The organism is Zhongshania sp. (assembly GCF_029212375.1).
In the GTDB taxonomy this organism is placed as follows: Bacteria; Pseudomonadota; Gammaproteobacteria; order Pseudomonadales; family Spongiibacteraceae; genus Spongiibacter.
In genome coordinates this window covers 1-57,671 of record NZ_JARGNU010000005.1, presented here as the reverse complement: position 1 = coordinate 57,671, position 57,671 = coordinate 1, and the positions used below count along the sequence as shown (strand labels likewise).

The following is a 57,671-nucleotide window of genomic DNA, read 5'->3' as shown; positions in this document are numbered from 1 at the left end:
GGTCACTATCAATTTGACGACGCCCATATCGACTTAATGCGGCTTTGCCAATTTGCCGGTGCGCGCTTTATTCAGGCCAGCGTAGTGGCTATTGATCTTGAGCAAAAGCAGCTGCTGCTCAACGACAAAGACCGCCCGCCCATTGGCTTCGATCTGCTGTCGATCAATAGCGGTATAACACCAGATTTGAGTATTGCTGGAGCCGAGCAATTCGCCACGCCAGTGAAACCGATCAGTGATTTTTATCCCCGCTGGCAGCGCACTCTTGAAACGCTGCGCAAAGCAAGCACACCCGCAGCCATCAGCGTGGTCGGTGGCGGCGCCGCGGGCGTTGAATTAATACTGGCCATGCAACACGCCATTAGCCAATACCCAGAGATTGTCACGCCCAACTACCACTTGCTGTACTCCAGCGCCGAGTTACTCAAAGCCTACCCCCAGCGTATCCGCAAGCTCGTGAACGCCGCCTTACAGGCCAAGGGTATTCAACTGCACGCCACGGCCAAGGTCATCAATATCGCCGACCAGCGCATAGATATTGCTGGGGCAGATGATGGCCAAAATAAAAACTATTCATTGCACAGCGAGCATATTTTTTGGTGTACCAATGCCAAAGCGGCCGACTGGCCAAAACGCTCCGGCCTTGCCTGCGACACCAAGGGCTTTATCGCGATTAACGACAGCCTGCAATCACTCAGCCACGACTTTGTGTTTGCCGCTGGCGACACCGCCCAACAAGTGAATCACCCTCGCCCTGCTGCTGGCGTGTTCGCGGTGCGGCAGGGGCCGGTATTATTCGCTAATTTGCAGCGCAAGCTATTGGATCAGCCCTTAAAACAACATCGCCCGCAAAAAGACTTTTTAAGCATTTTGGCCTTGGGCGGAAAAACCGCCATTGCCCACCGGCCCTTATGGCCAACACTGAGCGGCGACTGGGTGTGGCGCTGGAAAGACAACATTGATCGCCGCTTTATGGCCATGTTTAGCGAACTCAGCATGAGCACTAATCAGCCTAGGGCGCAACTTGTCGACCCCTTCATTAGCGGCGACGAAACCCCGAGCGATACACTGGCAATGCGCTGCGGTGGTTGCGGCGCCAAGGTCGGCGCCAGCACGCTCAGCAAGGTGATTAAGCAGTTAAGCCCTGTACAGCGCGACGATATTGCCTGGGGCTTAGACGCTCCCGACGACGCCGCCGCCATCTGGGTAAATCAGGACCAATCCAAGACCCCGCAATTGCTATTACAAAGCGTTGATCACTTTCGGGCCTTTATCGACGAGCCGTATTTACTCGGTCAAATTGCCGCCCAGCACGCCTTAAGTGATTTGTTTGCCATGAACGCCCGGCCCCAAAGCGCAATGGCCATCGCCAGCCTGCCCTTTGCCGGCGACAAAATAACCGAACGCGATTTACTGCAATTAATGAGTGGCGCGGTAAAAGTGCTTAACGACAATCATTGCAGCCTGACCGGCGGCCACACCAGCGAAGCCGCCGAACTCAGCATTGGATTTGTGGTAAATGGACTGGCAGCGGAGAACGCGGTACTCACCAAAGCTAATTTACACGAGGGCGATGTATTAATTCTAAGCCAAGCCCTTGGCACCGGCACTTTGTTTGCAGCCCACGGCCAATTGCAGGCTCAGGGCAAATGGTTGGAAGGCGCCTTGGCGGCAATGCTCAGCAGCAATCGCAGCGCCGGTGCGATTTTTCACGCCCACGGCGCCAGCGCCTGCACCGACGTTACCGGCTTTGGTTTGTTAGGCCATTTAGTAGAGATGCTAAAGCCCAGCGGCTTGTCTGCGCGCCTTAAACTCGGCTGCATCCCCGCCTTAGATGGCGCACTAAGGTGTTTAGCAAATGGCATTAGCAGCAGTTTACAAACTCAAAATCAGCGGCTTGGCGCAGCAGTCAAAAATGCTGACGCCTGGCGCAGCCACACGGTATACCCATTGTTATTCGACCCCCAAACCTCGGGCGGTCTGTTGGCCAGCGTGCCACACGCTCGCGCAGCGGCCTGCGTACAGGCCTTGCGCGAGGCTGGTTACCCAGCAGCGTGCATTATTGGTGGGGTCTATCGAGACGAGGCGGCGGCGAGCGCCATTGAACTAACAGCGTAATTCAATGGCGCTAAAGTGCAGGATTTACAAAAACGCGAGGGCTAAAAATAGCAGCAGACCACCACCGCACAACACCAAGGTCTGGCGCCGATAGGCTGCGCTCATTAAGCCTAAATACAAGCCGCTAATCATGATAAAAATCAGGCCCAGTGAAAACCCCGTTTCAAACCACTTATACCAGCGCGGGCCGTGGCCCATGTGTAATTCCATCAGCGCCGCCTGCCAGTTTGGCGATACCGTCGTAATCGCCACACCATCGGCTTGCTGACTTAAACGATAGTGTTCACGGTTGCTAGGTCGCGTAGAAAATTCGCGGCCTTTGCCTTTAACGTATTCAAAACGTGCATCTACGCCGAGGCTTTGCAGCGCGGTGCGCACATCACTGTTTAAACTAGGACTGTCGCCATCGAGCTTAAGACCAGCCACATAGCCCAATTCGGTACTGGTCATCACTTCTTTAACACCCAGCAAATGCAAACCACCCGACACCGCCATAATAATGACCATGGGCGCAAAAAAAGCGGCGAGATATAAATGAATAGAAACTAACAAACGGCGAGACATATACTAAATCCTTTAATTGCAAATACCCTGTGGTCAATCTGTATTAGACACAGCTTAGCCTACTATCCCTCGGTTAAATATTCATTAAGGTGCGTACTGCCAGCCCAAGCTCATGGTGTTCTGCATTTCCATTTGTGGGCCATCCAACTTTTGGTAGATCGGCACGCCATATTCCAATGCTAGGCGGTGGCCTTTTAACGCACCGGCGCTGAATAAATAATTGGCGCTAAACAGCAGTTCACTGCGCTCACCACCCTGAGCGCTGGTGTCGGCGGTGGGCACCATCATGGGGTTTAAGTCAGGGTCGGCGCCGTGAATATCAGCCCAGCTGCTGTGCTTTAAGCGCACGCCGCTACTCAGCGCTGGCGACCAACTACGCGCCAACCAGCCGCTCACTTCATAGCGATTGCCCAAGCGGTAGTCATTGTCATTTTCACCGCTGCGCAAAGTTGCCAGCGCCTGCGCGCCCCAGTTGTATTGGGCTGAATAGGCTTGATACGTTACGCCCGGTTTTAAATCATAGGTGCCAGAACCCAATTGCATGCCGTAGGGCAGTTTGGCATTGGCCATCGCTGGCGTGTCGTCGCGCTCATCAATCGAGCCGGTCGGTAGGCTGACACCGAGATTTAAATGCACGCCAGCTGATTTATCTGCGGTTTGGTAAACACGCAGCAAGGCGGCTAGCGATGCATCACCAACACCGTCGGTTTCAGTCGTAAACTTTGCGCCCATACGGCTGCGATGATCCATGCTTTTATTTAGCAGCGGCAGCATCGCCATAAGGGTGAGGGTATCGCTAGGCGCATACATTGCACCCAGCATATGCATCTCCATGGTCATTTTAAGTGGCGCCACCATATACGGGCCAGGGTTCATCATGGTACCGGTGATTTCGGCAGCAGAAATCGAATCGCTACCGTCTAAATTACCGTCCATTTCCATACGCATATAACGGTAGGAGAACATCCACTCGCCAGTGTTATGCAGGTGGTCGCCCATCACGCCGAGTGGCGCGTGACGAATTGCGCCGCTAGCCAATGTGGGTGTATCGGCTTGTTGATGCGCAACGACGGGGGCAGCAGCCAGCAGCGACAGAGTAAAAACAAGCTTGCGCATAATAGCGTCCTATTTACATTTGGTAGTGGTTTGGCAATTTCAGCGAAGGCGCAGTTTAACAAGGGAGCCTAGCGCTGGCCTGCGACACTTTGTCGCAGCGCCTGCCCGCAGTTGCCAAGTAAGGGCTATACTGGCGTTTTTAATCTTCTTGTTGTGGGGAGCAAAGTTGAATCCCAATACCGCTAATTTGCGCGGCCTATGCTTTATTCGCAGCCTAGTAATTGCCGGCCAATTTGGCGCAGTGTTGTATGCTGAAAGCCAGCTCGGCTGGATGCTGCCCTACATCACTTTAAAGCTATTATTAACGGCAATTTCTGGCTTTGCGGTGTTCAGCTGGTGGCGCAGCTATCAAAGCTGGCCGGTGACCGATGTCGAATTATTTATTCACTTGTGCGTAGACACCCTCGGCTTTAGTGCGGTTTTGTATTTTTCTGGTGGCGCGAACAATCCGTTTATCTCATATTTATTGGTGCCATTGTGTATCTCTGCCGCCACCCTGCCCTGGGCCTATACGTGGTTACTTGGCGCGATCGGTTTTGGCGCCTACAGCTTGCTGCTGTTTAATTTTATTCCGCTAGAGGCAGTCGCGCCCAACCAACACCAACACGGCGGCGCGCCAAACACCCATATTTTAGGAATGTGGGCCAATTTTTTGGTGAGTACGGTGCTAATTACCTATTTTGTTTTTAAGATGGCTCACAGCCTGCGCCAGCGCGAAGCCGAGTTAGCCAGTAGCCGCGAACACCGCCTGCAAGACGAGCAACTGCTGGCCGTGGCCAGTCTTGCTGCGGGCACTGCCCACGAGCTGGGCACGCCACTATCAACCATGAAAGTGATACTGGAAGATTTAACAGAACAAGACTTTGACACCGCGACCCGTACCGACCTTGCCACCCTCGGCGAACAGTTAGATCACTGCCGCGACATACTCACCAACCTTGTTTGCACGGCAAGAGATTTAAGCGCCGACAATAGCCTCACTACCCCCGCCGCCCAGTATTTGGCGGTATTGCGCGAACGCTGGCAGGTGCTGCGCCCAGACTGCGAACTGCACAGCTCGCTCAGCCCAGCACTCAGCAATACCACCTTAAAGCTCGACGGCACGGTTAGTCAGGCTATTTTAAATTTACTCAGCAATGCCGCCGATGCCAGCAGCGACGACGTGTGCTTAGACCTGCTGGAGCAGGATCACTGTATTATTTTTGCCATCAGCGATCGCGGCCCTGGTCTGAGCGCTGAGCAAGCGGCGATGATGAGCAAAGCCTTTGTTAGCAGCAAGGGTAAGGGCCGTGGCCTAGGGCTTTTTCTGAGTAACGCCACGGCTATTCGCTACGGTGGCGAGCTGCGCTGGCGCCGTCGCGACGGTGGCGGCAGCCGTGTGGAATTGTGTTTACCCGCCAGCAAGGTACGCCTGTGAGCAGTGTAGAAAAAATATTACTGGTCGATGATGACCTCAGCTTCTGCGCCTCGCTGTGTCGCTCCTTAGAGCGCCGTGGCTATGTGGTTGGCGTAGCCCACAGCGTCGACGACGCCATTGCGCTATGCGAACAATTTACGCCCAACAAAGCAGTGCTTGATTTAAAGCTTGAGACTCGCTCGGGCTTGAATTTGATTCCTGTGTTGCGCCAGCGCTTCCCCACGATAAAAATACTAATGCTCACCGGCTATTCCAGCATCGCGACCACCGTTGAGGCAATCAAACTGGGGGCGGATAATTATTTACAAAAGCCGGCAAGCACCACCGAGATTCTAGCCGCCTTAGAAGATCAAACGAGCTCGACCAATACCAGCACCCCTGAACTCAGCCCACCCTCTTTAGACCGTATAGAGTGGGAGCACATTCAGCGCGTGCTAACCGAGAACGAGGGAAATATTTCGGAAACGGCGCGGCAACTCGGTATGCACCGCCGCACCTTGCAACGCAAACTACAAAAACGACCCGCCAAAAAATAAGGCCATCACCCGCAGCGGGTGATGGCCTCATCAAGACACTTGTTAGCCAAGATTTAGTCGGTGCTTACACCGGAGTTCAGCTCCAGTATACGCACGTTACCACTCTTGGCATTTGCCACACCGAGATAAGCAGTACTATCAATAAAGAAGGTGGTGATGCCGTCGGCACCCTCATCGCCGCTTCCTGCACCAAAGTTGCGGTTGTTCACGTACTGAACAAACTGTGCGCCCAAGGGTGAGGTTATGTCGTAAATTGCAATACCACCAGCGCGCTGCAAACTTACAAAGGCATAAATACGGCTGAGGCTAGACACCAATACAAGACTTTTTGGTCCTGAACCGTTGCTGATGCTGGCGGTATCGACGTCGTTAAAATTAGCGCCTAGGGCGGTTTTGGTGATTTGCGCCAGCTCGGCGCCAGAATCAAACATCAGCTGGCCTTGCTCATTCCAAATCGAGAACGAGCGTGCACCAAAGGCAGTAATTTCTTCGATTTCACCGTCATTGTCGGTATCGCCGTCTTCGCTACTCACTTGTAGGTTGCCCAGTGCACTGGTGTCTGAAGCAGCGATTGCACTTGGGTTGCTATTAGCAACCGGTAAGTTACTTGCATTAACCTGTTCGCTGTACGCCGAGTAGCTGCGCGGACGACCTTCGTTGGCGGTAACAAAATAGTTTTTGTTGCCAAATTGATAGGCGGCGATGCCATCTGGCTGATACAAACCATAGACGCCAGACCAATTGCGAAGGTCGGCAACGCCGTCATTTTTCACATCCAACTCATTGCCGGCAACACCAAAGTCTTTGCGACCCAAGGCAATAATACGGTCGATGGTATTGTCGGCAAGATTGATAACCGCCACCGCATTGTTTTCTTGGAGGCTCACAAACAACTTGTTATTGCTCAAACCCACGGCGATATGTTCTGGCTCAAGGTCTTGGGCAACACTGGCATTGGGGCCGCGTATGCGCACCGCCGCTGGCAATTCTGCAGAGCGGCTACCACCAAGATTAAAATCGCTAAAACCAATATTGTTTACAACGCCAGACTCAACACCGCTGCTGATATCAATAATAGAAACACTGCCTTCGGGATCAACACTGTAGTCATCGCTAGGCACGCCTTCATTAGCAACCACGATGCGATTGAGGACTAAGTCGAAAATAGCCATTTTGGGCGCTGCGCCAACCTCAAAGGTGGTCACTAAGCTCAAATCAGACAGCAGGTAAACTGCAACAATACCCTTGCTTTGGGGGTTAATATTATTGAGTGTTACGGCAACGTAAGCACCGCCAATCGTGACCCAAGTCGGCTCACCAATACTGACGCCCGCCGCTGTTGCCGCTGCATTCAGATCGAGGCTCGCGGGGCTGGCCAGTACCGGACTAAGCGGGGTAGTGATATCCAATATATCAACGGCCTTATTCTGGCCATTCACTACAAATAAACGCTTATTGGTGGAATCAGCCGCGACAACCTTGGCTGCGCCCATATTGTAAGTAGCGCCACTAACCGTAAAAGACGCTGACTTTGTGTAATCTAAATTAGGTTCTACCGGCGCGCTGGCGGTAACAACAAAGGCGCCAACTGGCAGCACTTTAACAACGCTGCTTACACCGCCAATACCGTAGTTATTGTCGTTCAATACCACGCCAAAATTAGCATCGAGCAGTGCAAAGCCTTCAATGTTTTCAGCCAGTGGATCAATACCAGCGGGCAGCGGCATGGTTAGCGAATCAAAGCCTAACTGCTTGGTAATAAACTTGGTATTTGCCAGTGTAGTTTGCTGCTCTAAACTCGGCGTGGTCCCCGCAAAATCCCAAACTTCACCTAAAATATTGGTGGCATTAGCCAAGTTCAAACGATAAAACTTACTCACTTTTTTAGCTTGTTCAACCACAATTAAGTAGTCGTCAGCAATAGCGATAGCTTCATTGATAGTAACTTCGCTCTGCGCCACAAAGTCGCCATTGGCGGCCAAATCACCGGCGCCCGTCGATTTAATACCAAAGCGCGAAGGTGAATCTAACTGGTACAAATACTCGCCAGCCATCGCTTTTGCGCTGCCATCGTCGTTCAACTCAAGCTTGCCCACACGCACTATGCGCGAGTCGGCGGCAGCGCCGTCTGGGTTATCCAGAGGGCTTTGCATAAAGAAGTACAAATATTTACTGTCTGGGCTTAGGGCCAATGCCTCAATACCGCGATCGACTTTACGCTTGCCAAAAATAGCGGGAATAATATTGTCGCTTACTGGGTAGGTAGCCGCGCCATTGGGGTCGTTTACTAAGTCACTACCCATCCCTGCCGGTAGCTGACGATCTAATACTTCACCGGTGCTGCTAACCAGCAGCAGACTTGGGCCGTTCTCTTCTGCCACCCAAAAATTGCCATTGCCAAGCTGAACCAAGGCCTCTGGGTCTATGCCATTGCCATTGGGCAGCAATTCCACACCGTCGTTATCGTAGGCTTTTTCAATGCGCGCCGAGCTGAAATTATTTGGCAGACCATTTAGGGCGCTGCCATTGCTGCCGGTGAGGGTAATCACCTCTGTCTGCTCAAGCTTCAATTTGGCGCCAATGCCACTAAGCTGCCATTTAATAATTTGTGGGGAATACTGTTTTAACGCAAATATAGAACCGTCATTACCATCGCAAAAATTGGCAAGGCCCGTTACGCTCACACTATTAGCGCAGGGAATGGTGGGGCCGCGATCAGTAATGGTGTAAAACACATCATTCGATCCGTTCAGCGGCCGAAATGCACCGCTGCCAACTGCAAGCTTGAGCGCCACGCTATTGCCAACTGCATTGCTTTTAGTGAAGGTTACGTTGGCCAACGATTCATCAACATTAAACTGCCGTGAATTGGGTTCGGTGCCCCTGAATCCGCTGCTATTGCTGCTGCCACTGCAGGCAGTAGTGGCAATGATGCCGATGGCGAGCGACAGCGCCCAGAATTTACGTCCGTACATCTGCGGTTCAAAAATCATCAATAGCATCCCAATTTACAAATTCAGGCCAGCGCCAACACGCATCCGGCGTTTTGACAGTGCGACTGAGTTTCTACACCAGGCACCATCACGAAAATCATTTAACTTCAAAAGTCACTTAAATCAAAAAAGGGGCTGCAACGGCCCCTTTTTACAACGAATAAATTACAGCTGAGAGCGGCCTTTATTCGCGGCAATACGCAAGCGCAGGGCATTTAGCTTAATAAAGCCTTCTGCATCTTTTTGGTTATACGCGCCGGCGTCGTCTTCAAAGGTGGCAATTTTCTCATCAAAGAGTGAATTGTCAGACTTGCGACCCACTACGACCACATTTCCTTTATAGAGTTTCAAGCGTACCACGCCGTTAACAAAACCCTGTGACTCATCTATGGCCGCCTGTAGCATACGGCGTTCTGGGCTGAACCAATAGCCGTTATAGATGAGTTTTGCGTAGCGAGGCATTAATTCATCTTTTAGGTGAGCCGCTTCGCGGTCTAAGGTGATCGACTCAATGGCGCGGTGGGCGCGCAACATGATGGTGCCGCCTGGGGTTTCGTAGCAGCCCCGCGACTTCATGCCCACATAGCGGTTTTCGACCAAATCCAAACGGCCAATGCCATTGTCGCCACCAACTTTATTCAGCGCTGCCAGCATGGTAGCTGGGCTGAGTGCCTCGCCGTTCAAGGTGACTGGGTCGCCGTTTTCGTAGCCAATTTCGATATAGGTTGGGGTGTCTGGTGCCGCTTCGGGGCTAACTGACCAGCGCCACATGTCTTCTTCTGGCTCCCAGAATGGGTCTTCCAGATTGCCGCCCTCGTAGGAGATATGCAGCAGGTTGGCATCCATGGAGTAAGGGGACTTTTTCTTCTTGCCGGCAAAATCGACGGGAATATTGCGCTCGGCGCAATAAGCCATCAAGGTTTCGCGGGAGGTCAAGTCCCACTCGCGCCATGGCGCAATCACTTTAATGCCGGGCTTCAGAGAATAAGCGCCCAGTTCAAAGCGCACTTGGTCGTTGCCCTTGCCAGTGGCGCCGTGAGAGATAGCGTCAGCGCCGGTTTCATTGGCAATTTCAATTAAGCGCTTGGCGATCAGCGGGCGGGCAATAGAGGTGCCCAGCAAATACTCGCCTTCGTAAATCGCATTGGCGCGGAACATGGGATAAACGAAATCGCGCACGTATTCTTCGCGCAGATCGTCAATGTAAATCTCTTGCACGCCCAGCGCTTTGGCTTTAGCGCGTGCCGGTTCTACTTCTTCGCCCTGACCGATATCGGCGGTAAAGGTGACCACTTCACATTTGTAGGTATCTTGCAGCCATCTGACAATCACTGAGGTGTCTAGGCCACCTGAATAAGCCAACACTACTTTATTGATATCCGACATTTAACACTCCGCTGAAGCCCCCGCAAAACGCTGTGCCTGCGGGATTAAAAAAAGACCGCCATTTTAGCGGTCTTTGCCCCGCTGCGCCATGCCAGCTTGCCTTTGGCTGCCATATCTACCCAAAAGCGGTAAAACTATTGAAATGAGTGGCCTCTGAGCTATTGACGGCGGGGCTATTGCCGGAAAAAAATAGCGCAAATTCCACATTGCAAGGGAAGCCCCCCACGCCGTGCTAGAGATTAATGCAGTTTCACGTAGCTTCGGCGATTTTGTGGCGCTTAATAATGTCAGCTTGCACATCCAAGCGGGGGAGTTTTTCACCCTATTGGGCCCCTCTGGCTGCGGCAAAACCACTTTATTGCGCTTGATTGCCGGCTTTGACCAAGCCGACAGCGGTCAAATTCTGCTCGACGGCAAACCCCTGTGCGCCCTGCCACCCGAAAAACGGCCGGTACACACTGTATTTCAAAGCTATGCGCTCTTTCCACATATGACCGTGGCCGAGAACATCGCCTTTCCGCTGCGCATGGCCAAAATGAGCAAGGCCGAAATTGCCCACCGCGTAACGGAAGTGCTCAACGATGTGCGCCTACCCGACAAAGCCAAGCACTACCCAGATGCGCTGTCTGGCGGCCAAAAGCAGCGCATTGCCATTGCCCGCGCACTAGTGAACCGACCGCGCCTGTTGCTGTTAGATGAACCGCTGTCGGCACTAGACGCCAAATTGCGCGAGCAAATGCAGATCGAGCTGATTAACCTGCAAAAGGAGGTGGGTATCACCTTTGTGTATGTTACCCACGACCAGGGTGAGGCGCTGGCTTTGTCGCACCGCATTGCGGTAATGAACAAGGGCGAGATCAGCCAGATCGACGAACCCTCGGTGCTCTACAGCTACCCCGACAATCGCTTTGTGGCGGATTTTATTGGCCAGTGCAATATTCTCGACGCCAAAGTACTTAGCGGCAATGAGCAAAAAGTGAATATTGCCATCGCGGGGCTTGGCGAGATCGCTGCCACCGCCAACCCTGAAATCACGTTTAAAAGTGGAGACAACTGCGCCTTAACTTTGCGCCCCGAAAAAATTCGCCTCGCCGCCAGTCTTGAAGCCGAGCCTGATGAAGCCCTGTTCAGCGGCAAGGTTCACGACATGCTCTATTTGGGCGATGTCACCGTCTATATTATTGAACTCGCCAACGGCGTGCTCATTGAGGCCATGCTCGCCAACGACGCGCCTGGGCGCACTCGACTCTTCGATACCGGCGATGCGGTACAGATTGCCTGGCGCATCGACGCCGGCCACTTGGTTCCATAAGCCCGTGCAGACCTTAATAAACCGCGCCGAACGCCTTCGCAATAATCTGATGGCCCTGCCACCAGGTCTCTATTTACTGCTGTTTTTTGCCGCGCCCAGCCTAATGATGCTGTTTGCCTCGTTTCGCTATCCCGGCGAATACGGGGGCTTGGCACCTTGGTATTACGTGGAAGATGAGCAATTCAGCCTCGACTTCACCCTAGAGAACTGGCTGCGCCTGTTTGAGTCGAGTATCTACCTCGGCCTCCTCTTTAAATCCTTGGGCTATGCGCTGCTCACCACCCTTATTTGCACCCTCATGGCCTACCCCTTAGCGCTGATGATTGCGCGCAGCAATAAGCGTTTTCGAGACTTACTGTTGCTCTTGGTGATTTTGCCGTTTTGGAGCAATTTTTTGGTGCGCATTTATGCGTGGATGATTATTTTCAGCCCCCAGGGCGCGCTGACCATTGGCCTAAATCATGTCACTGCCGCCCTCGGCATTGAACCAATCAGTTTGATGTTCAGCAGCACCGCGGTAATCACTTGCCTAGTTTATGTGCATCTACCGTTTATGATTTTGCCGTTGTACGCCAATTTAGAGAAGCACGACAGCCGCCTGCTCGACGCTGCCCAAGACCTTGGCGCCAATCGCTTTCAGTGTTTCTGGCTAATCACTTGGCCGCAGTCGCTGCCCGGCATTTACGCGGGTGCGATTCTGGTCTTTATTCCGTCGTTGGGCATTTTCGCAATACCCGACCTACTCGGCGGCACTAATGGCATTATGATTGGCAATGTTATTAAACAGCAGTTTGTTGAGTCGCGGGACTGGCCCTTCGGCAGCGTGCTGTCACTGGTACTCACCGGCATCACCCTACTTTTGGTATTACTTGCCGCAAAACTGGGCAGAACTGCGGGCACCGACAATGGCAAATAAGCGGCCTAGCAAAGCCCTGCTCAGCGCCGGAATATTGGTGTACCTATTCCTCTATATCCCATTGGCTGTGGTGGTGATCTTTTCCTTTAACGATTCCAAACTCAATGCCGAGTGGGTGGGTTTTACTTGGAAGTGGTATGAAAAGCTCATTCACAACGACAGTATTTTGCGGGCGGCGGGTAACTCACTGATCATAGCCATCATCAGCGCAGCAATGGCCACGGTGCTTGGCACCTTGGCGGGACTGGCCATTCATCGCGGCCGCCAAAAATGGCTGCCAGCCTTAGTGCTCGGCCCCATTGCCATGCCCGATATTTTAATTGGCGTGAGCCTGCTGCTGATGTTTATATTGCTCAATGTGAGCTTGGGCATGGTGTCGATTATCCTCGCCCATGTCAGCTTTTGTATTGGCTTTGTGGCGCTGGCGGTGCAATCGCGGCTGGCGGGTATGGATCAAAGTTTAATTGAAGCGGCCCGCGACCTTGGCGCCAGCCCTTGGCAGAGTTTTCGACTCATCAGCCTGCCACTGCTGATGCCCGGTATTATCGCCGGTGCGATGATGGCCTTCACATTATCTATTGACGATTTTGTCATAACCTTCTTTACTGCCGGAGTAGGCAGCTCAACCTTGCCACTGGAGATCTATTCAATGGTTAAAATTGCAGTGACTCCTGAAGTAAACGCCGTATCAACCCTGTTGATGTTGGTCACTCTGACCTTGATTACCGCGCTATCTAAAATATCGCCGACTGTATTGCGGCAATAAACCCTGCACTCCCGCAACCCTACCCCTTTAAAAAGGACGCTACCGTGAAAAAGTTACTGTGCTGTTTTGTGCTGTGCCTTTCGCAATTTGCTTTGGCTGATAAAACCTTAAACCTATTCAACTGGAACGACTATATAGCCGAGGAAACCGTCGCCCGCTTTGAGGCCCAGTGCGGCTGTAAAGTGGTGCAGGATTATTTTTCTGCCACCGAGGAAATGATGGCCAAACTGCTGGCCGGTGGCGGTGACTACGACGTGGTTATTCCCACCCAAAATGCGGTAGAAGCGCTTATTAAGCAGGGCTTTTTGCTGCCCTTAGACAAAACCAAGCTCAGCAATATCGGCAATACCGCAGCCGGTTACATGAACAAGGCTTACGATCCAGGCAATGTCTACTCGCTGCCCTACGCCTTTACCACCACCTTGGTAGGTTATAACGAGAACAAAATTGCCGAGCTGGGTATTGACCCCGCCGACTGGTCGATTATTTTTGATCCCGCCGTGTTAGCTAAAATCAAAGGCAAGGTCACCGTAATGGACGATGCCGAAGAACTGTTCGGCGCGGCCCTAAAATACCTTGGCTACTCCATTAACGACAACAACGAGAAGCACCTTAAAGAAGCGCAGGCGGTCATCCTCAAAGCCAAACCCTATTGGGCGGCCTTTAACTCCTCGAGCTATATCAAGGAACTTACCGTTGGCAATATCTGGGTAGCGCACGGCTATTCCAGCGATATGTTCCAAGCACGGGCCGATGCCGCAGAGGCTGGGCGCGATTTCAGCATTAATTTTGTACTGCCTAAGCAGGGTGCAGTGCTAGCACTAGACAATATGGTTATTCCCAAGAAAGCCCGCGATCCCGAGCTAGCCCATATGTTCATCAACTTTATGATGGACCCCCAAAACGCCGCCGAATTGACCACCATCGTTGGCACGGGCAACCCCAATGCCGCAGCGACGCCCTTTATTGATGAAGACATTCTTAAAATTACCGCAATCTTCCCAACCCCGGAGCTGCAAGCAAAGCTGGAAACTGTCAGCGCTCGCAACGCCAAAGAACGCCGCCTCGCCAACAAGCTCTGGACAGAGATTAAGGTGCGCTAAGCCTCTTTAAGGCTTTGCAAAACTGCTCTACTGTCCTACTATTTCAACCGGCGCCTAGCTGCGCCGGTTGAAATAAGTACACATCATTCATCTACCAAAAAAGGGAATTTGCTGATGAAAACCTTCCTACGCCGCTGGTCGGCGAGTCTTATCTTATTTTGCAGCCTATTATTAACCATGCTCTCTGCCCACGCGCTGGATGTAAATACCGCCAGTGCTGAAGAATTGCAGGCCCTCAAAGGTATTGGCGAAAAACGCGCCGCTGCGATTATTCAATATCGCAGCGAACACGGCCCCTTCAAGAGCACCGAGGATCTACTCAAGGTGCCCGGCATTGGCAATAGCATTATTACCGCCAATAGCGCGGAGCTCGAGTTTGCCAACCAAGCGACTAATTAAACCTGATATTTCAGTGTTTTGAATTAGCTAGACACTGCGTTTTAATTGGTCTTCAAGCACCAAACACCCACCGCCTGTGCGGTGGGTGTTTATACGCTCCGCGAATTCCTGTAGCATTCTGCGCCAGAGCCATTGCCCTCCGGTCCGATGCCAAACAGCATCGCGCCCGCCGACACTGATTAAGGCCTTCCATGCAAACCCTAAAGATTACCCGCCCCGACGACTGGCACATTCACCTGCGCGATGGCGAGGTATTAAGCCACACCGTTGCCGACGCCAGCCGCTACTTCGGCCGCGTTATTGTGATGCCCAATTTAACCCCACCAGTGCGCAATTTGGCTGAGGCCAATGCCTATCGCCAGCGCATTGTGCAGGCCCTACCAGCGACGGGCCACCAATTAACACCGCTAATGGTCTTATACCTCACCGATAAAACCACCGCCGCCGACATTAGCGAGGCAGCCGCATCCGACACGGTTTTTGCCGCCAAACTCTATCCCGCTGGCGCCACCACCAATTCTGATTCTGGCGTTACCAGCATCGAAAATCTCTATCCGGTTTTGGCCGCCATGGAAAAGCATGGCCTGCCGCTTTTAGTTCACGGCGAAGTCACCGACGCCGACATTGATATATTCGACCGCGAAGCTCGCTTTATCGAGCGCCATTTGGCACCTATCGCCCAGAAATTTCCAGCCCTAAAAATGGTGCTCGAACACATTACCACCGCCGATGCCGCCGAGTTTGTCAGCGCGGCCAGCAGCAATATTGCCGCCACCATCACCGCGCACCATTTGCTGTACAACCGCAATCACATGCTGGCCGGCGGTATTCGCCCGCACTATTACTGCCTGCCAATTCTCAAGCGCAATACTCATCAGCAAGCATTAATTAGCGCCGCGACCTCGGGCAGCCCCAAGTTTTTCCTCGGCACCGACTCTGCGCCCCACGCCCAGCACCGCAAAGAAACCAGCTGTGGCTGCGCAGGCTGTTATACTGCCTACGCCGCGATTGAAATGTACGCCGAAGCCTTTGAGGCTGCTAATGCCCTTGACAAGCTCGAAGGCTTTGCCAGTTTTTATGGCCCCGACTTTTACGGCCTAGAGCGCAATAGCGACAGCATTGTTTTGCTAAAGCAATCTTGGACAGCGCCTGAACAACTGCCCTTGGGTAGTGATACTATTTATCCGCTGCGCGGTGGTGAACAACTCCACTGGCAGCTTGGTTGAGACCCATATGGACTTTTGTGATGAAAAATCAATGATCTCGCAACGGTTTCGCGGTTTCTTACCCGTCGTTATCGATGTTGAAACTGGCGGCTTTAATAGCCAAACCGACGCCGTACTGGAAATTGCTGCGACGTTTCTGCGCATGGACGACTCCGGTCAACTCGAGCCAGATGAAACCGTAAGCTACAACGTCGAACCCTTTGAGGGGGCAAATCTTGAACCCGCCGCCCTTGAATTCACCGGTATCGATCCCCATAACCCACTGCGACAGGCACAGAAAGAAGTGACTGTTATGGGCGAACTGATGAAGCGAATTCGCCAACAGGTAAAAGCGAGTGGGTGCACCCGAGCGGTGCTAGTTGGGCACAATGCGCACTTTGATCTTGGCTTTGTATTAGCCGCTATCGAACGCAGCAGCATTAAACGCAACCCCTTCCACCCTTTTTCGGTGATGGATACCGCCAGTCTTTCTGGGCTGGCCTATGGCCACACCGTGCTGGCGAGAGCCTGTCAGCTAGCAGACATCGACTTCGATAACAACGAAGCCCACAGCGCTGCTTACGATGCGCTGAAGACCGCTGAATTATTTTGCCAGATCGTCAATCGCTGGCAGCAGCTCGGCGGCTGGCGTTGGTCCTAATTTTGCAGAAATTGTATTAAATTAAACACCGAAGTTACCAAGCGCAACCCACAACTCTCAGGAGAGAATCCAATGGCTTTTGAACTACCCGCACTGCCCTATGCCAAAGATGCACTGCAGCCGCACATCTCTGCAGAAACCCTCGACTTTCACCACGGCAAACACCACAACGCCTACGTGACCAAACTCAATGAATTGCTGCCCGGCAGCGAGTTTGAAGGCAAAACCCTAGAAGAAATCATCAAAACTTCTAGCGGTGTGATGTTTAACCAAGCCGCTCAGGTTTGGAACCACACTTTTTACTGGAACAGCCTAAGCCCCAACGGCGGCGGCGCACCGACTGGCGACCTAGCAGCAGCCATCGACAAAGCTTTCGGTTCACTGGATGCCTTCAAAACTGCATTCAACGCCAAAGCGATGGGCAACTTCGGCTCAGGCTGGACTTGGCTGGTTAAAAACAGCGACGGCAGCCTCGAAATCGTTAACACCGACGACGCCGACACCCCGATCGCCCGCGAAGGTCAAACTCCGCTGATCACTGCCGATGTATGGGAACACGCTTACTACATCGACTACCGCAATGCCCGCCCTAAGTATTTGGAAGAAGGTTTCTGGAACTTGGTGAACTGGGAATTTGCAGCGGCGAATTTCGCGTAACGCTGAACGGGAGATGGGAGACGCAAAGTCCCCCGACTCGAGAACCTCGCTTCGGCGGGGTTTTTTTATGCCTTGCTAGCGGGGTAACGCTAGACGGGAGACGGTACGCTAAGATTGGCTGATCGAGGTAGATGGCATAGTGGCAGCCCTATGTATGAAGTATTGCCAGAGCAGCGCTAGAACACAATAAATTCAAGCTCGTGCCATCCTGCCTTTGCGTCTCCCGTCTCCCATCCAGCATCTCCCGCCGGCAAGGCATAAAAAAGCCCGCTACACCTTCCGGTGTAGCGGGCTTTTAAAGAACTTCAGACCAACTTACAGCTTGCCTGAGTTCTCTGCCAAGTAAGCAGCAACGCCGTCTGGCGAGGCATTCATACCTTTGTCGCCTTTGTTCCAGCCAGCTGGGCAAACTTCGCCGTGCTCTTCGTGGAACTGCAGGGCTTCAACCAAACGCACTAGCTCGTCGATGTTACGACCCAGTGGCAGGTCGTTAACTAGCTGTGAACGTACCTGACCTTCTTTGTCGATCAAGAAAGCACCGCGGAAAGCAACGCCGCCTTCAGCTTCAACGTCGTAGGCACGGCAAATGTCGTGACGTACGTCAGCAGCCATGGTGTAAGTAACAGGACCAATGCCGCCGTCTTTAATAGCGGTGTTGCGCCATGCGTTGTGAGTGAACTGTGAATCGATAGAAACACTGATGACTTCTACACCCAGCTCGCGGAATTTGTCCATGCGGTGATCCAATGCGATCAGCTCAGAAGGACATACAAACGTGAAATCCAGTGGGTAGAAGAACAATAAAGCGTATTTGCCTTTTGCGGCTTCGCTCAGCGTGAAACTGTCAACGATTTCGCCAGTACCCAATACAGCTGCGCAAGTAAAATCTGGAGCTGGCTTACCTACTAAAACACCCATGTTTATAAACCTCCGGTTTTATGTTCGATTTGATTTTTACACCTGAAAAATACAGATATAAAAGCTTTATTCAGACCGGCAATCATACACCCCACCCCCGATCTATCCCATTGAATTTTCTAATCGTGACCATAGGCTCTAGCTATTATTACCATAAGCCCACATACAATTGACAAGCATTCTCATTTGCATTATCGTTGCCATTCAATAAAGTGCTGACCGAGATCGAGACCAGTATGTACGTTTGTCTTTGCAAAGGAATTACAGATAAGCATATTCGCGACAGCGTTGACGCCGGTGCTGGCAGCTTTCGCGAAGTGCGTCGTGCGCTCGATTTAGCCAGCCAATGCGGTAAATGCGGCGTTGTTGCCAGAGAGATTTACGATAGCTATTTGAATAGCTACGACGAAAGCCTCTGTTACGCCGCAGCCTAGGCTTCTTTTCCTAAGACTTATTCTAACTTCCGTCACCCCCCACAGCACCTGACCTGAAGCTAGCGCTTTTGCATCTCCCATCTCCCGCGAAGCGCTCAGACTTGAATACTCACCACGCCCAGTCCACACTTAGAAAATCTGCCAACCATATAAAGGATCTGCCCCATGAAAGGTGACAGCAAAGTTATTGCCTATCTTAATAAAGCCCTCGGCAACGAACTCGTCGCAATAAACCAGTATTTTCTGCACTCACGCATGTACAAAGACTGGGGCCTAAAGCAGCTAGCCGACCACGAGTACCATGAATCCATCGACGAAATGAAACACGCCGACAAACTCATTGAGCGGATTTTGTTTCTGGAAGGCCTCCCCAACCTGCAAGACCTCGGCAAACTGATGATTGGCGAAAATACCAAAGAAATGCTGGAATGCGATTTAGCCCTAGAACTAAAAGCGATTCCCGACTTAAAAGACGGCATTAAATACTGCGAGACCGTTAACGACTACGTAAGCCGTGACTTGTTTGAAGAAATTTTAGAGTCAGAAGAAGAGCACGTAGACTGGCTGGAAACCCAGCTAGGCCTAATTGAGAAGGTCGGTATCCAGAACTACCAGCAATCGATGATGGGCAGTCTGAGCTAAAAGCGCTCACCGTCGGACGTCAGACGCCTGACGTCCGACGTCCGACGTCCGGCGATCCAAAGCGTCTCCCATCAAGCATCAAGCCTTTTTCATTGGCGACACGTGAATCGCAATCTCAGCATCAAACACCACTTCGCCCGCTTCGTTCTTTACTTCAACAATCACCGGCACTGAGCCTTTTTCGCCGGGGACAATTTCCCGCATGGTGGCGTAGCCCCGCAACACACCTTTGGCGCGCCCTAGGTAGCGCACGGTCATACCGGCCGGTATCCAGCGCATACCCTCCGGCAGCGACACCATGCTCACCACGCCAGCACAGACCTCTGCCAAATTACACATGGCGATCGCATGCACGCTGCCAATATGGTTGTGAATCGCGCGGTGTTCCTTAATACGGACCACGGCATGGCCAACATCCAGCTCTTCAAAACAGGGGTTGATCGTCGAAAAATACGGCGCTTTCATGCAAACCGCTTTAGAAAACGTCCATTTACCAGCGGGATACGGCGACAGCTTGCGCCACATTTTTAGGGTTGAGTTCATTTCGGTCGCTCCAAGGATCACAAGCTAGACCGTAGCACGAAGTGGGCAGTGCGCCATTGACCGCCCACCGCAACGAGCGCGTAGTGCCGGTCAACATCTCGCTACAGCCTTAACTCAGGAATGCCGCCAGCGGCCTGGCTTAGTCACCCACACCCACACCCCACTCAGCGCGATAAGCAATAGTGCAATGCCAGCAAGATCAATAATAAATACCCCAACAGAGCCAAACAGGCGGCCACTGTGTAAATCCAGCAGCAGACGCTCCCAGCTTAAACCGCTGCCACGATACTGATCTAAAAGACTGCGCTGCACAGTGGGCGGCGCCAGCGCAGGGGCAACCCACACCGCGCCCTCAACATTCACAGCCGAGAACATAAAACTGCGGGGGTCAAAAGCAATCACGCCGCTGGGAGTGCGCAGCAATACCGCCTCACCATAAAGCGCCAAGGCCTCTGCGCCACGCGGTAAGCCCAGCGACTCGCTAATATCGTCGAGCTGCTCCCCCGCGCCGGTAAATAGCTGCAGGCGCCCAGCGCATAAAATCGCGATCGTTTCTGACAACACCACCGCCCCTATCAGCGGGCTATCACAACTGCCTATTTGGGTTTCTGAGAGATAGAGACCATCGCCAAGCTGGCTTATCCAAGCACCACTGGGAAGCGATTCATTTAAAGGAAAGCTGCGCAAAACCGGCGAGGGAATGCCGTAATGCTTTAGTAGCCAGGTTTGCTTAAGGGGCTTTTTATCCAAACCCCAATCTGCGCTGTGATTAATGGCGATACCGGTCACCACCAACATCACCACAAAAACCGCGACGACGACGCCAATACGGCGATGCCAACGCAATAACAACATTCTAAAAATACGAGAGGGGCTCACTGCTTATTCCGCGGCGTTAGGGTCAGCCATGGGTTTTACCGCATCCGCAAGGAGTAATGCAATAAGCGCGACCTGTTTTACCGCCCTAACCGATAAAGTCGCGCCGGTAATACCGTCGATATGTTGACTAAGTAAATGGCTATCGGTCAGCGCTGCGCCGCGAAACTGCTCGGTGAAAAAATCGTGACGCACTTCCCAGCCGCGGCTTTCGCGAAACGCCAGAATCTCGACCCGCGCCACCGTTGGACTTGCGCCGCCAGCATCAACAACCACGCCAATCGTAATCGGCATTTCCTTGCCGATCTCTTCCAGTATCCACGCGGTTTTTTGACCTTGCCGCCAATACCGAACCCGCAGCAGCGGGAAGTCCTTTCCGCGAATCGATTTTATTTGCGCTTTTAACTCCGGCGTTAACCAGAGCACTTTTGGCTCTGGCTTGGCGTTGTCGCTAAAACCCAAGCCCAAAAATTCGTCCACCGTTAAGTACTGCCCCACACTAGCGGCTTGTACCGGTGGCATTGCCATCAACTGCAAAATTAGAAGCACACCAAAAACAACAGCGGGCATAAGCCCGCTGCGGTTTTTTGGTGCTCTAAATAAGCAGGTGGCCAATCAGAAACTCCAGCCTAAGCCAAGATTGATTGCGTCATCATCTTTGGCGCCGTCTTGCTCAGTAATATCGGCTTTAAGAACCACGCTCTTAGTCAGCCAGTAATTAACACCGACATCGACCTGCTCAACCTCGGTGTCAGTGCCGCTGTTGGCGCGGTTATCCCATTCACCTTGACGCACAAACACGCCTACCGATGGCGTGAGCATATAAGAAGCCTCAACGTACTGACCTTCCTGTTTGTCGCTGCCGTTGGCAACAAAATCATTGCCGTTGATGTCCCACTCGGCGGCCAGGGCGGTCAGAGTCAGAGCCTGCCACTGGTAGCGAACTTGCAGCTCGATCAAATCGGCTTCGCCGTCATCGCCTGCGCCCTGGGTCACATCTTGCTGATGCTGATAGGTCGCAGCCAATTCCAAACCACTAATACCGTTGAATACCAAACGACCGGTGTAAGCCAGATCTTCTGCGGTCGCATTAGCTGATTTTTGACGGCCGCCACGGATAGCGCCATTGCCGGTAGGGTCAATTTTTAAGCCACTGTGTAGCGCTGCGTTATAGCGTAGGCCTGGCATGATTTCGCCACTGGCCATCACGCCAGTTTCCCACCACGTTGCGGGCAGAATTTCTTTTTCGACGTTGTTGCGCTCAACTCCGTAGAAGGTATCCGGCTCGTGGGTTTCGTTTAGGATGCCCACTGGCACAAGGAATTGCCCCATGGTCAAAGTATGGCCTTGAGTAAAGTCCCAAGCGATGTAAGCCTGCTCTAGCTCCAACTCGCCAGGGCCGCTACCGTCATCGGTGTCTTCTACGAAACCGTGTTCAATTTCGACTTCCGAGAAGAAACGCACGGTATCGCTAAACTGGTGACCAACATAAATAACAAATCGGTGAGCATCTACCTTGTCGTCTTTGTCTTTAAAATGATTAAAGTGGTGTTCGCCATAGCCACCAATCGTGGTGCGACTTGCCCAATCAGCAACGGTTGCTGATTTTTCTACCGCATCTGCCGTTGCATTAATTTTGCTGTCGGTTTGCTTTTGCTCAGCAGTCAAACGCTCAATTTCACGCTGCTGCTGTTGAATAATCTGCCACATTTCGGCATTGGTCGGTGCAGTTTCCGCGTACACGGCAAAGGGCAACGCCGCAATGGCCGCAGCTAATACGGTCTTTTTCATTGAAAACTCTCCAGTCTAGTAGCGCGGAATCTTGCGGCCCGCTTTTTGTTAAATTTCACTCAAGGACATCAGCGTGTCATTACAAAACGCGGCAAAGCATAGCAAGTCGCAATCTAAATGCAAAGCATTCCCATTACTATTTATATTGAGCGCATAAAAAAACCCGATGACTAAATCACCGGGTTTCTCGAAACGACTTACAAACGATGCTTATTCAGCAGGTGTACTAGTCGCGGCAGTTTCTTGAACCAAGGTTTTCAGCTCGCCACTTTCGTGCATTTCGCAAATAATGTCACAACCACCGACTAACTCACCAGCAACCCACAACTGTGGGAAAGTTGGCCAGTTAGCAAACTCTGGCATTTTGGCGCGGATATCAGGGTTAGACAGAATATCCACAAACGCAAAACGCTCGCCACATTCCATTAGCGCCTGTGACGCCCGTGCCGAGAAACCACACTGAGGCTGGTTTGGCGAACCCTTCATATAAAGGATAATAGGATTGGCTGTAATCTGCTGTTTGATTGCTTCAATTGTGTCCATGGACCACCTACTTGTTGAATAACAGTGATAAGACCTGATTCACCTGCGGCGCTTATCGGGGAGAGTTCGCACTATTCTAGCAATATCGCGGGCAAAAGTAATGGCTCTCGCCGCGCTAGACGCTAGACGGGAGATGGGAGACGCTAAAAAAGTCGGGCGATTGACGTCGGGCGTCGAACGAAAAAGCGGCTGAAAGCATGAATTGTAGATGTTGGATCAAGTTCAGCATGAAGAAACCTAAGCACGCTGTCCGGCGTTAATTTATGCACTGTCTGTAATCTTAGCGTCTTCCATCTCCTGTCTAGCATTTCGCGATGCTTCGTCAGACATCAGACTTCCGACGTCAGACGCCCCAACCCACCCCAACCACCCCCGCCAGGGGTCTCTATTCTCAGTACATCACCTGCTGCAGCACTCATGCTGACCTTGGCTGGCAAGCTTTGGCTATTAAAACTATTGTGACCAACCGCGCCGTTGCTGCCGCCGGCCAAGCCCCAGGGTGCGAGTCGGCGGCGCTCGGTGAGCAAGGTAAACTGAGTTGGCGCTAAAAACTCAAACTCGCGAATTAGACCTTCGCCGCCGCGATGGTGACCCGCGCCACCAGAGTCTTTGCGTATTTCATAGCGGCGCACTCGCAGAGGGTAGTGCATTTCCAAACTCTCTACTGGGGTATTCAGGGTGTTGGTCATATGGCTTTGCACCGCGCTCAGCCCTGCACCACTCGCGTGAGCGCCCATGCCACCGGCGATGGTTTCGTAATAGTCCCAATTGGCTCCCACGCCGCGACCACCCATAGCAACATTATTCATGGTGCCCTGACTGGCGGCAGGAATCAGCTCCGGCGCCGCTTGCGCAAGCGCGCCCAATACCGCATCGGTGATGCGCATTGAGGTTTCCACATTGCCCGCCGCCACCGCCGCCGGCCGCTGAGCATTGAGCAAACAGCCCTCGGGCGCACTTAAGGAAATAGCCCGAAAGAGTCCGGCGCACACTGGCACCTCATTTGGCATTAAACAGCGAAACACGTAATACACCGCGGCGGCAGCCACCGACAGCGGGCAATTGATATTGCCTTCAACCTGCAACGCAGTGCCGCTGAAGTCGACATGAACCCCCTCGGGGCTTAATTTAATGTTTACCGCGATTGGCAGTTGTTGGTGGCCAAAGCCATCGTCATCCATATAGTCCGTAAACGCGAAGCTGCCGCTGGGCAACTCGGCCAAGCGCCGCCGCGCAATGCCGTCGGCATAGTCCTGAAGCTGATCGACCGCCACGGCAAAATCAACCGGCAAGGTACTCATCACTTCATTTAAGCGCAACAAGCCAGTGCGGTTGGCACTGACTTGCGCAATAAAATCACCGTGTTGACCATCGCCAAACCAAGTATCTAGCAGCCCCTTATCCAAGACCCCATCACGCACCAATACGGTGGGCGGAATCACCACGCCCTCCTCGTCCAAGGTTTTAGACAAGGGCATGGAACCCGGCGCAGACGCGCCAATGTCGGCATGGTGGGCACGGTTGGCAATAAAAGCCTGCAACACACCAGCAGAGTCAAAACACGGCGCAATTACCGTCACATCAGGTAAGTGAGTGCCACCTAAAAAAGGATCATTTACCACTACCATATCACCGAGTCGCCACTCGCAGGTGCCAACAATATCGGCCATGGCATAGGCCATGCTGCCTAGGTGAACGGGGATATGAGCGGCTTGGGCGCACAAGTGGCCAGCGGCATCAAAAATAGCGCAAGAAAAATCGAGACGGTCTTTTATATTCGGCGAGAATGCGGCGCGCTGCAGTACCGCCCCCATTTCCTCGCACACCGACTCCATGCGACTAACAAACAAGCCGAGCTTAACGGGGTCGAGCTTGGCAGATGGCGCGGCCATGGCAAATTTCCATAGATTGAGAAAACAGCATTATCGCGAATATCAGCGGGCATACCAATGAGGCAGAAATAAAAACGGCCCCGAAGGGCCGCAAGTGACGCTATAAAAAAGCGAGTTTAAAAGTCATACCGCGCACTAAGGCCAATCGTGCGCGGCTGATTAACGTGGTAGGCAACTCTGCCGCGACCATCGCGCTCGGTGTCTAGCGATAGTATCGCTTTCTCATCGGCTGCATTATTAATGAACAGTGCGGTATTCCACTGATCCGTTTTTGCGCCCAAACGCAGATTGACGATTTGGTAAGCGGGCAGTTCGCGATCGTATTCATAGGTCGATTGCGACAAGGGGCCGCCAACACCAGAGAACAGTGTTGCGCTGCCTTGACCGCCATTTTCCTGATCGGCTATTTGGGTGTAGCGAGCGCCGATATTTTGATAGGTGGCAGTAAAATAACCCTCCCACGCGTCAACAATCGGAAAATAGTAGGTCGCGGTTGCCGCTAGCTGAAAACCTGGCGCGGTCGGCAGTTCGTTACCATCGCGAATACCACCCACAACGCTGGTCACGCCACCCGTGGTGGAGGTCACTTCAGAGTCCAACTCGGCCTGCACATAACTACCCGACAAACCAAATTCCAGATTATCAAGGGGACGGCTAAACAGCTCCATTTCAAAGCCTTGGCTGTGCGCCTTGGGAACGTTGTAGACCAGTCGCGACGAGCATGAGCCCGCAACAACGGTGGCCTGCAGATCCTTGATGTCGCTGTAGAACGCCGACACGTTCAAGGTTGCCGCGCCACCAAAGAGCGTCGATTTGGCCCCCACTTCATAGTTCGTTAGCTTTTCATCATCCCAAGTATCGTTGCCACCAAAGGTCGTTAAATCAGTGGGGCTGCACAGCGGAGCATTCAGTGGGTCATTAATACCGCCAAGGCGGAAGCCCTGCGACACCTGCGCGTTAATCATCACATCGTCGTTCAGGTCGTGGCGCACCATTACTCGCGGCGACACACCATCGGACGAGACCTTGCCTTTTTTGTCGATAACCGATGCGGTGTAAATACCGTCAAAGGTCAGCTCCCGCGTCTCTTCGTAGTCAAACCAACGCGCACCAACAATGACGGTGGTCTTATCACTAAAGTCATAAGACAATTCACCAAACACTGCAAACTGCTCAAGCTTGTAGGGAACCTCAGAGAAATACAGCTCGTCGGTTTTCGCCCTTGCCCCTGCGGTGGTACCTGACAAATCGGCATGTACTGGCCCAGAAGCTTCAAAACCAGTGACCAGCAAGGACTGCGCGTAGTCGCGCCGCACATCGCTATAGAACACCCCGCCAACCCACTGCAGCGCAGAGTCACCCGCTGAACTCAGGCGCAGCTCTTGGGTAGTGACCTCGGCAGTGGTGGTGTCGTATAGCGGCGCATCCAAAGTATATATCGGCTCTGCTTCGCCGTAGGAACCGCCAACAATACTGGCGTTCAAAGTAGTGGCATCACGTAAGACCAGCACATCGCGATCGGTATAAGAGGTCACCGACGTTAGCGTTAGGCTGTCTGACAAGTCGTAATTTACCGTTAAATCAAACAGGGTAAAGTCGTCTTCGAACTTCTCTTGAAGTTGGGTGAACTGCTCGTATTCGCCAAGCGTAACCGGCGCACGACTGCCTGGGTCGGTATAGGGATTAGCGAGAATATTGTATTGGTCTTCGCGGTTAAAGCCGTCCATTTCAATAGACTGGTAAACAAATTTAGGTGTGATTGTTAAGGCCTCGCTAGGCTTAAAGGTCATTGCTAAGCGCAGGCCCTCGCGGTTCCCCTCATTTACATCTTGCTTAACACTGCCATCAGGCTGACGGGCATCAATATAACCAGCGTATTGCTGGTAATAGCCCACCGCCCGCAATGCCACGGTATCGCTCAAGGGCACATTCCAATGGCCCTTGATATTGCCGCCTTCGCTGCCGTCTTTTACTGTTTCGCCGCCCAGTTGCAGCGAGCCACTCTGCGCTTCAAAATCTGGCTGATTGGTAATATAGCGAATGGTGCCCGACAAAGACCCAGAGCCAAACAAGGTACCCTGCGGACCGCGCAACACTTCCACACGATTGATGTCGTAAAAATCTAAATCTGGCGTAAACAGCGACATGGAGATCACTGATTCATCCATATACACCCCAACCTGTTCCTTCACACCGGGTTGGTCGCGCACAATCTGCCCCGCCGAGATCCCCCGAATCGCCACCTGACTTTGGCCGGGGCCGAGGTTTTGAATAGAGATACCCGCAACATTGTTTGCCATCGACTCCAGATCAGTTGCGCCGCTCTGCCGTAATTTGCCCTCGGTCATCGCCGCAATTGAAAACGGCACATCTTGCAATGTCTCGGATTGCTTACGGGCGGTAACCAGTACCTCCTCGATTACCCGCGTCGACTCCGCATGGCTCAGCGGCGCGCCAGCAGCAAAGCCCAGCGCTACTGAGGCGCCGAGAATGGCATGCCCAGAAGATCGTTTATTTTTCATTATGCACTCCCCGTACTGAAGGTATTTCTTATTAAATAGCCAAAGCTCACCCCTCTTTGTATAGCAGAGCAATTTGAAAACGCACCCAAATGGGTCAAAAAAGTTTTCACTGACTACACTGCATTTGTGTTTCAAAGCCACTCAGGATTAAATAGTCCGCAACATAAAAAGAGCGCCCTGTATGACAGCCAATATCAATTTACCCAGAATTTTACGCATTGGCGCAGGCTGCAGCCGCCAGCTCCCCGAGGTATTAAAGGAGCTAAACCTCAAGCACCCCCTACTGGTGAGCGATGCCTTTATTGTTAGCCTCGGCTGGCTGAACACGCTGCAAAGCCAGCTTGATGACTGCGGTATTCAACACAGTAGCTTTACCGGCGTAGTGCCCGACCCCACCACCGACGCCGTTGCCGCTGGGCTGGCGGTGCTCAAACAAAAACAAGGGCCAAACGCACACGACTGTGTGGTCGCGCTTGGCGGCGGCAGCACTATCGACACCGCCAAAGCCATTGCCTGCATGGCACATCGCGAACACCCCATGCGCCATTACAAAGTGCCGCAAACCATTGACGACGGCCTGCCAATCATTGCTATTCCCACCACCGCCGGCACAGGCTCAGAAGCCACCCGCGTCGCGGTGATTACCGACACCCAAAGCCAAGAAAAAATGCTGTGTATGGGCCTTGGCCTAATGCCTATTGCGGCCCTAGTCGATTTTGAATTGACCATGAATATGCCCTGGCGCTTAACCGCCGACACCGGCCTCGACAGTCTTTGTCATGCCCTAGAAGCCTACGTTAGCAAAAAGGCCTCGCCCTTCACCGACACCATGGCCCTTGCCGCGGTGAGTTCGATCAACCGCCACATTCGCACGGCCTGCCAGCAACCCGATAATCGCCAAGCGCGAGAGGCAATGATGTTGGCCGCGACCCAGGGCGGCATTGTGTTTTCCAACTCGTCGGTCACCCTTATTCACGGCATGAGCCGGCCGATTGGCGCCTTGTTTCATGTTCCCCACGGCCTCAGCAATGCCATGCTGCTGCCCGAGATTACCGCGTGGTCTATTGCCGGCGCGCCCGCCCGCTACGCCGACTGCGCACGCGCCATGGCACTGGCCAGCCCCGACGACAGCGATGACCTCGCCAATCAACAACTCGTTAGTGGTCTGCGCCAGCTGTGCCGCGATCTCGACGTGCCCAGCCCCGCGCAGTTCGGTATTAATGCGCAGCAATGGCAGCAGTCGCTGCCGACCATGGCGCAGCAAGCGCTAGACTCGGGCTCGCCGGCGAACAATCCTCTCGTGCCTAGCACCGATGAAATTATCGCACTCTACCAAAAAGTGTGGGGCGACTAATGACCTTAGCCACTGACGCCACCCAGTGCCCGCAGCCACTACTCGCGGCGGCCTCAGCGGTATGCCAACACTGACTTAAGCCTGCGCATAGATCCACGGATTTACACTCACAGGCCTAGAAATCCAGCTGCGTTCCTTATACTATTGAGGGTCTGACTGGGCAGCGCTGGCTGCCTTTTTGCGTTTTAAACCCTTTGTACTGTTTTATTTGCGCCTCACTTGCAATTTTATTGCATATTCGGCGCATGGAGATCTGTTGATGACACAGCCGGCACTAATGAACACCTATGGACGCCTACCGGTAAGTTTTACCCGGGGCGCCGGTGTGCGACTGTTCGACACACAGGGCAAAAGCTATATAGACGGCATTAGCGGTATTGGCGTAAACGCTTTGGGCCACGCCCACCCCGCCGTGACCGAAGCCATCCAATCGCAGGCTGGCCAGTTGCTGCACACCTCAAACTTATACTCTGTGCAAAAGCAGCAAGAACTCGCCGAAGCGCTGTGCGCAGTGAGCGGCATGGACAATGTGTTTTTTAGCAACTCTGGCGCCGAAGGCAATGAAGCCGCCATCAAGCTTGCGCGGATGCACGGCCACAAACGCAATATTGAAGTGCCGCATATTATTGTTATGGAACAGGCCTTTCACGGCCGGACCTTGGCCACCCTTACCGCTTCGGGCAACCGCAAAATTCAGGCGGGCTTTGAACCACTGGTGCAAGGCTTTATTCGCGCGCCCTTTGGCGACTTGGCCGCGCTAGAAAACATTGCTGAACACAATGACAGCATAGCCGCAGTGCTAATTGAACCCATTCAAGGCGAAGGTGGCATTAACATGTTGCCTGCTGGTTTTCTCTCGCAATTGCGCGCGCTCTGCGACAAACACAACTGGCTGCTGATGCTAGATGAAGTGCAAACCGGCAATGGCCGGACCGGCAAATACTTTGCCTATCAGCACAGCAACATCATGCCCGACGTTGTGGTAACAGCCAAAGGCTTAGGCAATGGCGTACCGATTGGCGCCTGTTTGGCCCACGGCAAAGCCGCCAGCCTATTTCAGCCCGGCAATCACGGTTCCACCTTTGGCGGCAATCCGCTGGTCTGCGCGGCTGGCCTCGCGGTGGTAAACACCCTGCGCGCCAACAATATGCTAAACACCGTCGCCGTGAATGGCCGCTACATGCTCGCCGCTTTAAAAACCCAATTGGCCGATCAAGCCCACGTTAAGCAAGTTCGCGGCGAAGGTTTGATGATCGGTATTGAGCTAAGCACGCCCTGCGCGGGCCTCGTTGCCCAAGCGCTAGAAAAAGGTTTGCTCATCAACGTGACTTCGGAGCGGGTGGTGCGTTTACTGCCACCGCTAATTATTAACCAGCAAGAAATAGACGAGTTGCTCGCCATTCTCTGCCCGCTGATTAGTCAGTGGCCAGCTTCTAGCGCGGCGTAAAGCCAGTTCAGCAACAAAGGTAGCCGCATGGCATTAAGACATTTTTTAACCCTCATGGATTTGAGCCCTGCTGAATTAGAAACCCTAATGCAGCGCGCCATTCAACTCAAAGCTGAGCACAAAGCCCGCAAAACCAGCGTGCAATTCCCTAACCACGTGTTGGGTATGGTTTTTGAGAAAGCCTCAACTCGCACCCGCATTTCTTTTGAAGCGGGCATGGCGCACTTGGGTGGCCACGCTATATTCCTGTCGCCCCGCGATACCCAATTGGGCCGAGGCGAACCGGTTGAAGACAGCGGCCGCGTGATCTCATCAATGTGCGACATTATTATGGTGCGCACCTTTGAACACAGCATTATTGAGCGCTTTGCCGCCCACTCCAGCGTGCCGGTCATCAATGCCTTAACCGACGACCACCACCCCTGCCAGCTGCTAGCCGACATCCAAACCTTTATCGAACACCGCGGTAGCATCAAGGGCAAACAAGTTGCATGGATAGGTGATGGCAACAATATGTGCCAGTCCTATATTCACGCCGCCATGCAGTTTGACTTCAAGCTGAAAGTTGCCTGCCCAGAGGGCTTTGAGCCCCGCGCCGACATCGTTGCCAAAGCAGGTGGCCGCGTGGAAATATTCCGCGACCCAGTAGACGCCGCTCGCGGCTCCGACCTACTCGTTACCGACGTCTGGGCATCCATGGGCCAGGAAGAAGAAAAAGCCGAGCGCCGCCGCAAACTCTCGGGCTACCAGATCAATCGCACCCTGATGGATTTGGCCAACCCCGACGCCCTGTATATGCACTGCCTGCCCGCCAAACGCGGCGAAGAAATTAGCGCCGAGCTAATGGACGATCCCACTACCGTAATTTGGGACGAGGCGGAGAATCGCCTACACGCGCAAAAGGCCTTGATGGAGTTTTTGCTGCTTAAGGCGCGGGCCTAATGCTTAGCTTAACGCTGGACGGGAGACGGGAGACGCTAAGGCCTGACGGCTACGCCGTAGACTCAGCATTGCGCGGCAAAGCCGCGCCCGCTTTTGCGTCTTCCGTCTCCCGTCTAGCATACAGCGGCCTCTAAGCCGTGTTGCAGGTAAAAAACATCCAATGCCAATACGAAGGCATCTCCGTGGTCGACAATGTTAGCTTTCACGTTAACGACGGCGATATTTGCAGCCTGCTCGGCCCCAGCGGCTGCGGCAAAACCACTATTTTGCGCGCCATTGCCGGTTTTCAGCCACTCACTATGGGCACGGTAAATTTGCGCGGCAATTGCCTGAGCGAACCGGGTAAGATAATTACTCCCGAGCAGCGCAGCATCGGCATGGTGTTTCAAGATTACGCGCTGTTTCCCCATTTAAACGTGTTTGACAATATTCGCTTTGGCCTTAGCAAACAGAGTAATCAAGCCCAGCAGCACAAGGTAAAACAGTTGCTAGAGTTGGTGCGCTTAGAAGGGGTAGAAAACCGCTACCCTCACGAACTCTCCGGCGGCCAACAGCAGCGAGTGGCACTTGCTCGCGCCCTTGCTCCCAGCCCAGACCTGCTGCTAATGGACGAGCCCTTTTCCAATCTCGACGCCGAACTGCGCAAGCGCCTGAGTTTAGAGGTGCGCGACATCCTTAAAGAGCTGGGCATCAGCGCCATACTCGTCACCCACGACCAGCTCGAGGCTTTTGCCTTCAGCGACAATATTGGCCTGCTCTACAACGGCAAGCTACAACAGTGGGACACGCCCTTTAATCTCTACCACGAGCCCAGCAATCGCTTGGTGGCCGACTTTATCGGCGAAGGCAGCTTCTTGCCAGGGGTGATCGGCGCCGAACTGAATACCGTTACCACGGAGCTTGGCACCCTAATGGGTAACCGCGCCTACGCGTGGCCACAAGGCACCCCCGTCGAAGTATTACTGCGCCCCGACGACGTTGTGCTCAGCGATTTTGGCGGCATTAGCGCCACCATCAAAAAGAAAGTATTTTCTGGCAGTGCAACCCTTTACACCCTACGCCTGCCTACTGGCAGCCACGTAGAAGCGCTCTTGCCCAGCCACCGCGATTTTGCCCTTAATGAAGTTGTAAAAATCAATATTGAGGCCGATCACCTCATTGCCTTTGGCCGTGAAGCACTTCACAGTGGCGAGCATAAACCCAGAAGTAGCTAAAATATTTTCTTTTATGCGAAATCCGTCTACCAAGCTTAAAAATGTATTCACTCCCGCAACATCGCGCTGAAAAGCCCACAACGCGGGCACTCGCTTAATTGACATTTTTTACCCACCACTTACCCACACTTTATCCACAGAAGGCACACAGTATCTTGCACTTGCGAAAACATGCAAACCGCATTATCTTGTATCCCAGCTTTTAGCGAACCCTATATATAGCGTTTTTCACCCAAGCCTTATAACAATTATTCACACTTTCGGAATACATTTCTGAGGTCGTGTTATTTGGGTATCACATCAAGCCCTCGCTTCCCGCACTGGGAATTCACGAGGCAAAATAAGACTGACTCAGAGCGGTTTTACGACATTTAAGCAAGGGCCGGAGATATCATGCAAACCCAACAAGACACCAGCAGCAGCGCCACGGGCGCCCCACTGCAACACGCCAGCGACGCCGAACTCAAAGCCACCGCACCAGGCCAATTGCGCGTAATTAAACGCAATGGCTCAGTGGTTAGCTATACCGACGACAAAATCAGCGTTGCCATTACCAAGGCCTTTTTAGCGGTAGAGGGTGGCAACGCTGCTGCGTCTACCCGCATTCATGAGACCGTTGCCAAACTGACCGAACAAGTCAGCGCTACGTTTAAGCGCCGCATGCCATCTGGCGGCACTATTCATATTGAAGAAATTCAAGACCAAGTTGAACTGGCCCTAATGCGCAGCGGCGAGCACAAAATTGCTCGTGGCTACGTGCTGTATCGCGCCGCCCGCGCCGAAGAGCGCAGCCAATTGGCACCGCTTGGCGAAAAAGTACACCCCAGCATTCGCGTTAAGCACCCAGATGGCACCGAGTCGCCACTGGATGTAGGCCGCTTAGAATTTATCGTACAGGAAGCCTGCGAAGGCCTGAGCGATGTCTCTGCCCAAGAAGTACAAGACGAAGCCCTTAAGAGTTTGTACAACGGCGTACCCCAGGAAGAGGTCAACACCTCACTGGTCATTACCGCTCGCGCCATGGTTGAGAAAGAACACAATTACAGCTTGGTTACCGCCCGCCTGCTGCTCGACAAACTGCGCGCCGAGGCCCTGACCTTTTTAGGCGTTGCCCAGAGCGCGACCCAGCACGACATGACTATTTACTATCCGCAGGCCCTGCCGGTGTATTTAGCCAAAGGCGCCGAGCTGGAACTGCTCGACCCACGCCTGCAAACCGAATACGACGTAGCGGCACTGGGCGAGGCGATCAAGCCCGAGCGCGACATGCAGTTCCATTATCTTGGCTTGCAGACCCTGTACGACCGCTACTTTATTCACAGCAACGAAGTGCGTATTGAATTGCCACAGATCTTCTTTATGCGTGTTGCCATGGGCCTCGCTATGAATGAAGAAGACCGCAATGCCCGCGCCATTGAGTTCTACGACCTGCTCAGCTCATTCGACTACATGAGCTCTACGCCAACCTTATTCAATGCCGGCACCCTGCGCCCACAGCTGTCATCTTGCTACTTGACCACTGTGCCCGACGATCTGCACGGCATTTACGGCGCGATTCAAGACAACGCGATGCTGTCTAAATTTGCTGGCGGCTTGGGCAACGACTGGACCCCAGTTCGCGGCCTCGGCGCTTACATCAAAGGCACCAACGGCAAATCACAAGGCGTTGTACCCTTCCTAAAAGTGGTTAACGACACCGCTGTTGCTGTAAACCAAGGCGGCAAGCGCAAGGGCGCGGTCTGTGCTTATTTAGAAAGCTGGCACATCGACATTGAGGAATTCCTCGAGCTGCGTAAAAACACCGGTGATGACCGCCGCCGCACCCACGACATGAACACCGCCAACTGGATTCCTGACTTGTTCATGAAGCGGGTTTTCCAAGACGGCGACTGGACCTTGTTCTCGCCCAACAATGTACCGGATCTGCACGACCTCTACGGCAAGGCCTTCGAAGAACGCTTTGAGCACTACGAAGAACTGACCCGCAAAGGCGAGATCAAACTCTACAAGCGCGTTAAAGCTGCTGACTTGTGGCGCAAAATTCTGTCTATGCTGTTTGAAACTGGCCACCCATGGATCACCTTTAAAGACCCATGCAATCTGCGCAGCCCACAGCAGCACGTTGGCGTGGTGCACTCGTCCAACCTGTGTACAGAAATCACCCTGAACACCAGTAAAGATGAGATCGCGGTATGCAACCTTGGCTCGGTTAACCTTGCCCAGCACATTGGCGACAACGGCCTAGACCTAGCCAAAGTTGAAAAAACCGTTAAGACGGCAGTACGCATGCTCGACAACGTGATCGACATCAACTACTACAGCGTGCCACAGGCTAAAAACTCCAACTTCAAACACCGCCCTGTTGGTCTGGGTTTGATGGGTTTCCAAGACGCGCTGTACAAGCAGCACATTCCCTACTCCTCTGACGAGGCAGTGGAATTTGCCGACCGCTCTATGGAAGCCATCAGCTACTACGCGATTAAAGCGTCTAGCGATTTGGCCGCCGAGCGTGGCAGCTACCAGAGCTACGAAGGCTCGCTGTGGAGCCGTGGCATTCTACCCATCGACTCAGTAGAAATTCTCGTGCAAGAGCGCGGCGCCGACTACATCGAAGTCGACCGCAGCCAAACACTAGACTGGGCCAGCCTGCGCGAAGTTGTTAAAACCCAAGGCATGCGTAACTCAAACGTAATGGCGATTGCACCAACCGCCACCATTGCTAACATCACTGGCGTGTCGCAGTCGATCGAACCGACTTACCAAAACCTGTACGTTAAATCGAACCTGTCTGGCGAGTTCACCGTAGTGAACCCCTACCTGGTTAAAGACCTGAAAGCGCGCGGTTTGTGGGACGCGGTCATGGTTAACGACCTTAAGTACTACGAAGGTTCAGTAAGCAAAATTGACCGTATCCCAGACGACCTAAAAGCCCTGTACGCCACCGCGTTTGAAGTAGAGCCGCGCTGGTTGGTAGACGCCGCGAGCCGCCGTCAAAAGTGGTTAGATCAGGCGCAGTCACTGAACCTGTACATCGCTGGCGCCAACGGCAAAAAGCTCGACATCACCTACCGCATGGCGTGGTACCGTGGCCTTAAAACCACTTACTACCTCCGCGCATTGGCTGCGAGCTCCACCGAGAAATCCACCGTTTCTCAAGGCTCAATGAACAAGGTCTCGTCACAATCGGCTGCACCCAAACCTGCCGCCACCGCGTCTGCAGCAGCGCCGCAGGCCGCGCCCGTACCACTGGCCTGCTCACTGGACGATCCAGACTGCGAAGCCTGCCAGTAAAGCGGCGGGGTTCGAAAGAGCCCCTTCGTCTGACGTCCGACGTCAGGCGTCTGACGAAAAACACATATAAAAGAATATTGAGGTTATAAAATGTTAAGTTGGGATGAGTTCGATAAAGAAGAAGCACCTGCCAAAGCGCCAGCTGCCAAACCCCAAGCCCCTAAAACAGCGGAGCCTGTGGTATCGGCTGCACTGAACACCATGAATAGCGAAGACAGCGCCGCTGCTGTCGACCAAGCTATTCTCGACAAAGCCAACGCTGCTCTCGAAAGCCTAGACGTAGCCGCCGGTTTAGAAGAACTGGAAATGGGCGCGGCCCGTTTGCGGGTAGAAGACAAGCGCATCATCAACTGCCATCTCGACCTCAACCAGCTCGTACCCTTTAAGTACGACTGGGCATGGCAGAAATACCTCGACGGCTGCGCCAACCACTGGATGCCCCAAGAAGTAAACATGACCGCCGACATCGCCATGTGGAAAAATCCAGAAGGCCTTACCGACGACGAGCGCCGCATCATCATGCGCTCACTGGGTTACTTCTCAACGGCCGATTCCTTGGTTGCCAACAACTTGGTACTGGCGGTATACCGTCACATCACCAACCCAGAGTGCCGCCAATACTTGCTGCGCCAAGCCTTTGAAGAAGCCATTCACACCCACGCCTACCAGTACTGCGTAGAGTCGCTGGGCATGGACGAAGCCGAAGTGTTCAATATGTATCGCGAACTGCCCTCCATCGCCAAAAAAGCGGCGTGGAGCCTGCAGCACACCCACGCATTGGGCGACCCCACCTTCCACACCGGCACCCCAGAAACCGACCAGGAACTGCTCCGCAACCTGATTGGCTTCTACGCCGTCACCGAAGGCATCTTCTTCTACTGCGGCTTCACCCAAATTCTGTCTATGGGCCGCCGCAACAAAATGACCGGCATCGCCGAACAGTTCCAGTACATACTCCGCGACGAGTCTATGCACCTGAACTTCGGCATCGACATGATCAACCAAATCAAACTGGAAAACCCACACCTATGGAGCGAAAAATTCCAAGGCGAAGTGACCCAAATGATCGTTGAAGGCATGCAGCTCGAAATCGAATACGCCAAAGACTCAATGCCCCGCGGCGTACTCGGCATGAACTCCGGCATGATGGAAGAATACCTCCAATTCATCGCCAACCGCCGCCTAAGCCAGCTCGGCTTAAAAGAACAATTCCCCGGCGCGCAAAACCCATTCCCATGGATGAGCGAAATCATGGACTTGCGTAAAGAGAAAAACTTCTTTGAGACGCGGGTTATTGAGTATCAGACTGGTGGGGCGTTGACTTGGTAGGTACAAGTGACATCCGGCAATTCTCACTAGAGAACGACATTTTGTCACTAGTGATGATCCCGCAAGGGGTTAGACAAAAGCGAGAGAATTGATTTTAAGCTCTGGATATAGCATTGCAATGAGAGACTTAAAGTATTGCAGTGCTTTTCTTGAGTACCCAGAAATATAGAGCTATCACATGAAAGAAATGATGGTTGTCGGCTGATTGGTAATAAGCCGAACAAAGTACATATACCGAATAGATAGGTGCATGTGAATACCAGCCTATTACTATCTAATGAACAGACAAACCAGTGTCAACAACATGATGTATGTTCGACTTACCATTAAACGTTAAAGGAAAAGCATTATGGCACTTAAACCCGGCCCGAAACCAACAGCCAAATCGACTGGAAAACCCGATCAACGTCGACGCGACAACAAAACCACTCCAGGAAATACTCCTAGCTTAAAACCTAGTAAGTCCACAAAGAAGTAAAACTGATAAGTGGGGAAACGAGTTCTTGCGAGAATGCTTATTCCTCGGAGACAATCTTCAAGAATCTAAATACTATAGCGTTAAGGTGCCCCAGTTCACGATAGAGAGAATATTCCAAGATCGTCAAAAAGGCCACCTAAAGTGGTCTTTTACTTATAAATAGTCATGTAGTTACAAAATAAAGCCACTTTCGAATAGAAGTCTTTTAAACTAAAAATTAAAGAAAATAGTCATAATCACGGAACAGCGCCCTACAACTCTTTCGCAACAATAGGGCCCGTTTCGCAAATAAAATCAAGTTAATCGTAATACGAAATTATCAACCTTAGGATGAGGTCAAAGAATGCCGCTAGTGCAACATGATCACTTAGTTCAAGAGATAAAGCGTGGACGAGTAGCACTTCTTTTTGGGTCTGGAGCATTATTCGGGGCCGAATTCCCCTCAGATAAAAAATTACTACTTGGAGACGACCTAAAGAGCATTATATGCGCTCAATTTTTAGGCGGTGAATACAAAGAGGAAAGTCTTCAATTTGTTTCTGAGCTGGCGATATCTCAAGCTGGATTAATCCAATTCCAACAGTTTGTAGCCGATCAGTTTATCGGAATTAAGCCGGCTGATTTTCACAAAAAAATACCATTATTTAAATGGAGAGCTTTATTCACTACAAATTATGACCTTCTGATCGAGGATAGCTATAAGGCGCAGCCCGCTCGACTACAGGAGTGCCGGCCCATAATCTCCCAAAACGACGGCATTGATGAAAGCAGTCGTACCGAACTACATGTTCCACTAATAAAATTACACGGATGTATAACAAGGCATCGCGACAAAGACCTTCCGCTGATCCTTACAGTTGAACAGTACAATGACTATATGGACAAAAGAAAAGGGTTGTTTAACTACCTATATCAAGTGGCATTTGAGAATACAATGGTATTCGTAGGGCATAGCTTAAAGGACGCCAACATCCGTCAAATAATTACAATGGTGGACAAAGAATGCCTTCATGGAAGACCACGATACTATCTTGTCAAACCCGGATCAAAACAACCTGAGATTGACTTTTGGGCATCCAAAAGAGTGACGGTGATTAACTGTGGTCTCGCCGAGTTCATTAATGCTTTAGATAACAGAGTATCAAAAACAGAACGAAGCTTGTCGATGATCATCCCTCCTCGAGAGCATGCGATTCAATCAAAATTTGTCGAGCGCACTGAACCAGACGCAGAAATCCTAACGTTTTTCGAAAACGATGCTGAATATATTCATCCATCAATGGATACAGGCGCCGGAGAACCTTCAACTTTTTATAGTGGTGCAGGCCTAGATTGGTTTCCTATCGCCAACGAACTCGATGTTAAAAGAACTCTAGGGAAAAAGCTTCTTTCAGAAATTATTGAGTCGACAGAGGAAGATCGCCTCGGGTTAGTAAACTTTTACTTAATCAAAGGCGAAGCCGGTTCAGGAAAAACAATACTCCTCCGACGCTTGAGCTATGACGCAGCAATAACAAGTGGTCGCCTCTGCATATATATCAGCTCTTCCGGCAACGTAAATTTTGAAATCCTAAGTATTCTTTACAAAAGAACTCGCGAACGAATATTTATCTTTTGGGATAATGCCTCTGACAATGCAATAGCGATATCAAACTTAATTAGGAAATTACGCTCTTCGGAGATCCCAGTAACAATTGTATCTGCGGAAAGATATGCTGAGTGGCACACTAAATGCGAAGAACTTCTTGAACCATTCTTAACAGATGAATTCACACTTCCATACCTAGGAAAACGAGAAATAAGAGACCTAGTTTTACTGCTCGAAAAATACGATTGCCTCGGCCCAGCACTAAAGCCTCTTTCGCAAGCCGAAAGAGAACAAAAATTCTCGGAAGCGTTTGGTAGACAGCTATTAGTAGCTCTTCATGAAGTTACACTAGGAAAACGCTTTGAGGACATAATTCAAGACGAATACGAGTCACTTGAACCAAGCGACGCAAAACTGCTCTATCGCACAATATGTGTATTAAATCGACTTCGCGTCCCCGTACGTGCAGGACTTATATCAAGAATCGCAGGCATAACTTTTGAAAAATTCCAAAATGACTTTTTCCTCCCCCTCCAGAACGTCGTACTCTCATCGGGAAAAACAGACCACGACGTCCACTACTTTGCGCGCCATCCTGAAATCGCTGAAATCGTCTTTAACTCCGCATTTAAAAATCAACTAGACCGTTATCATGAGTACATTAGACTCATCGGCGCTTTAAATGTAGCATTTGAAACCGATAAGCAATCTCTGCGTTTGCTGATAAGAGCAAAAAGTCTTATCGAGCTATTCAGTGACTACGGTGACATTAAAGGCATTTACGACCAGGCCTTAGAGACGATTGGAAGGGAACCCTACATTCTTCAACAGATGGCGAATTATGAGCGAATTAGAGACAATGGTAATCATCGCGAAGCAATAGAACTCCTTGGAGAGGCCCGTTCGAAAGCGCCGCATGACAATTCTATTCTACATAGCACAGCCGTCGTGTGGCGCTCGTGGGCAGATAGCGTCACAGACCTGGCTCTCCGAGCCAAATACAGGAGGGAAGCCAGATCAATACTCTCCAACCTAGCCCAAAGAAATGGTTACACTACTGCAATCTATTCAGTTTTAGTAAAACTAGCTCTAGATGATTTAGAAGATCTGCTAGCAGATGACAAAATACCTGACAGAGTAATTGATCATGCAATCAGGGAAGCCGAGAAATTATTAAGCGATAGTAAGGGAAGGTTTCCTTCTGAAGCCGGGCTACTTACACTTGAGGCGCATTTCGCCTCAATCCTCAAAGATAAGCCAAGAGCGATCGGAGCCCTAAAAAGCGCTTTTGAGCAAGACAATCGCGATCCATTCGTTGCAATACGGCTAGCAAAACATTACCAAGACAGCGGCGATTACGATTCTGCACTGAAAATATTAAGAAGCGCTCAAGAAAAACGCAGATCTGATCATCGAATAAACTTCGCATTGGCTAAGACCCTAAGGGATTCGGGAAATGCCGACAACGAAGAACTGTGCTATTTCTTTCAGAGATCTTTTAGTCCAGGAGATCAAAACCATGAAGCTCAATTCTGGTTCGCAAGATTTGCATTAGAGTCCAACGATCAGAAACTAATACAAAAAGCTGAGGGAATATTTCCGGGACTGCGACGAGCGCGAGTTTCACATTCGTCAAGAATCACCATCAGAGACCATTACTCAAAAGACGGGGTACCAGTTCGCGTAAGAGGCAGAATGCTCAAACGCGCTGCTTCCTACGGGTTCTTTACTATAAATCGACTTTCACTGCCAATAATGCTACACGAAAGCGATATTGGAGAAGATAATTTTTCTTTATTAGAAAGCGGAGACGAAGCCGAATTCACAGTTGGGTATAGCTATTCAGGCCTTAAATGTAATGATTTTGAGTTTGTCTAGCGGCTATAATTAGTTGTAGTCAACGTTACTGCCGAATTGGTAGTGTTCTCCCTAGATCGAAAGCACCATACATTACCCAGCGCGCAATTAGACTCTGGTTATTGCTTTGGGCTGATATTGGCTTTTTTTGCCGTTTACGACACGCACGTAACTTATTGATTTTTATATGAGTATTTTCACTAGCGAAAAAACAAGATTTTCACTAATGACACAGACGACTGAAACGCCCGTATACCGGGGGATACGGGATCGCCTCTAATGACAATTACCGACATCAGAAACATTTAGAGGCTGGACAAGCCGAAACTTTAAGACCGGACTAGATACATTTTCTTCACTTGATTGGAGTATTAGAAAATGACGAAAAAGGAAGTCACTAGTAAAAAGGCTGCATCAGCAGCCTCCACGGTGCTGCGGAGCGCAAGCTCATCCAAAGCAGCAAAGTCTGCGGCTGGGTCTACATTAAGCCAAACAAAAGCCCCAAATAAAGTTACAAGCTCAAAAGCAAGTACAGCAGCCTCAAAAACACTACGATCTCCGGGAGCAAGTAAAGCGGCCAAATCCGCATCTGGCTCTGCGCTTACCCAAAGACCCGATAGGAAAAAATAGCGCGAAGCAAAGTGGCTTATTGCAATACCAGAGGCACTAAAGAGTTGAGCCCAACGAACACCTACCTTAAGCCGAAGCTATCTAGCTTCGGCTTTTTTATTACATTAAGAGGCGTCACAGTCCAGAAATGACTACAGACAATAAGACATTCTGTGGCGGAAGCCCCACATGGGCAAATGCTTGCGTGGGAGAAAATGGCCAGCCCAGCTACTGGGAGTATGCAAAGGGGTACTCTCAAGCCGCCAACCTCCTAATAGACATTGTACTCACCGATCAAAATTCAGAATATTCCGTAGATGAAATCATCTATCCTGTTTGCTTCAACATGCGACATTCAATTGAACTTCGCTTAAAAGGAGCGACATCAGAACTAGCATTAATTGAAAAGTTAAGGAGAACTCAATTTAGCTTTGACACTAATGGGTCACATGACATAGGAAATATATGGGACTTTTTCCGGACAAAATCGGAGTCAATTGACGATCGATACGTAGCCATCAACGCCCGTTTACAACCAATGATATATGACTTTGCACAAGTCGACCCCACAGGCCAGACCTTCCGCTACCCGACTGACATTGCCAGCCAGAAACACCTAGTTGAAGTAGCGATTATTAATTTCGTGAATTTAAAACAACGGTTCTCCACACTGGAATCCATATTGGATGAACTTCATCATCTAAACGACTATCTATGCGAAGAATATGGAACAAAAACGATTACAAATAACTTATCCAGAAAAAAAATATTCTTAATTGCCCGCATGCTACCTCATCACAACCAATGGAAAGACCCATTGTTTAGCACTCAAAGGGAGCAGATAAAATCGGTCTTCAATATCGGAAGCAATGAGCTTTCAGCCAGCATCAATATAATTAAGTTACACTTTGAATTTGCCCCCTTAATTGGAATATCACCACAACTACTTGGACTCAAAGATCAGGATATAATGGAGACCTTTCGAAATTGGCTAAAAATACATCCATTAGCGCACCAGGATAAGCCAAAAAAGATAGCTGAAAAAAACATTAGTGCCCACGACATGATTCCAGCTTGGATTAAAGATGCCGAAGATCAAAAAGTTATTTGGCAAGAGATCGAACCAATTCTAACTCCGGATATTCTAGCTGGACTCCAAGCTCTATTCTACCTAGACCCGACATACGACTTTTCGGAAAATTACTCTCGAATTTACGAAGGGCATTTACGGGAAAATATTGCATGCCTGAAGAGATCTCAAGACGAATTTCGAGCCAATTTTTTCCATGTGTTAGAAAAGACCAATTTCGCGCGCAACGTACTTAAATCATTATACTTCTTGAAAAAAAATGATACCGCGGAAATACTTGTCGCAACTTACAAGTTAGAAAACCATTTCCCGCAGCTCGATACTGCGCGGAGCGGGGCCTATTTTAAAAAGGCCGATTATCGTGGTTGCTAAAATAAAATAGTATGCACCATCCAATCCGACCTATATTTTATACTTTCCCAGTTCGGCATCACCTGCCCCATTAGCCGATAGAATCACTCGCTGTGATTATGCTCCGCGATATGGCAAAGCTCGGTGAGCGGTCGCCGTACAGGCGATTTAAAATAACGCGACGCCCCTAGGAATCTAGGGCCCCGTCACGCAAACAGCCACCGCAAATGAACAGCACCCCCCTTTGTTCAATATGAGCTATTGTTCACAAATTGTGAACATGATACATTAATGAACATCGTATTCAGCCACGTTAACAGAAATGAATAACGCACTTGATGAACAGCGCATAGTCGAGATCGCCATTGAACAGTTTCAGAATGAAACCGGTCTTAGGCTAGCATTTGATCCAATACCAGTAACAGATCAAGATGGCGACGGCGTACTGCACCTACTGGACACAGGTAAGAAGCTTAAGGTTGAGGTAAAAAAATGGGCTGCGAACGCAGCCGCCGGCAATTTAGTCGCAAAAATGCAGCAGATTGCTAAACTTGGCAACGGCGTTCTCATTGCCGATTATATAGATCCCCGTAAAGCCGAAAAGCTTAAAGAGGCGAAGGTTCAGTTTCTTGATACTGCGGGCAACGCCTATCTCAATCAGCCCCCTATTTACGTTTTTATTAACGGCAAAAAGCCGGCACCGCAAACAACAAATAAAAAGCCCAGTGGAAAAGCTTTTCAGCCGACCGGCATGAGAATCATCTATGCATTTCTCATCAATAAGGCGTTAGTTAACGCGCCCTATCGCGACATCGCAGAGCAGGCAGGCGTGGCGCTTGGCGCCGTCGGCATGGTCATCCGCGACTTGGTGGAACGAGGTCTGCTAGACGATAATAAGCAACTCAAACAACGCCAGCTACCAAATTACAATCAACTTTTAGACGAGTGGACCGAAGCCTACCCACAGAAATTACGGCCGAAGCAATTTTTAGGGAACTTCACGACCGACAATGATCATTGGTGGCAGACGCTAAATCCCCAAAAGTATGGCGCAGTGTGGGGCGGCGAAATAGCGGCGGCTGAGTATACTCACTACCTGACGCCGAAAGACGCTACCCTGTATATCCCGAAGGGGGCGATGAATCCTTTTTTAAAAGAGGCTCGTTTACGCCGAATTCATGCTTTTGAAGCACCACACATCAATATCGACCTTTTCGAGCCGTTCTGGAATTATGAAGACAAGACGCACGGTGATATGGCTCACCCCGTGCTGGTTTACGCGGACCTCATCGCAAGCGACGAGCCACGAAATATAGAAACGGCACAGAAACTACGTGATCAATACATTCGTTAACATTAGCGGCAAGCTACCGGCTGGTTTGGTAGAGCTTTACCAGACGATCTGCCGTGTTGCCGACGGCCTCGGCATACCTTTATTAGTCGTTGGCGCTATGGCGCGGGATTTGATTTTGGTGCACGGCTATGGCGCGAGAATTGAACGTGGTACTAGGGATGTCGATTTCGCTATTAACGTACCTAGCTGGGACGATTTCCATCGTTTAAAGGGTGAGCTGATTCAGGCCGGACTTAAAGAAGACCGCCAAATAGCACACCGATTAGTTTCCGACGACCACACCGGACTGCCGTGGGAAGTCGATATTATTCCTTTCGGAGAGGTCGCGAATAATAACCAGATTCATTGGCCGCCAAACAACGACATAGTAATGTCTGTATTAGGATTTGAGCAGGTCGAACAGCACGCAATACGAGCACAAATCAGTGAGCAACCCCAAATAATACTTACCGTCGCCTCACCCGCAGGGATTGTGCTATTAAAACTTATAGCGTGGCTAGAGCGCGATCCCGTAAAACAGAAAAAGGATGCTGCCGATATAAATTACATATTCGACGCGTATCGAAAAATCCCAGAAATTTACAGCGCCCTTTTTGAAGAAGGTGACATGGAATCTGCGGCTCATGATGAATCACTCGCAACGGCTATAAAACTTGGTAGAGACGTGGCTGCGATAGCCACTAAAAAATCGAGCGCTCACTTATACAAGGAGCTATTCGACCGACCAGAGCGACTCAAGCAGCTCATAAAGCAAATGCCTGGCTACGGCTTTAGTAAACCCAATGATTTGCTGGCTATGTTCATTAAGTCTTTTCGACACAACAGCAACACATAAGCGGGTAGCGCTTTCGCCCAGCACGGCAGCAGCAAAACATTTGGATCTTTTCCTACTATAGAATAGTCGTGACAATATGCTAGCCTGTCTTAAGATGGCAAAAGCGGCGGGAATTAATGTGCATGGCGGCGAACTGGTTGAGGATATAACCGGCCGTGATGTGCTGTTGTTGCAACGCTTTGATATTTCTGAATCACATCGGCGCCATCTTATTTCTATAAACGGTTTACGTAAGGACGCTTACCAGCGGGACGACGCGGGTGTATTTCGTTATGACGACGTTCATAAGCTACTGCAATCACACAGTGTCGATTTTCGCGAGGATGCCGAGCAGCTGTTGCGACAAATGCTGTTTAATCGAGCGATCAATAATACCGGCGATCACGAGCGCAATTTTTCAATGATCAATGATGGCAGCGGTTATCGCTTATCACCCGCATACGACTTAGTGCCCAGCCTAACAACCGGCGCATATCATATTGCTGGTTATCAATTCTCGCCTTATCCGCCAAAACCCAGCGAGATCATTAAGCAAGGAAAAGTATTCGGTTTAGACAAAACCACGGTAAAAAACATAGCTGAACAGATTATGGATGCCATTCAGCAGTGGGAAAATTTCGCGGCAGAGTGCAAAGTCGGCGATTCAGATTACTCTGCAATAAAAGGCCTACTTTCGATATAAAATATACCCACTACTTTGACGCCGCTCAGCAGTTTCCCCATTTTCGTTTAATGCCCTGGGGGCCAATAGGGCTTGCAGCTGACGGATCATAGCCAGTTTTAGAACTGGAAAAAAGTTATATTTAACAGTATGTTAGCAAATATATTGCTTTCCAAGTGTCATAAATAGTGATTTTAGCTTGGCAATAAACCGCTAACTCATTGATTTTGTTAGCACGGAGCAAGACGTCAACTGTCAACTTACACCGTTCATGACTAAACAGTTCGTCACTTAACGCTCGATCGCCAGTTCGCTCTAGAGAGAAAATATTCTAAACAGTAAAAAAGGCCGCTAATTAGCGGCCTTTTTTACTTAAGCATCAATATATTATCAATAAAGTGAAGGCATGCATTTACCGCCCACCGCTATTGGTGAAAACCCGTGACATTTGCGGCCGGAGTAAAAGCGCCCAAATGTAGTGGGCCTATTTTTAAAGCTCCCCTAAGCAGACGCCTCACATTCAGCCAAGGTCCACTCCCGCCTCGCGTTTGCCCGCCCCGCCACCGCTGCCGCCGGATGCCCGCTATGCGTTTATTATTTGAGCGATTCGGCATAGGATGGCAAGTTACCTAATAAAGTACGCAGGCCGCTCATTACGAAAGCGGCTGACCTATATAGACAATTACAGCATAGGGGGCACAATGAACAACTTGGCGGAAGCTCAACCTATCCAGCAAAAATCACGTATTGCACAGGTTTTCGATACCCAGCGCGCGGCGTCACGGCGCAGCCCCTATCCAAGCGTGCAGGAACGAATTCAACATCTCGATAGACTCGCTGCACTGCTGGAAAAAAATCAAGACGCGATTGCCGAGGCGATTTCGATTGATTTTGGCAACCGCCCCAGTCAAGAGTCTAAGGTGCTAGAAATTTTTAGCCTGATCAGCGGCTGTAATTACACGCGCAAGCGCCTAAAAAAATGGATGAAGCCCCAGAAGCGTCACGTTGGACTGGCGTTCTTCGGCGCAAAAAATACCGTTATTCCGCAGCCTAAAGGCGTTATCGGTATTGTTACCCCTTGGAATTACCCGCTGTTCCTTGCGCTGAGTCCTGCGATTAGTGCGCTGGCCGCGGGAAATCGCTGCATTATTAAAATGGCGTCGAACTCGCAAACCTTAGCGAGACTAATGGAGACATTAATTAGCGCCGAATTTGACGAAAACGTGCTGGCGGTTGTGGCGGGAGTTTCGGCCCACGAGTTTACCCACCTGCCCTGGGATCACTTGGTTTTCACTGGCTCAGCAGCCACTGCGAAAACCGTTATGGAAACCGCCGCTAAATACCTGACGCCGGTCACCCTTGAACTGGGCGGTAAATCACCCACTATAGTTGCCGACGATTTTGATATTAAGCTGGCTGCCGAGCGCCTTTTGTACGGCAAGTTTTTGAACGCTGGGCAGACCTGCGTAGCGCCAGACTATGTGTTTATTCCTCGCCACAAGGTTGGCGCCTTTATTGATGCCGCGAAAACAGTGGTCAAGCAGCGTTACCCAAACCTGAGCAGCGCCGACTACACATCTATTATTGACGAAAAGGCCTATCAGCGACTGAATAAGACCCTGGAAGACGCCACGAGTAAAGGTGCCCGCGCCGTCAATCTGATAGACCACACCACCAACAACGACGCCCTGCGCAAGCTAGCACCTCACCTAGTGTGCGATGTTAATTCCGACATGATGATTATGCAGGACGAGATTTTTGGGCCGCTGCTGCCCATTAAGCCCTACGACAAGATCGAAGAGGTAATTGAATACATCAACGCGAACGAGCGCCCATTAGCACTCTATTTATACAGCAACAAAAAGGCAGTTCAAGAACAGGTCATCTACAACACCCTGTCTGGCGGCATGTGCATCAATGACAGCGTTGTGCACGTCGCGCAGCACGACATGCCATTTGGTGGTGTAGGTAATAGCGGCATGGGCCATTACCACGGCCACGAGGGCTTTATTGAGTTTTCAAAAATGCGGCCAATCTTTAAACAGGGGCCAATGAGTGCGCTGCTCATGATGGCACCACCCTACGGCGCTACTTTCGACAAAATGTATAAGCTGATGCTGAAATTTAAACTCTAATTAAAACAACGCTGTTAGCGGCCCCAGCAGAAAATCGGGGCGCTAGCAGCAGCCAGAATTTCACTTGGCTTGCGCTGCGTACAAGTTTTCAAACTCATCTATACCTAGCGTAGCAATGATATTGTGTTGCGCGTCCAGTATTTCATACATGGTGCCGCTGGTTCCTCGTATGCTGAACAATATAATGACGTCTTGATCGCCACCCCCTTCCTGATGAGGCTCATCGCTGGCGGGGCTTACCGTGTAACGCCCAGTCGGGCGAGTTTCGGTAAGGCGGCCATCTGCACTATAAATTCGGTGTTCACCTTGAACAACAAACATATGATTCAAGGCAACGTGCCGATGTAGCGCGATTTTCTGGTTGGCCGAGAATTTAAACAACACGTCAACAATAAGTCGCTTTCGATCTACATTGAGAATCAGGTAGTTAAGATGATCAAAACCCGCAAGCTGGTTCCAAGATAGTTGTTGATCATTAAAGTTATAATTATTCATAACGCATCCTTAGCGGCTTGATTGAGTATTTATTGCTAATTACAGCACCGAACAGCAAGCGATAAAATACAACGAACGTGCTACTTTAGTAGCGGACATCTTGCTCGAGAAAAATTAGATTTGAACTCAACAAGCGGTTCTATATCGAATTCTTAAGCAATCGCTAACATCACGGGACTTACAATGACAATCACCTTAGACATCATTCCGATTATATCCATTGCCGCCGGCGTTGCGATCTTGATCAGGCCGCGCTTGCTTAACTATATTGTTGCCGGCTATTTAATTGCGATTGGCTTAATCGACGTATTGAATCTACATATTTAATTGGTAACGAGATAGATGGCTTAGAACTGGCACACAGCCATTTACGCCCGCAATTCAAAACGCGGGAAAGTTTGGGGATTTCCATTGATTTATACCCGCGTTTTTCCACAAGCCAAGGAGTATGGAATAGACAAGCACTGCCGTTCCGTACTAGAGCAGTGCATTTCAGTAAAATAGATACACCACCACGGTCATCATCAGCCGTTAAATTTGTCTCCCACACTGCACAACGGCTTAGGCGTTAAAGGGCCGATCTTTGCGCTTGAACGCTATTATTTCTGAAAATTAGCCCAACCCTTGGTATTTTGCCTCGGCTTATACGGATAGACCAGATAATGGACTACAGTTACTTTAGCCAGTTGCACAAAATGTGCTGCCGCGAGCTTAAACGCTCTGCGAGCTGTGAATGTAGTGGCATCGCGATAATGGACTAGATAATATAGCTTTAATGCCATAATAAAATCATTAGGAGTAAGTAGAAGAATGGAAAACCTCACTGTAATAGCTGACATTCAAGGCGGCAAAAATACCGCGCTTAAACGGGCTCTGCAGATTCAGAGCCGCACCGGCTGTCATATTACCTTGCTCGGTTTTTGCTACGCCTCGGTTAATGATAGTGATTCCAATAATGACGCCGACAAGGTAAAGGCGCTGTTAATAGCGAAGCGCAATAAGGAATTGAGTGCGATTGTGAGCGAGTTTGAGGTAGTCGCCGAGCTTATTACCACCGAAGTTATCTGGAGCAAGGACATTGCCAGCGAGTTGGTGGCCCGAGGAAAAGCCAATAGCACAGACTTAATTATAAAGTCTGCCCACAAAACTGGGTCGTGGTTCCATACCTCAACAGATTGGCAATTGATTCGCGAGGCCAATGCTCCGGTGATGATCACTGCCGGAAAAACGTGGAAAAAGAAATCTCGATTACTCGCGACCATAGACTTTGCGACCAAGGAAAAATCAAAACAGCGACTCAACAGCAAAATTATTGAGAACGCAAAGTCCCTCGCTGGGCCGCTGGGTAATGATGTTATTCACCTAGCATTTGCACTTACAGCACCACAAGCATTAATAGATCTCGATTTAATTAACGCTAAGAAGTACCTCGCCGATAAACGAAAGCGTCTGCAGCCTGTAATTGATGCGTTCTGCGAGCAACATGGTTTGAACAAAGAGAATGTTCATATAAAACAAGGCGAACCCGAACGGGTCATACCAAGCATTGCTAATGACCTGAAAGCTGACTTAACAATTGTCGGCACCGTTGGCCGCAAAGGAATTAAAGGAAAACTGATTGGTAATACCGCCGAGGGCATACTAAGTCGTCTGTATACTGACATTCTGACGATAAGACCCTAACAATAGCGGGCATATATGTAGATTTTAAATCTCAACTCATTTGGAGCCTCGTTGATGATAGCGCTCCAAATGAGCAGCCATAAATTTCTACTTTTCATTAATACTTAACAACGCCATATAGACAGCACGCCCCTTGCCCCGCATCTAATAAAAGCTGAATTTACAGCGGCAATTGTAGCCTCCGGCCATACGTACTCTTTACCTATGCGCCAAGAGCGGTTATTACCACTAGAATTCCGATTGCGCTTTTTACCTAACTCCACAGTAATAACCAGCTAATCTGACTTTGCCACACCAGCGATACGCGCAATGTATTTACGTAAAGTAATCGCTAAGGTGTTAAGCATTTTTTTATCTGTTACATAGACGGCATCCGGCGAAATTGTCCGATCAATCACGCAAATGAGTGACTGTGCAGGCCATTGATAATGACCCAATTAATTCATTATCTACAAGCTGACAGGCATCAGCTTGTGGTTCCAACACGGAAACGAATAGCCCACAACAACCGAGATTTTACCCTCACTTCCTCTGCCAAGCTAAATGACAATAGTACCAACACCCGGCTTGTGAATGCCGAAATCTGCCCTATATTGAGAAGAAGGCGATAGAGAGCGCTTGCAGTCAAAGCCTTCTGTTTGCCAAATTCAAATAATAATCATAATGGGGAATGCATCTATGTCCTATGTCGAAAAGCTAAAACTGCCGCTTGGGCTCTGCCTGTTATCACTGACGGCGAGTGATATCTACGCACAAAGCAACACATCAGAAAAGAAGCTGGAGATAGAAGAGGTGGTGGTACTCGGGTCTCGCAAACCAGGGCGAACCGCCGTGGACATGCCGGTGCCGGTAGACTCTTTAGGCGCAGACACGCTTCGCCAAACTGGCCAAACTGAAGTGGGCAGAATGCTCCAGTCGGTTGCGCCGTCATTTAACTTTTCCAGCTCGTCGATCAGCGACGGCACCGATGCGCTTAGACCCGCCACATTACGCGGCCTAGGGCCAGATCAAACCCTAGTGCTAATAAACGGCAAGCGCCGACACACCAGCGCCCTAATTCACGTTAACACCTCGGTTGGGCGCGGCACCTCTGGTGTCGACATGAATGCAGTGCCAGGCGCCGCCATAAAACGGATTGAAGTGCTGCGCGATGGCGCGGCCGCACAGTATGGCTCAGACGCAATTGCCGGTGTAATCAATATTGTACTCAGCGATGAACCCGAAGCGGGCCGAATTGGCGTTTCTTATGGCGAGTACTCAGAGGGCGATGGCGAGACCTACAATATCGACCTATCCAAAGGCTTTCCCCTGGGCGATCGCGGCTTTGTAAATGCAACCTTGAATTTTCGTGACCGCGCGTCGACCAACCGCGCCGGTCTCAGTGGCCAATGTCAGTATTTAGCCGGTTGCGATGCCTTAAATGACGGCGCTGGCAGTGCGGATCCAGACGGTATTGACGAAGCCGCTGATCCACGGGAAGCGACCTTCCCACGCCAGAATTTTAGAATTGGTGATGCCGAGTCGCAGCAATTAGCCGTGATACTTAACTCCGCCTATCAGCTGGAGTCCGGCGAACTCTATGGCTTTGTTACCTATTCCGACCGCGAAAGCACCTCGGCGGGCTTCTATCGCCGCGCCAATCAAACCGATAACAACCCTACGCTAGCAGATGGCGAAGCCTTTGCACCCAATGGCTTTCTCCCGCTGATTAACACCCAAATTGATGATTTTTCGGCAAGCCTAGGCTATCGCCAAGAATTTGCCGATGACTTAACAATGGACCTGTCTTACACCGTAGGCTGGAACGACTTTGCCTTTTTTATTAGCAACTCCGTAAATGCCTCTTACGTTAATGACTTGCGCTATGGGCAGGGCCTGAGCGATGCCGATATTCGCGCGCGGGCGTCGCGCTCTGCCGACGCTGGCGAGCTTAGCCTTGGCTTGCAAACCATCAATCTCGACTTCACTCAATCACTTGGAGCGTGGAGCGTAGCCTGGGGCGCCGAGTTGCGCCGCGATGATTATGAGATTACCGCCGGTGATAAGTACTCTTATTATGACTACGACACCGATGCCAGCGGCGCGTCTATGTACACCGCCGATGCGGCTGCCGGCATACAGGTTTTTCCGGGCTTTCAGCCTGGCAATGAACTAGATGAAAGCCGCGACGTATGGTCATTGTATGCCGATACCGAATACGAAATTTCTGAGGCGTGGCTGGCCAGCGGTGCGCTGCGCTACGATGATTACGCCGATTTTGGTGGCACCCTTAATTTTAAACTCGCCAGCAGCTTTCGGGTAACCGACAGGGTGAGCGTGAGGGGCGCCGTAAGTACCGGTTTTCGGGCGCCGTCTATGCAGCAGCAGTACTTCAATAATATTAGTACTCAGTTTGTATCTGACGGCATGGGCGGACTCTCTGCGCAGGAGCGCGGCACCTTTCGTAACGACAGTGCAGTGGCCAAGGCCATTGGTATTCCAGAGCTTAAAGAGGAAGAGTCGGTTAACCTGAGTGCAGGCTTTGTGCTGGAGCCCATCGACAGCTGGACAATCACTGTTGATGCCTACCAAATTGATATAAAAGACCGGATCGTACTTAGCGGTGGCTTAACTTCGTCGCTGGGCGATCAGAACTTAACTGCGGCGCTAGCCGCCGCGGGTGCCAGCAGCGCGCAGTTTTTCCTCAATGGTGCCGACACTGAAACCAGCGGTGTGGATATTGTTAGTACTTACACCATGGCGGCCGGCGCTGGCGATTTAGCCATTTCATTTGCCGCCAACTTTACTGAAACCGACGTAACCGAGATATTTGCCGGCGGCGGTCTTTCTACGCTCGACCCCTCAGATGTATTTAGTCCGCAGGATATATCGATTATTGAAGAGTGGCAGCCAAAGGATCGTATAAACCTCAGCTTCAATTATTCCTTAGAGCGCTTCACCGCAGTACTCGCCTTTAATCGCTATGGTGAATACACCGTGTGCGAAGGGACCTGCGACAACGCATCAAATCGGCAAACCTTTGGCGCGAAGGTGCTTACCGACGTTAATTTAAGTTACCGCCTGCAAGAAGATGTAACGCTTAACTTCGGTGGTAACAATATTTTTGACGAGACACCAGACCAAAACAGAATTGGGCAAAGCCGAGCTGGCACTATCGCCGACAGCAATGGCAATGTCTTTGTTGATTCACCTGGGGTATTCCAGTACTCGCGACGCTCCGCCCCATTCGGCTTTAATGGCGCGTACTTCTTTGCCGGTGTCGTTTATGACTTTTAGTGACTGACAGAACTACCGACAGTCGCCGATGGCGCAAAGGCAGTAAAAAAGGCGAACTGAGCTCAGTTCGCCTTTTTATATTCACCACTCTAGACCAAGACTTAGACTCAGCGTGCATAGGTTTCCACAGCAGCACCCAGCCCTTTCAAACCCCCATTACGTACTGCTGGTCGCTAAGCCCACGTCAGCGAGCTAGAATGCAGGAACACACTAGCAAAGACGAGTAAGACCTAAAAGCCCATGATTAGCCAAGCCAAAGAAAAACTCATTGCCAAATACCGCGCGCGTATTCGTGAAGGCGCCATTGCCAACGCCAAGAAACAACTGGCACTAAAAGGCATTGCACCAGGCGAATTAGGTGCAGAAGAGCTTGAGATTCTGGTCTACGATGAAGAGGTAAAACTGCGGGGCAAGCTCAAGAACTACAGCCTTGCCGCACTCATTGCCGCGCTAACATTGGGTAACTTTTAATGTTGATTCCTCTATTGCGCAGCGGCGTGCTGTATATGATATGGCGACGCCACATTAGGCAGCGCGCACTCGGTATAATTGTTACGGTGTTAATGGTTTTAGCGGTGAATTTAATTCATTCAGAAGCCGTAGCATTTTTTAAAGCGACGGAGAGACTCGATTTAACACCACTGGCCTTTTATTTCCGTTGGCTGGGCTGGCTAACGGCGGGCATTGCTTATCTGTGGTTTGTAGAACGCAAAATCATTAGAGCCGGTAGCGCGGCCCGCGGCGAGAAAGACCGTTTGGGCAAGGCGCCGCGCTCACCCGTTAAACCTACGCCGAGCAAGCCAGTGGAGCAGCACGACGGCTTCGACGCCCTACGCCACAACGCACCGCTGCGCTCCCGTGCCGAACTTATGTTGGAACGGAAAAAACGTGACAAAGCAAACTGAGCTTAAGAGCTTAATCGCAGACTGGGACGAACGCGACAAAATTATTTTGGCTATTCTCTGTGACCTAGACGAAGGCGTCACCACTGCGGATGTCATCAGCGAACAAATACGCTGGCTTTACAACTCCCGCACTAGGCACAGCATTAAACGCAATTTCAAGCGTGTAATACGGCAAGACACGAGTAAAGACATGCCCTGCCCGACTTACGAGGCGTTATTGGCAGGCGCCGCGAAAAAGCTCGGCATCCACAAGCACTGTACATCTGTAGACGACTACGAGCGCTACATCCCCCAGGCCGTTATCGTCGCCGCATTAGCAAAAATGAACCCGCCGCAAAGAGACCGCTTTTTTACTGAAGAGTTTAATGCGACTCCCATGTGGGATGCAGCAGGCATCAAAAGCCGCGAGATTGGCGGCCTGCGCACGGCGGCGAGTGTATTAGCACTGGCCAATGCATCTGGCTATGCGGTGTATGCCGGCGCCACCACGGCACTCGGCTTTGCCACTCACGCGGTAGGTATCACCTTGCCCTACGCCGCCTACACCGGCTTATCGGCCACAATCGCCCAGCTTATCGGCCCACCAGGCTGGCTTGTGCTGGCGACCTATGGATTTTTTAAAGTAACGGGAACTGATTGGAATAAATTAATGCCGGTACTGTTAACCATTATCGCCACCAAGCACCGGCATGAAATTTTGACTCATCACCACCAGCAACACTCAAACGGATCGTAAAACAACACCGCTGCGCATTAACATTCTTTAGGGCTAGTGACTACGTTAGCCAGTAACGCCGACGTCCCTCTGGCCCCCAGCAATTGGCCAGCCACTTCGGCTGAGCCCTGTAACCACTGTTCAATGTATTCTGGGTCTATTAGCAATGGGGTTCGCGAATGCACCCAAGCGATGTCGCTTGCCGCAGCGGTGGTGATAATTGTAAAAGTGTCGAGATCCAGTTCGCCCTGTTGCCAAGTTTCCCACAGTCCGCCAAAGAGGATTGCGCTGCCATCTTGGCGAGCAAGGCGGTGACATTGCTTTTTGCCATCAACCACTGGCCATTCGAAGTAAGCGGAGGCAGGGATGATACAACGTTGGGATCGACGCCAAGCGTCGCGAAAGCTCGGCTTTTCAGTAAGCGATTCAGAACGCGCATTAAACGTCGCGAACTTTAATTTTGGGTCTTTTGACCAGCGTGGGATAAGCGACCATTTGCGGAGTGTATAGCCTTGAGCATCAATCGTTGCGGCCATGTCTGTCGGGCGGATATTTATTCTACTTACCTGATTAGCTGGCCATTCGCGCAACAAAGCTGCCCATTGGTGCATTGCTAAGCCATGCTGTTCAAATACACCACACATTCCGTAGCCTCTGCCCTTTTCATTTGAGAAATTTTCATTGAAACCTAAGAGCACTATACAGGCAAAGCGTAGTTTTTTTACACAAGCTAGGCTAGGCAATTCCCCACCGCATACCGCGCTTAATTTACGGTTCGCGCCACCGCCCCAAACCCATGCCGTCAACAAATACCTCGACACTTTTTTCGCGGTTACTGAGTAGTAGCGAGCGAAGTCGTTTACCCTCAGCGCTAGCAAAATAGCTTGGCGACATTAACGCCACTGCGTGGCCTTTTTCTTTAAACGTGTACGCTATTTCTATTTTTTTACCCAAAGACGGCAATAGTGGCTTAACACCAGTCTCACTACTCACAACTCCGTCTATCTCACCGCGATATAAAGCAAGAATTGCCAAGACATGATTTGTGTAATACACCACAGACTTATCATCAGCTATTGGAATATCGCCAGCTCTAACACCTTGAATAAGAGCCAAAGATTTAACGTCGTTTAGGCTAGTACCTGAGCGCACATACATATTGATGGATTGATCGGTCATGGCAATAAGCCGATAACCGCAGCTATGTTCAAAATTTTGCATGTCACGGTTGTAGCTGCCTAATACAAGGTCATTACGTTCAATATCACACCCTGACTTGAGCACACTTACATCGTTACCATACGCAATACTGTAGGAACTGCCCAAGCTTTGAAACATATCTTCAAAAAAGGGCCTTAAATAATTTTGAGTGATCTCAACGCCATATATAGACAATGCCCAAACATTGACTGTCTTAGAATTTATATCAGCATGCAATAAGCAGCTAGAAAGGAAAAGCACTAGCACAGCGACTCGAGCTAACAGTTGTTTTAGTAGGTACCGGCTTAACTCCAATAATATCAACTAAATTGCCACCTTTTTGGTTCTAGTACCTGTTTTATGAGGCATTATCCCGTTACACAACAATTAGAGGATGGCGCCCACTTAACATCAGTACAAATTAGCTCCCTATTATTATCATAACTATCTGTAAGAATGTATTGTGCGAAATACTTACATGGTGAACGCACGACGCAGAAGCCTAATCAAAAATATTTGAAGTGTGATTAGTACTCGCCATACAGCAAGTAGGGGCTCTAAGCCCAGCTGTCAAAACTCTTCTTTGGATTGCTCAGATATGAACTGTACACCTCGCTGCTCGGCCTCAGAAGCCAATGCATAGGTGGCAATATGACCAAGAAATTTAACGGTATAAGTCGTAGCTAGAACGCCTTTTGCGTCTAAGGCTGCTTTCATCATTGCCATTTGTTCAGGTTCAACAAGTGCGTCCCACTGCCCATGATATAGGAATACCGGCGGCGATTGGCGAGTAACATGATTGACTGGCGAGGCCTCTTGCCACTCTGCCCGCGCGTCTACCAAGGGCTTTCCTATTAATTTCAATACAAGTGGCGAGTTGGGCCACGCGGTGAGGTCTGCCGGCGTGCCACCAGCCACTATACTGTTGAGATAGGGTGGCCTCTGGCGATCTAAGCCCGCCAGCAGAATTAAATGAGCCCCCGCCGAGTAGCCCCAACCCGAAATACGCTTGGGGTCTATCTGATATTTTTCTGCATTCGTGTAAAGCCATTCTAGCGCCGCAGATACGTCCTCTACTTGAGCTGGGTGCCGATCTTGGGGAGCTAGGCGATAAGTAATGTTGAACACCACAAAGCCGCCCTTGGCCAGCCGCTTACTAATACCGGCCATATCGCCACTACGATTAGTCCAGCCGCCGCCATGAACGACCACCACCGCAGGCCTTAGACCGGTTGATTCAGGGCTGTACATATCCCCCGCTAAAGGCTGGGAGTCGATAGTTTTATAAACTACATTTTGGATTAATGAATACGCTTCGCCGGAACGCGCTTTTATTCCCGCACAGGCGACGACAAAGAAGATCGCTAAAATAATAATTAAAAATTTCATAGTTTAATTGTCACTGAAACTAGGTGGAGAGTTAAATGGGTTTTACGTACTTCTCGGCATCATAGATTTTAATCGAGGCGCTTGGGAGACGCTTGACGGGAGACGTCAGCAGATGACTGCTGCTAGGTTTTGGTTTTATCTTTTGCGTTCACCGTCTCCCGTC

Annotated in this window: 49 protein-coding genes (1 of these 49 running past the window's edge); 32 read left to right on the top strand and 17 right to left on the bottom strand. The window is 50.8% G+C overall.

Annotated features, from left to right (window positions below):
• Nucleotides 1-2,118: the 3' portion of a selenide, water dikinase SelD gene (gene selD / locus P1U47_RS07030; protein WP_301027965.1), read on the top strand. It extends 180 nt beyond the left edge of the window; the window shows 2,118 of its 2,298 coding nt (coding positions 181-2,298); its start codon lies off the left edge, out of view; its stop codon occupies nucleotides 2,116-2,118.
• Between the two features lie 24 nt (nucleotides 2,119-2,142).
• Here selD and P1U47_RS07025 read toward each other — a convergent pair whose 3' ends face one another.
• Entirely contained in the window at nucleotides 2,143-2,682 is a 540-nt protein-coding gene (locus P1U47_RS07025) for a hypothetical protein (RefSeq protein WP_301027963.1), read from the bottom strand.
• Between the two features lie 84 nt (nucleotides 2,683-2,766).
• The gene (locus tag P1U47_RS07020; RefSeq protein ID WP_301027962.1) at nucleotides 2,767-3,798 is read right to left on the bottom strand and encodes a transporter; all 1,032 of its coding nucleotides are present in this window, start codon (nucleotides 3,796-3,798) and stop codon (nucleotides 2,767-2,769) included.
• A 166-nt stretch (nucleotides 3,799-3,964) separates the two neighbouring features.
• Here P1U47_RS07020 and P1U47_RS07015 point away from each other — a divergent pair, with 166 nt between their 5' ends.
• Both P1U47_RS07015 and P1U47_RS07010 read left to right on the top strand, forming a co-directional pair.
• Nucleotides 3,965-5,215, top strand: coding sequence for an ATP-binding protein (locus P1U47_RS07015; protein WP_301027961.1), 1,251 nt, complete (start codon nucleotides 3,965-3,967; stop codon nucleotides 5,213-5,215).
• On the top strand, nucleotides 5,212-5,751 hold the full coding sequence (locus tag P1U47_RS07010; RefSeq protein WP_301027960.1) for a response regulator transcription factor: 540 nt from the start codon (nucleotides 5,212-5,214) through the stop codon (nucleotides 5,749-5,751). The genes P1U47_RS07015 and P1U47_RS07010 overlap by 4 nt, the downstream gene beginning before the upstream one ends.
• A 53-nt stretch (nucleotides 5,752-5,804) precedes the next feature.
• Here P1U47_RS07010 and P1U47_RS07005 read toward each other — a convergent pair whose 3' ends face one another.
• Nucleotides 5,805-8,744, bottom strand: coding sequence for a choice-of-anchor I family protein (locus tag P1U47_RS07005; protein ID WP_301027959.1), 2,940 nt, complete (start codon nucleotides 8,742-8,744; stop codon nucleotides 5,805-5,807).
• Nucleotides 8,745-8,909: 165 nt separating this feature from the next.
• Entirely contained in the window at nucleotides 8,910-10,130 is a 1,221-nt protein-coding gene (locus P1U47_RS07000; RefSeq protein ID WP_301027958.1) for an argininosuccinate synthase, read from the bottom strand.
• Between the two features lie 229 nt (nucleotides 10,131-10,359).
• On the opposite strand from P1U47_RS07000, the gene P1U47_RS06995 reads away from it, so the two are divergent.
• The 8 genes from P1U47_RS06995 (at nucleotide 10,360) to P1U47_RS06960 (ending at nucleotide 17,149) form a co-directional block, all read left to right on the top strand.
• The gene (locus P1U47_RS06995; protein ID WP_301027957.1) at nucleotides 10,360-11,442 is read left to right on the top strand and encodes an ABC transporter ATP-binding protein; all 1,083 of its coding nucleotides are present in this window, start codon (nucleotides 10,360-10,362) and stop codon (nucleotides 11,440-11,442) included.
• Nucleotides 11,443-11,446: 4 nt separating this feature from the next.
• Nucleotides 11,447-12,358 (top strand): ABC transporter permease, encoded by a 912-nt coding sequence (locus P1U47_RS06990; protein ID WP_301027956.1) that lies wholly within the window; start codon nucleotides 11,447-11,449, stop codon nucleotides 12,356-12,358.
• A complete protein-coding gene (locus P1U47_RS06985) occupies nucleotides 12,348-13,124 on the top strand; it encodes an ABC transporter permease (RefSeq protein WP_301027955.1) in 777 nt (258 codons plus the stop codon). The genes P1U47_RS06990 and P1U47_RS06985 overlap by 11 nt, the downstream gene beginning before the upstream one ends.
• Nucleotides 13,125-13,168: 44 nt before the next feature.
• Nucleotides 13,169-14,227 carry a spermidine/putrescine ABC transporter substrate-binding protein gene (locus tag P1U47_RS06980; protein WP_301027953.1) on the top strand — a complete coding sequence of 353 codons (1,059 nt, stop codon included), beginning with the start codon at nucleotides 13,169-13,171 and terminating at the stop codon, nucleotides 14,225-14,227.
• A 114-nt stretch (nucleotides 14,228-14,341) separates the two neighbouring features.
• Nucleotides 14,342-14,626, top strand: coding sequence for a ComEA family DNA-binding protein (locus tag P1U47_RS06975; protein WP_301027952.1), 285 nt, complete (start codon nucleotides 14,342-14,344; stop codon nucleotides 14,624-14,626).
• 191 nt (nucleotides 14,627-14,817) lie between these two features.
• Nucleotides 14,818-15,852, top strand: a complete 1,035-nt coding sequence (pyrC, locus tag P1U47_RS06970) for a dihydroorotase (protein WP_301027950.1) — start codon at nucleotides 14,818-14,820, stop codon at nucleotides 15,850-15,852.
• 7 nt (nucleotides 15,853-15,859) lie between these two features.
• Nucleotides 15,860-16,492 (top strand): ribonuclease T, encoded by a 633-nt coding sequence (gene rnt, locus P1U47_RS06965; RefSeq protein WP_301028149.1) that lies wholly within the window; start codon nucleotides 15,860-15,862, stop codon nucleotides 16,490-16,492.
• Between the two features lie 72 nt (nucleotides 16,493-16,564).
• Nucleotides 16,565-17,149 (top strand): Fe-Mn family superoxide dismutase, encoded by a 585-nt coding sequence (locus tag P1U47_RS06960; RefSeq protein WP_301027949.1) that lies wholly within the window; start codon nucleotides 16,565-16,567, stop codon nucleotides 17,147-17,149.
• Nucleotides 17,150-17,464: 315 nt separating this feature from the next.
• Here P1U47_RS06960 and P1U47_RS06955 read toward each other — a convergent pair whose 3' ends face one another.
• Entirely contained in the window at nucleotides 17,465-18,067 is a 603-nt protein-coding gene (locus P1U47_RS06955; protein ID WP_301027948.1) for a peroxiredoxin, read from the bottom strand.
• 236 nt (nucleotides 18,068-18,303) lie between these two features.
• Between P1U47_RS06955 and P1U47_RS06950 the strand changes: the two genes are divergently transcribed.
• Nucleotides 18,304-18,501 carry a bacterioferritin-associated ferredoxin gene (locus P1U47_RS06950; protein ID WP_301027947.1) on the top strand — a complete coding sequence of 66 codons (198 nt, stop codon included), beginning with the start codon at nucleotides 18,304-18,306 and terminating at the stop codon, nucleotides 18,499-18,501.
• Nucleotides 18,502-18,666: 165 nt separating this feature from the next.
• Nucleotides 18,667-19,143 (top strand): bacterioferritin, encoded by a 477-nt coding sequence (gene bfr / locus P1U47_RS06945; protein WP_301027946.1) that lies wholly within the window; start codon nucleotides 18,667-18,669, stop codon nucleotides 19,141-19,143.
• Nucleotides 19,144-19,221: 78 nt separating this feature from the next.
• Here the strand turns inward: bfr and P1U47_RS06940 are convergent, their stop codons facing one another.
• The 7 genes from P1U47_RS06940 to P1U47_RS06910 all read right to left on the bottom strand — a co-directional run bounded on the left by P1U47_RS06940 (nucleotide 19,222) and on the right by P1U47_RS06910 (nucleotide 27,310).
• Entirely contained in the window at nucleotides 19,222-19,686 is a 465-nt protein-coding gene (locus P1U47_RS06940; RefSeq protein WP_301027945.1) for a hotdog fold domain-containing protein, read from the bottom strand.
• 114 nt (nucleotides 19,687-19,800) lie between these two features.
• On the bottom strand, nucleotides 19,801-20,565 hold the full coding sequence (locus P1U47_RS06935; protein WP_301027944.1) for a PepSY domain-containing protein: 765 nt from the start codon (nucleotides 20,563-20,565) through the stop codon (nucleotides 19,801-19,803).
• A 3-nt stretch (nucleotides 20,566-20,568) separates the two neighbouring features.
• Nucleotides 20,569-21,132 (bottom strand): FMN-binding protein, encoded by a 564-nt coding sequence (locus P1U47_RS06930; protein WP_301027943.1) that lies wholly within the window; start codon nucleotides 21,130-21,132, stop codon nucleotides 20,569-20,571.
• Nucleotides 21,133-21,177: 45 nt separating this feature from the next.
• Nucleotides 21,178-22,353 carry a porin gene (locus tag P1U47_RS06925; protein WP_301027942.1) on the bottom strand — a complete coding sequence of 392 codons (1,176 nt, stop codon included), beginning with the start codon at nucleotides 22,351-22,353 and terminating at the stop codon, nucleotides 21,178-21,180.
• 210 nt (nucleotides 22,354-22,563) lie between these two features.
• Nucleotides 22,564-22,896, bottom strand: coding sequence for a Grx4 family monothiol glutaredoxin (grxD, locus tag P1U47_RS06920; RefSeq protein WP_301027941.1), 333 nt, complete (start codon nucleotides 22,894-22,896; stop codon nucleotides 22,564-22,566).
• A 329-nt stretch (nucleotides 22,897-23,225) separates the two neighbouring features.
• A complete protein-coding gene (locus tag P1U47_RS06915) occupies nucleotides 23,226-24,788 on the bottom strand; it encodes a hydantoinase B/oxoprolinase family protein (RefSeq protein ID WP_301027940.1) in 1,563 nt (520 codons plus the stop codon).
• Nucleotides 24,789-24,904: 116 nt separating this feature from the next.
• A complete protein-coding gene (locus tag P1U47_RS06910) occupies nucleotides 24,905-27,310 on the bottom strand; it encodes a TonB-dependent receptor (RefSeq protein WP_301027939.1) in 2,406 nt (801 codons plus the stop codon).
• A 181-nt stretch (nucleotides 27,311-27,491) separates the two neighbouring features.
• On the opposite strand from P1U47_RS06910, the gene P1U47_RS06905 reads away from it, so the two are divergent.
• From P1U47_RS06905 to P1U47_RS06875, 7 genes are all read left to right on the top strand, one after another.
• Nucleotides 27,492-28,664 carry an iron-containing alcohol dehydrogenase gene (locus tag P1U47_RS06905; protein ID WP_301027938.1) on the top strand — a complete coding sequence of 391 codons (1,173 nt, stop codon included), beginning with the start codon at nucleotides 27,492-27,494 and terminating at the stop codon, nucleotides 28,662-28,664.
• Nucleotides 28,665-28,923: 259 nt separating this feature from the next.
• The gene (locus P1U47_RS06900) at nucleotides 28,924-30,111 is read left to right on the top strand and encodes an aspartate aminotransferase family protein (RefSeq protein WP_301027937.1); all 1,188 of its coding nucleotides are present in this window, start codon (nucleotides 28,924-28,926) and stop codon (nucleotides 30,109-30,111) included.
• Nucleotides 30,112-30,138: 27 nt separating this feature from the next.
• Nucleotides 30,139-31,053, top strand: coding sequence for an ornithine carbamoyltransferase (gene argF / locus P1U47_RS06895; protein ID WP_301027936.1), 915 nt, complete (start codon nucleotides 30,139-30,141; stop codon nucleotides 31,051-31,053).
• Nucleotides 31,054-31,190: 137 nt separating this feature from the next.
• On the top strand, nucleotides 31,191-32,267 hold the full coding sequence (locus P1U47_RS06890) for an ABC transporter ATP-binding protein (RefSeq protein WP_301027934.1): 1,077 nt from the start codon (nucleotides 31,191-31,193) through the stop codon (nucleotides 32,265-32,267).
• 393 nt (nucleotides 32,268-32,660) lie between these two features.
• Nucleotides 32,661-35,558: a ribonucleoside-diphosphate reductase subunit alpha gene (locus P1U47_RS06885; RefSeq protein WP_301027933.1), complete on the top strand. Its 2,898-nt coding sequence runs from the start codon at nucleotides 32,661-32,663 to the stop codon at nucleotides 35,556-35,558.
• A 90-nt stretch (nucleotides 35,559-35,648) separates the two neighbouring features.
• Nucleotides 35,649-36,887, top strand: a complete 1,239-nt coding sequence (locus P1U47_RS06880; RefSeq protein ID WP_301027932.1) for a ribonucleotide-diphosphate reductase subunit beta — start codon at nucleotides 35,649-35,651, stop codon at nucleotides 36,885-36,887.
• Nucleotides 36,888-37,717: 830 nt separating this feature from the next.
• Nucleotides 37,718-40,831: an SIR2 family protein gene (locus tag P1U47_RS06875; RefSeq protein ID WP_301027931.1), complete on the top strand. Its 3,114-nt coding sequence runs from the start codon at nucleotides 37,718-37,720 to the stop codon at nucleotides 40,829-40,831.
• A gap of 350 nt (nucleotides 40,832-41,181) precedes the next feature.
• Here P1U47_RS06875 and P1U47_RS06870 read toward each other — a convergent pair whose 3' ends face one another.
• Nucleotides 41,182-41,391: a hypothetical protein gene (locus P1U47_RS06870; RefSeq protein WP_301027930.1), complete on the bottom strand. Its 210-nt coding sequence runs from the start codon at nucleotides 41,389-41,391 to the stop codon at nucleotides 41,182-41,184.
• 176 nt (nucleotides 41,392-41,567) lie between these two features.
• Here P1U47_RS06870 and P1U47_RS06865 point away from each other — a divergent pair, with 176 nt between their 5' ends.
• The 5 genes from P1U47_RS06865 (at nucleotide 41,568) to P1U47_RS06845 (ending at nucleotide 47,845) form a co-directional block, all read left to right on the top strand.
• Nucleotides 41,568-42,881 carry a hypothetical protein gene (locus tag P1U47_RS06865; protein WP_301027929.1) on the top strand — a complete coding sequence of 438 codons (1,314 nt, stop codon included), beginning with the start codon at nucleotides 41,568-41,570 and terminating at the stop codon, nucleotides 42,879-42,881.
• A 301-nt stretch (nucleotides 42,882-43,182) separates the two neighbouring features.
• Entirely contained in the window at nucleotides 43,183-44,214 is a 1,032-nt protein-coding gene (locus P1U47_RS06860; RefSeq protein ID WP_301027928.1) for a type IV toxin-antitoxin system AbiEi family antitoxin, read from the top strand.
• A complete protein-coding gene (locus P1U47_RS06855) occupies nucleotides 44,195-45,049 on the top strand; it encodes a nucleotidyl transferase AbiEii/AbiGii toxin family protein (RefSeq protein WP_301027927.1) in 855 nt (284 codons plus the stop codon). The genes P1U47_RS06860 and P1U47_RS06855 overlap by 20 nt, the downstream gene beginning before the upstream one ends.
• Before the next feature lie 76 nt (nucleotides 45,050-45,125).
• Nucleotides 45,126-45,731: a HipA domain-containing protein gene (locus tag P1U47_RS06850; RefSeq protein ID WP_301027926.1), complete on the top strand. Its 606-nt coding sequence runs from the start codon at nucleotides 45,126-45,128 to the stop codon at nucleotides 45,729-45,731.
• A 680-nt stretch (nucleotides 45,732-46,411) separates the two neighbouring features.
• Nucleotides 46,412-47,845: a coniferyl aldehyde dehydrogenase gene (locus tag P1U47_RS06845; protein WP_301027925.1), complete on the top strand. Its 1,434-nt coding sequence runs from the start codon at nucleotides 46,412-46,414 to the stop codon at nucleotides 47,843-47,845.
• Between the two features lie 60 nt (nucleotides 47,846-47,905).
• Here P1U47_RS06845 and P1U47_RS06840 read toward each other — a convergent pair whose 3' ends face one another.
• Complete coding sequence (locus P1U47_RS06840; protein ID WP_301027924.1) at nucleotides 47,906-48,340, bottom strand: hypothetical protein; 435 nt, start codon at nucleotides 48,338-48,340, stop codon at nucleotides 47,906-47,908.
• Between the two features lie 183 nt (nucleotides 48,341-48,523).
• Between P1U47_RS06840 and P1U47_RS06835 the strand changes: the two genes are divergently transcribed.
• The 7 genes from P1U47_RS06835 to P1U47_RS06805 all read left to right on the top strand — a co-directional run bounded on the left by P1U47_RS06835 (nucleotide 48,524) and on the right by P1U47_RS06805 (nucleotide 54,940).
• The gene (locus P1U47_RS06835) at nucleotides 48,524-48,667 is read left to right on the top strand and encodes a DUF3096 domain-containing protein (protein ID WP_301027922.1); all 144 of its coding nucleotides are present in this window, start codon (nucleotides 48,524-48,526) and stop codon (nucleotides 48,665-48,667) included.
• Nucleotides 48,668-49,150: 483 nt separating this feature from the next.
• Nucleotides 49,151-50,023 carry a universal stress protein gene (locus P1U47_RS06830; protein WP_301027921.1) on the top strand — a complete coding sequence of 291 codons (873 nt, stop codon included), beginning with the start codon at nucleotides 49,151-49,153 and terminating at the stop codon, nucleotides 50,021-50,023.
• 678 nt (nucleotides 50,024-50,701) lie between these two features.
• Nucleotides 50,702-53,299: a TonB-dependent receptor gene (locus tag P1U47_RS06825; protein ID WP_301027920.1), complete on the top strand. Its 2,598-nt coding sequence runs from the start codon at nucleotides 50,702-50,704 to the stop codon at nucleotides 53,297-53,299.
• Entirely contained in the window at nucleotides 53,299-53,526 is a 228-nt protein-coding gene (locus tag P1U47_RS06820; RefSeq protein ID WP_301027919.1) for a hypothetical protein, read from the top strand. Before P1U47_RS06825 ends, P1U47_RS06820 begins: the two co-directional genes overlap by 1 nt.
• Before the next feature lie 13 nt (nucleotides 53,527-53,539).
• Entirely contained in the window at nucleotides 53,540-53,770 is a 231-nt protein-coding gene (locus tag P1U47_RS06815; RefSeq protein ID WP_301027918.1) for a hypothetical protein, read from the top strand.
• Complete coding sequence (locus P1U47_RS06810) at nucleotides 53,770-54,204, top strand: hypothetical protein (protein ID WP_301027917.1); 435 nt, start codon at nucleotides 53,770-53,772, stop codon at nucleotides 54,202-54,204. The genes P1U47_RS06815 and P1U47_RS06810 overlap by 1 nt, the downstream gene beginning before the upstream one ends.
• A complete protein-coding gene (locus P1U47_RS06805; protein WP_301027916.1) occupies nucleotides 54,188-54,940 on the top strand; it encodes a hypothetical protein in 753 nt (250 codons plus the stop codon). Before P1U47_RS06810 ends, P1U47_RS06805 begins: the two co-directional genes overlap by 17 nt.
• Nucleotides 54,941-54,957: 17 nt before the next feature.
• On the opposite strand, the gene P1U47_RS06800 is transcribed toward P1U47_RS06805, so the two are convergent.
• From P1U47_RS06800 to P1U47_RS06790, 3 genes are all read right to left on the bottom strand, one after another.
• Nucleotides 54,958-55,563, bottom strand: a complete 606-nt coding sequence (locus P1U47_RS06800; RefSeq protein WP_301027915.1) for an SOS response-associated peptidase — start codon at nucleotides 55,561-55,563, stop codon at nucleotides 54,958-54,960.
• Between the two features lie 124 nt (nucleotides 55,564-55,687).
• Complete coding sequence (locus tag P1U47_RS06795; protein WP_301027914.1) at nucleotides 55,688-56,257, bottom strand: hypothetical protein; 570 nt, start codon at nucleotides 56,255-56,257, stop codon at nucleotides 55,688-55,690.
• A 432-nt stretch (nucleotides 56,258-56,689) separates the two neighbouring features.
• Entirely contained in the window at nucleotides 56,690-57,508 is an 819-nt protein-coding gene (locus P1U47_RS06790) for an alpha/beta hydrolase (protein ID WP_301027913.1), read from the bottom strand.
• Nucleotides 57,509-57,671 lie beyond the last annotated feature (163 nt).

Coding starts and splice junctions, on each gene's coding strand:
- P1U47_RS06905 (WP_301027938.1), top strand. CDS start 27,492: ATGACAGCCAATATCAATTTACCCAGAATTTTACGCATTGGCGCAGGC.
- P1U47_RS07025 (WP_301027963.1), bottom strand. CDS start 2,682: ATGTCTCGCCGTTTGTTAGTTTCTATTCATTTATATCTCGCCGCTTTT.
- P1U47_RS06865 (WP_301027929.1), top strand. CDS start 41,568: ATGACTACAGACAATAAGACATTCTGTGGCGGAAGCCCCACATGGGCA.
- P1U47_RS06795 (WP_301027914.1), bottom strand. CDS start 56,257: ATGTTTCAAAGCTTGGGCAGTTCCTACAGTATTGCGTATGGTAACGAT.
- P1U47_RS07020 (WP_301027962.1), bottom strand. CDS start 3,798: ATGCGCAAGCTTGTTTTTACTCTGTCGCTGCTGGCTGCTGCCCCCGTC.
- P1U47_RS06940 (WP_301027945.1), bottom strand. CDS start 19,686: ATGAACTCAACCCTAAAAATGTGGCGCAAGCTGTCGCCGTATCCCGCT.
- P1U47_RS06815 (WP_301027918.1), top strand. CDS start 53,540: ATGATTAGCCAAGCCAAAGAAAAACTCATTGCCAAATACCGCGCGCGT.
- rnt (WP_301028149.1), top strand. CDS start 15,860: ATGGACTTTTGTGATGAAAAATCAATGATCTCGCAACGGTTTCGCGGT.
- argF (WP_301027936.1), top strand. CDS start 30,139: ATGGCATTAAGACATTTTTTAACCCTCATGGATTTGAGCCCTGCTGAA.
- P1U47_RS06850 (WP_301027926.1), top strand. CDS start 45,126: ATGCTAGCCTGTCTTAAGATGGCAAAAGCGGCGGGAATTAATGTGCAT.
- grxD (WP_301027941.1), bottom strand. CDS start 22,896: ATGGACACAATTGAAGCAATCAAACAGCAGATTACAGCCAATCCTATT.
- pyrC (WP_301027950.1), top strand. CDS start 14,818: ATGCAAACCCTAAAGATTACCCGCCCCGACGACTGGCACATTCACCTG.
- P1U47_RS06975 (WP_301027952.1), top strand. CDS start 14,342: ATGAAAACCTTCCTACGCCGCTGGTCGGCGAGTCTTATCTTATTTTGC.
- P1U47_RS06950 (WP_301027947.1), top strand. CDS start 18,304: ATGTACGTTTGTCTTTGCAAAGGAATTACAGATAAGCATATTCGCGAC.
- P1U47_RS06955 (WP_301027948.1), bottom strand. CDS start 18,067: ATGGGTGTTTTAGTAGGTAAGCCAGCTCCAGATTTTACTTGCGCAGCT.
- P1U47_RS06910 (WP_301027939.1), bottom strand. CDS start 27,310: ATGAAAAATAAACGATCTTCTGGGCATGCCATTCTCGGCGCCTCAGTA.
- P1U47_RS07000 (WP_301027958.1), bottom strand. CDS start 10,130: ATGTCGGATATCAATAAAGTAGTGTTGGCTTATTCAGGTGGCCTAGAC.
- bfr (WP_301027946.1), top strand. CDS start 18,667: ATGAAAGGTGACAGCAAAGTTATTGCCTATCTTAATAAAGCCCTCGGC.
- P1U47_RS06790 (WP_301027913.1), bottom strand. CDS start 57,508: ATGAAATTTTTAATTATTATTTTAGCGATCTTCTTTGTCGTCGCCTGT.
- P1U47_RS06800 (WP_301027915.1), bottom strand. CDS start 55,563: ATGTGTGGTGTATTTGAACAGCATGGCTTAGCAATGCACCAATGGGCA.
- P1U47_RS06960 (WP_301027949.1), top strand. CDS start 16,565: ATGGCTTTTGAACTACCCGCACTGCCCTATGCCAAAGATGCACTGCAG.
- P1U47_RS06830 (WP_301027921.1), top strand. CDS start 49,151: ATGGAAAACCTCACTGTAATAGCTGACATTCAAGGCGGCAAAAATACC.
- P1U47_RS06930 (WP_301027943.1), bottom strand. CDS start 21,132: ATGCCCGCTGTTGTTTTTGGTGTGCTTCTAATTTTGCAGTTGATGGCA.
- P1U47_RS06845 (WP_301027925.1), top strand. CDS start 46,412: ATGAACAACTTGGCGGAAGCTCAACCTATCCAGCAAAAATCACGTATT.
- P1U47_RS06840 (WP_301027924.1), bottom strand. CDS start 48,340: ATGAATAATTATAACTTTAATGATCAACAACTATCTTGGAACCAGCTT.
- P1U47_RS06925 (WP_301027942.1), bottom strand. CDS start 22,353: ATGAAAAAGACCGTATTAGCTGCGGCCATTGCGGCGTTGCCCTTTGCC.
- P1U47_RS06880 (WP_301027932.1), top strand. CDS start 35,649: ATGTTAAGTTGGGATGAGTTCGATAAAGAAGAAGCACCTGCCAAAGCG.
- P1U47_RS06810 (WP_301027917.1), top strand. CDS start 53,770: ATGTTGATTCCTCTATTGCGCAGCGGCGTGCTGTATATGATATGGCGA.
- P1U47_RS06885 (WP_301027933.1), top strand. CDS start 32,661: ATGCAAACCCAACAAGACACCAGCAGCAGCGCCACGGGCGCCCCACTG.
- P1U47_RS06915 (WP_301027940.1), bottom strand. CDS start 24,788: ATGGCCGCGCCATCTGCCAAGCTCGACCCCGTTAAGCTCGGCTTGTTT.
- P1U47_RS06835 (WP_301027922.1), top strand. CDS start 48,524: ATGACAATCACCTTAGACATCATTCCGATTATATCCATTGCCGCCGGC.
- P1U47_RS06860 (WP_301027928.1), top strand. CDS start 43,183: ATGAATAACGCACTTGATGAACAGCGCATAGTCGAGATCGCCATTGAA.
- P1U47_RS06900 (WP_301027937.1), top strand. CDS start 28,924: ATGACACAGCCGGCACTAATGAACACCTATGGACGCCTACCGGTAAGT.
- P1U47_RS06825 (WP_301027920.1), top strand. CDS start 50,702: ATGTCCTATGTCGAAAAGCTAAAACTGCCGCTTGGGCTCTGCCTGTTA.
- P1U47_RS07005 (WP_301027959.1), bottom strand. CDS start 8,744: ATGATTTTTGAACCGCAGATGTACGGACGTAAATTCTGGGCGCTGTCG.
- P1U47_RS06985 (WP_301027955.1), top strand. CDS start 12,348: ATGGCAAATAAGCGGCCTAGCAAAGCCCTGCTCAGCGCCGGAATATTG.